The 57,671-nt window shown below is 46.9% G+C and carries 41 protein-coding genes and 2 tRNA genes (2 of these 43 cut by a window edge); 21 read left to right on the forward strand and 22 right to left on the reverse strand.

Features of this window, described 5'->3' with window-relative positions; translation table 11 throughout:
* Positions 1-769 carry the 3' portion of a bifunctional enoyl-CoA hydratase/phosphate acetyltransferase gene (locus VFC92_11830; protein ID HZK08876.1) on the forward strand. 128 nt of this gene lie to the left of the window's left edge, so the window shows 769 of its 897 coding nt (coding positions 129-897); the start codon falls outside the window, past its left edge; it ends in the stop codon at positions 767-769.
* A 72-nt stretch (positions 770-841) separates the two neighbouring features.
* Complete coding sequence (gene buk, locus VFC92_11835) at positions 842-1,918, forward strand: butyrate kinase (protein HZK08877.1); 1,077 nt, start codon at positions 842-844, stop codon at positions 1,916-1,918.
* Here the strand turns inward: buk and VFC92_11840 are convergent.
* The 5 genes from VFC92_11840 to VFC92_11860 all read right to left on the reverse strand — a co-directional run bounded on the left by VFC92_11840 (position 1,909) and on the right by VFC92_11860 (position 7,804).
* Positions 1,909-4,044, reverse strand: coding sequence for a histidine kinase (locus VFC92_11840; protein ID HZK08878.1), 2,136 nt, complete (start codon positions 4,042-4,044; stop codon positions 1,909-1,911). The two genes, buk and VFC92_11840, sit on opposite strands and share 10 nt — an antisense overlap.
* A 108-nt stretch (positions 4,045-4,152) precedes the next feature.
* Positions 4,153-5,127, reverse strand: a complete 975-nt coding sequence (locus VFC92_11845) for an electron transfer flavoprotein subunit alpha/FixB family protein (protein HZK08879.1) — start codon at positions 5,125-5,127, stop codon at positions 4,153-4,155.
* A gap of 28 nt (positions 5,128-5,155) precedes the next feature.
* The gene (locus VFC92_11850) at positions 5,156-5,905 is read right to left on the reverse strand and encodes an electron transfer flavoprotein subunit beta/FixA family protein (GenBank protein ID HZK08880.1); all 750 of its coding nucleotides are present in this window, start codon (positions 5,903-5,905) and stop codon (positions 5,156-5,158) included.
* Between the two features lie 109 nt (positions 5,906-6,014).
* Positions 6,015-7,157 carry an acyl-CoA dehydrogenase gene (locus tag VFC92_11855; GenBank protein ID HZK08881.1) on the reverse strand — a complete coding sequence of 381 codons (1,143 nt, stop codon included), beginning with the start codon at positions 7,155-7,157 and terminating at the stop codon, positions 6,015-6,017.
* Between the two features lie 131 nt (positions 7,158-7,288).
* The gene (locus VFC92_11860; protein ID HZK08882.1) at positions 7,289-7,804 is read right to left on the reverse strand and encodes a hypothetical protein; all 516 of its coding nucleotides are present in this window, start codon (positions 7,802-7,804) and stop codon (positions 7,289-7,291) included.
* A 491-nt stretch (positions 7,805-8,295) separates the two neighbouring features.
* Here VFC92_11860 and VFC92_11865 point away from each other — a divergent pair, with 491 nt between their 5' ends.
* Entirely contained in the window at positions 8,296-9,675 is a 1,380-nt protein-coding gene (locus VFC92_11865; GenBank protein HZK08883.1) for a tryptophanase, read from the forward strand.
* 282 nt (positions 9,676-9,957) lie between these two features.
* Entirely contained in the window at positions 9,958-10,884 is a 927-nt protein-coding gene (locus VFC92_11870; GenBank protein ID HZK08884.1) for a T9SS type A sorting domain-containing protein, read from the forward strand.
* Positions 10,885-10,988: 104 nt separating this feature from the next.
* Here the strand turns inward: VFC92_11870 and VFC92_11875 are convergent, their stop codons facing one another.
* The 6 genes from VFC92_11875 to rbfA all read right to left on the reverse strand — a co-directional run bounded on the left by VFC92_11875 (position 10,989) and on the right by rbfA (position 24,136).
* The gene (locus VFC92_11875; protein ID HZK08885.1) at positions 10,989-12,551 is read right to left on the reverse strand and encodes an NAD(P)/FAD-dependent oxidoreductase; all 1,563 of its coding nucleotides are present in this window, start codon (positions 12,549-12,551) and stop codon (positions 10,989-10,991) included.
* 265 nt (positions 12,552-12,816) lie between these two features.
* Positions 12,817-16,830: a C25 family cysteine peptidase gene (locus VFC92_11880; GenBank protein HZK08886.1), complete on the reverse strand. Its 4,014-nt coding sequence runs from the start codon at positions 16,828-16,830 to the stop codon at positions 12,817-12,819.
* Between the two features lie 82 nt (positions 16,831-16,912).
* Positions 16,913-21,031, reverse strand: coding sequence for a C25 family cysteine peptidase (locus VFC92_11885; GenBank protein HZK08887.1), 4,119 nt, complete (start codon positions 21,029-21,031; stop codon positions 16,913-16,915).
* A gap of 550 nt (positions 21,032-21,581) precedes the next feature.
* Positions 21,582-22,778, reverse strand: coding sequence for an FtsX-like permease family protein (locus VFC92_11890; protein HZK08888.1), 1,197 nt, complete (start codon positions 22,776-22,778; stop codon positions 21,582-21,584).
* 112 nt (positions 22,779-22,890) lie between these two features.
* The gene (locus VFC92_11895) at positions 22,891-23,724 is read right to left on the reverse strand and encodes a class I SAM-dependent methyltransferase (GenBank protein ID HZK08889.1); all 834 of its coding nucleotides are present in this window, start codon (positions 23,722-23,724) and stop codon (positions 22,891-22,893) included.
* A 70-nt stretch (positions 23,725-23,794) separates the two neighbouring features.
* Positions 23,795-24,136, reverse strand: coding sequence for a 30S ribosome-binding factor RbfA (gene rbfA, locus VFC92_11900; GenBank protein HZK08890.1), 342 nt, complete (start codon positions 24,134-24,136; stop codon positions 23,795-23,797).
* A gap of 92 nt (positions 24,137-24,228) precedes the next feature.
* On the opposite strand from rbfA, the gene VFC92_11905 reads away from it, so the two are divergent.
* Complete coding sequence (locus VFC92_11905) at positions 24,229-24,480, forward strand: hypothetical protein (GenBank protein ID HZK08891.1); 252 nt, start codon at positions 24,229-24,231, stop codon at positions 24,478-24,480.
* A gap of 252 nt (positions 24,481-24,732) precedes the next feature.
* Positions 24,733-24,805, forward strand: a tRNA-Pro gene (locus tag VFC92_11910).
* 99 nt (positions 24,806-24,904) lie between these two features.
* Here VFC92_11910 and VFC92_11915 read toward each other — a convergent pair.
* Both VFC92_11915 and VFC92_11920 read right to left on the reverse strand, forming a co-directional pair.
* Positions 24,905-24,995 (reverse strand) — tRNA-Ser (locus tag VFC92_11915).
* A 236-nt stretch (positions 24,996-25,231) separates the two neighbouring features.
* Positions 25,232-25,990, reverse strand: coding sequence for an SDR family NAD(P)-dependent oxidoreductase (locus VFC92_11920; protein HZK08892.1), 759 nt, complete (start codon positions 25,988-25,990; stop codon positions 25,232-25,234).
* A gap of 145 nt (positions 25,991-26,135) precedes the next feature.
* Here VFC92_11920 and VFC92_11925 point away from each other — a divergent pair, with 145 nt between their 5' ends.
* Complete coding sequence (locus tag VFC92_11925) at positions 26,136-26,636, forward strand: GreA/GreB family elongation factor (GenBank protein HZK08893.1); 501 nt, start codon at positions 26,136-26,138, stop codon at positions 26,634-26,636.
* A gap of 85 nt (positions 26,637-26,721) precedes the next feature.
* On the opposite strand, the gene VFC92_11930 is transcribed toward VFC92_11925, so the two are convergent.
* Positions 26,722-28,170, reverse strand: a complete 1,449-nt coding sequence (locus tag VFC92_11930) for a peptidase M17 (GenBank protein ID HZK08894.1) — start codon at positions 28,168-28,170, stop codon at positions 26,722-26,724.
* Positions 28,171-28,337: 167 nt separating this feature from the next.
* Between VFC92_11930 and VFC92_11935 the strand changes: the two genes are divergently transcribed.
* The 3 genes from VFC92_11935 to VFC92_11945 all read left to right on the forward strand — a co-directional run bounded on the left by VFC92_11935 (position 28,338) and on the right by VFC92_11945 (position 32,215).
* Positions 28,338-28,895, forward strand: a complete 558-nt coding sequence (locus VFC92_11935; GenBank protein ID HZK08895.1) for a hypothetical protein — start codon at positions 28,338-28,340, stop codon at positions 28,893-28,895.
* A 92-nt stretch (positions 28,896-28,987) separates the two neighbouring features.
* Positions 28,988-30,124: a cytochrome c peroxidase gene (locus VFC92_11940; protein HZK08896.1), complete on the forward strand. Its 1,137-nt coding sequence runs from the start codon at positions 28,988-28,990 to the stop codon at positions 30,122-30,124.
* A 180-nt stretch (positions 30,125-30,304) separates the two neighbouring features.
* Positions 30,305-32,215 carry a S9 family peptidase gene (locus VFC92_11945; GenBank protein ID HZK08897.1) on the forward strand — a complete coding sequence of 637 codons (1,911 nt, stop codon included), beginning with the start codon at positions 30,305-30,307 and terminating at the stop codon, positions 32,213-32,215.
* Between the two features lie 81 nt (positions 32,216-32,296).
* Here the strand turns inward: VFC92_11945 and VFC92_11950 are convergent, their stop codons facing one another.
* Positions 32,297-34,078: an acyl-CoA dehydrogenase family protein gene (locus VFC92_11950; protein HZK08898.1), complete on the reverse strand. Its 1,782-nt coding sequence runs from the start codon at positions 34,076-34,078 to the stop codon at positions 32,297-32,299.
* Between the two features lie 398 nt (positions 34,079-34,476).
* On the opposite strand from VFC92_11950, the gene VFC92_11955 reads away from it, so the two are divergent.
* From VFC92_11955 to VFC92_11965, 3 genes are all read left to right on the forward strand, one after another.
* Positions 34,477-35,157 carry a porin family protein gene (locus tag VFC92_11955; protein ID HZK08899.1) on the forward strand — a complete coding sequence of 227 codons (681 nt, stop codon included), beginning with the start codon at positions 34,477-34,479 and terminating at the stop codon, positions 35,155-35,157.
* A gap of 246 nt (positions 35,158-35,403) precedes the next feature.
* The gene (locus VFC92_11960) at positions 35,404-35,760 is read left to right on the forward strand and encodes a hypothetical protein (GenBank protein HZK08900.1); all 357 of its coding nucleotides are present in this window, start codon (positions 35,404-35,406) and stop codon (positions 35,758-35,760) included.
* 122 nt (positions 35,761-35,882) lie between these two features.
* Entirely contained in the window at positions 35,883-37,490 is a 1,608-nt protein-coding gene (locus VFC92_11965) for a T9SS type A sorting domain-containing protein (GenBank protein HZK08901.1), read from the forward strand.
* A gap of 136 nt (positions 37,491-37,626) precedes the next feature.
* Here VFC92_11965 and VFC92_11970 read toward each other — a convergent pair whose 3' ends face one another.
* The 5 genes from VFC92_11970 to VFC92_11990 all read right to left on the reverse strand — a co-directional run bounded on the left by VFC92_11970 (position 37,627) and on the right by VFC92_11990 (position 45,830).
* Positions 37,627-39,543, reverse strand: a complete 1,917-nt coding sequence (locus VFC92_11970; protein HZK08902.1) for a putative porin — start codon at positions 39,541-39,543, stop codon at positions 37,627-37,629.
* Between the two features lie 442 nt (positions 39,544-39,985).
* Positions 39,986-40,846 (reverse strand): RNA polymerase sigma factor RpoD/SigA, encoded by an 861-nt coding sequence (locus VFC92_11975; protein HZK08903.1) that lies wholly within the window; start codon positions 40,844-40,846, stop codon positions 39,986-39,988.
* 137 nt (positions 40,847-40,983) lie between these two features.
* Entirely contained in the window at positions 40,984-43,365 is a 2,382-nt protein-coding gene (gene pnp / locus VFC92_11980) for a polyribonucleotide nucleotidyltransferase (GenBank protein HZK08904.1), read from the reverse strand.
* Between the two features lie 97 nt (positions 43,366-43,462).
* A complete protein-coding gene (rpsO, locus tag VFC92_11985) occupies positions 43,463-43,732 on the reverse strand; it encodes a 30S ribosomal protein S15 (GenBank protein ID HZK08905.1) in 270 nt (89 codons plus the stop codon).
* 97 nt (positions 43,733-43,829) lie between these two features.
* Positions 43,830-45,830 carry a fructose-1,6-bisphosphatase gene (locus VFC92_11990; GenBank protein HZK08906.1) on the reverse strand — a complete coding sequence of 667 codons (2,001 nt, stop codon included), beginning with the start codon at positions 45,828-45,830 and terminating at the stop codon, positions 43,830-43,832.
* A gap of 451 nt (positions 45,831-46,281) precedes the next feature.
* On the opposite strand from VFC92_11990, the gene VFC92_11995 reads away from it, so the two are divergent.
* The 6 genes from VFC92_11995 to VFC92_12020 all read left to right on the forward strand — a co-directional run bounded on the left by VFC92_11995 (position 46,282) and on the right by VFC92_12020 (position 52,419).
* Positions 46,282-47,115, forward strand: coding sequence for a prohibitin family protein (locus VFC92_11995; protein HZK08907.1), 834 nt, complete (start codon positions 46,282-46,284; stop codon positions 47,113-47,115).
* A 26-nt stretch (positions 47,116-47,141) separates the two neighbouring features.
* Positions 47,142-47,855, forward strand: coding sequence for a glycosyltransferase family 2 protein (locus VFC92_12000; GenBank protein ID HZK08908.1), 714 nt, complete (start codon positions 47,142-47,144; stop codon positions 47,853-47,855).
* A 15-nt stretch (positions 47,856-47,870) separates the two neighbouring features.
* Entirely contained in the window at positions 47,871-49,346 is a 1,476-nt protein-coding gene (locus VFC92_12005; GenBank protein HZK08909.1) for a glycosyltransferase family 39 protein, read from the forward strand.
* 242 nt (positions 49,347-49,588) lie between these two features.
* Positions 49,589-50,557, forward strand: coding sequence for a Gfo/Idh/MocA family oxidoreductase (locus tag VFC92_12010; GenBank protein HZK08910.1), 969 nt, complete (start codon positions 49,589-49,591; stop codon positions 50,555-50,557).
* 17 nt (positions 50,558-50,574) lie between these two features.
* Positions 50,575-51,519, forward strand: coding sequence for a glycosyltransferase family 2 protein (locus VFC92_12015; GenBank protein ID HZK08911.1), 945 nt, complete (start codon positions 50,575-50,577; stop codon positions 51,517-51,519).
* Between the two features lie 3 nt (positions 51,520-51,522).
* Positions 51,523-52,419 (forward strand): SDR family oxidoreductase, encoded by an 897-nt coding sequence (locus VFC92_12020; protein ID HZK08912.1) that lies wholly within the window; start codon positions 51,523-51,525, stop codon positions 52,417-52,419.
* A 19-nt stretch (positions 52,420-52,438) separates the two neighbouring features.
* Here VFC92_12020 and VFC92_12025 read toward each other — a convergent pair whose 3' ends face one another.
* Together VFC92_12025 and pdxA are read right to left on the reverse strand one after the other, a co-directional pair.
* Positions 52,439-54,934 (reverse strand): bifunctional UDP-N-acetylmuramoyl-tripeptide:D-alanyl-D-alanine ligase/alanine racemase, encoded by a 2,496-nt coding sequence (locus VFC92_12025; GenBank protein ID HZK08913.1) that lies wholly within the window; start codon positions 54,932-54,934, stop codon positions 52,439-52,441.
* Positions 54,935-55,142: 208 nt separating this feature from the next.
* Entirely contained in the window at positions 55,143-56,231 is a 1,089-nt protein-coding gene (gene pdxA, locus VFC92_12030) for a 4-hydroxythreonine-4-phosphate dehydrogenase PdxA (protein HZK08914.1), read from the reverse strand.
* Between the two features lie 236 nt (positions 56,232-56,467).
* Between pdxA and VFC92_12035 the strand changes: the two genes are divergently transcribed.
* Both VFC92_12035 and rfbC read left to right on the forward strand, forming a co-directional pair.
* Positions 56,468-57,277 (forward strand): hypothetical protein, encoded by an 810-nt coding sequence (locus VFC92_12035; GenBank protein ID HZK08915.1) that lies wholly within the window; start codon positions 56,468-56,470, stop codon positions 57,275-57,277.
* Between the two features lie 94 nt (positions 57,278-57,371).
* A protein-coding gene (gene rfbC / locus VFC92_12040; GenBank protein ID HZK08916.1) for a dTDP-4-dehydrorhamnose 3,5-epimerase crosses the window boundary here: on the forward strand, positions 57,372-57,671 show its 5' portion. 243 nt of this gene lie beyond the right edge of the window; only the first 300 of its 543 coding nucleotides appear in the window; the start codon lies at positions 57,372-57,374; its stop codon lies beyond the right edge, outside the window.

A 57,671-nucleotide genomic window follows, 5' to 3' on the forward strand; every position in this document is an offset into this window, starting at 1 on the left:
CGAACCGATTCTCATTGGCGACATGCAGAAAATTACCGCCATCGCCAAAAAAATCAATTTCGACATTAGCAAATTCGAAACTTTCGACGAAAAAGATAATGGGGCAGCATCCTTGAAAGCCTGTATTATGATAAATGAAGGCAAAGCTGAGATTTTGATGAAAGGCGCCGTAGGAACCGGAACCCTGATGAAAGCTGTGCTCAACAAAGAACACGGCTTGCGCTCTGGCGATACGCTGAGCCACATGGCTGTATTTGAGTCGCCACATTATCACAAGCTGCTTGGTGTAACCGATGCTGCCATGAACGTAGCTCCTGATCTGGAAACCAAAATTGCCATTATAAAAAATGCGATCCAAGTCTTTCATAAAATCGGCTGCCCCAATCCGAAAATTGCCGTTGTAGGAGCGGTAGAAAGCGTAAACCCACGCATGGAATCTACCTTGCACGCAGCTGCCCTCACTATGATGAACCGCCGCAATCAGATTAAAGGCTGCATGATTGATGGCCCGCTGGCTGTTGACAATGCTGTTTCACGCAAATCGGCAGAGCTTAAAGGTGTTTCCAGCGACGTTGCCGGTGATGCCGACATCATTGTTGCTCCCGACATCGACAGCGGCAACATCCTTTACAAATCACTCAACTTTTTGGGTGGTGCCGTATCGGCAGCCGTCATTATGGGCGCCAAAGTTCCCATCGTGCTAACCTCACGCAGCGACAGCGACCGCAGCAAGTTCCTTTCTATTGCACTTGCCGCTAACATTGGCTAAAATTTGATTTTGCAAACAGCATAGTTGGCTGTTTTTTTTAATATTAAAACACAAAATAATTTGCTCATCTGCATGGAGGGTATAGGAATATTGACGATAAATCCGGGCTCAACGTCCACAAAAATTGGCGTTTTTGTTGATCTAAACCCGGTTTTTCTCAAAAGCATCAACCACGATCCGGAGGAACTGGCACAATTTGATAAGATTACTGATCAGTTCGATTACCGCAAGGATATTATTACTGCACAACTCAATGCAGCAGAGATTCAGGAAAATGTGATAAAAGCTGTTGTGGGCCGGGGTGGGATGCTGCATCCCATCGAGTCGGGAGTGTACGAGGTAAATGAGCGCATGAAAGAAGATTTGCGTAACAGCCCTGTTGGCGAGCATGCCTCAAACCTGGGCGGTCTCATTGCCGATGCTTTTGCACAGAAACTCCCCGGCGTAAAAGCCTACATTGCCAACCCTGTAGTTGTTGACGAACTCGACGATATTGCCCGCTATTCCGGCCATCCGTTATTCAAACGTATCAGCATCTTCCATGCTTTAAATCAAAAAGCTGTAGCACGATCGCACGCCAAGTCGGTGATGCGTCGCTACGAAGAGATGAATATTATTGTAGCACATTTGGGCGGCGGCGTCACTGTAGGAGCACATTGCCAGGGGCGCGTCATCGATGTAAATAATGGCCTCGACGGCGATGGACCTTTCTCGCCCGAACGCTCAGGAACTTTGCCTGTCGGCGCATTGGTAAGAGCCTGCTTCAGCGGAAAATATACGCAGAAGGAGATACAGAAGATGATAAAAGGCGGCGGCGGACTAGTAGGTTATCTCGGCACCAATAATGCCTATGATGTGGAGATGAAAATGATGGAAGGCGACAAAGAATCCGGGAAAATATTTGAAGCTATGGCCTACCAGGTGGCCAAAGAAATTGGCGCCATGAGCGCCGTGCTGAGTGGCGACGTTGACGCTATTCTGATTACCGGCGGCATAGCACACAGCAAATGGTTTGTAAACAAAGTGATAGAACGCGTACAAAAAATAGCCCCCGTGCACGTTTATCCTGGCGAAGATGAGATGAAAGCCCTTGCCATGAACGGCATGCGCGTACTCACCGGCGAAACCGAAGTAAAAGTTTATTTGTGATCCTTAAGCCGCAGATACCGGCTGGCGACAGGCATCTTTACAACCACACGCGTTCCCGGAAATTCCTGTTTTATATCTAAATCGTACATCTCAAACACGATTCGGGTTTTGTTGAGTTCGTTGTAAACTTTCAGAAATTCCTCCATCAGATTTGCCGCTCTAAAAGCTTTCTCCTTGTTGTATTCGGCAGCTCTGATCATGCCCACACCATTATCTTCAAAGATGGCCTTCAATATTTTACCATCCTGAAATATTTCGATATGCAACAGCCCCCCCCTCTCGCGGTGCATCAACCCATTGTTAATAGCTGATTCGGCAAAAGTCTCGATGATCATCCGCGGCACTTCGATGGAAAGATTAACACCAGGATGAACTTTGATACTAAATTCAAATTTCTCGCGGTACCTGAATTTTTCTATCTCCAGATATTTTTGTGTAAAATCCAACTCCTCGTCGAGCGTGCGTGAGATCCGGTCGGAATAGAGCATAGTGCTGCGGATGAGCTTGCTGAACTTGGAGAAATAAGTATAAGCTTCCTCACGGTCTTCGCGATAGATGGCCGCAGCAATGGCATTTACAGCGTTGAAGGTAAAATGCGGATCCATTTGGTTGCGGATGCTTTTGAGCTTTAGCTCGGCAAGCGTCTTTTCGCGTAGGTAGTGCGCCTTGATTATTTTTTTCTGACCCCGGATAATCAAACAAATCATGAGCACATAAAAAACATAAATAGCCGCAATTATTAAAATGGCTTTTAGCAGAAAATATTTATCATAAATATGCTCAAACTCGTAGATGGATTGTCCTATCTGAATCATTAACCTCTTGCTGCCATCCCTAGCATTGAAGGTAGTGAGATTGTTTATTTCAAAATCCGCATTAGTGATTGCAAACTTATAGCTATGGTCGAACTGCTGGGTGTAAATATGCAACACATTTCCAGCGGGCGTTTTTTTATAAAAAACAAAATCGGGAATCACTTCATTGGTAATACTCAGGTTTTGCAGATAAAATAGATTCTTATCAATAGAATACTTTTTTATAACCTTCATATTTTCTGCAGGATCATAAAACCAAATATCTCCGTCTGAAGATGAGTAGGATCCCAGGAAATGCTGATAAGGTTTCATACATTCAAAAAACAGCGCATCGTCGGGAACATTCAGTTCCAAAGGGCTAAGCACCCTGGTAGTCATGTTGTAGGTGTAGGATTTATTGACGGGTACCCGCTCATGATTTTGGCCTATCAATAAAATATTTTTAGTGCTGTCCTGCCGGTAAAGGAAGTTAAAAACCTTTCCGTTGCCAGCGCCCAGATTCACAGGCTCGACAGCAAATTCTAAAAGATGATTGTAAATGACAAACCACTGCTGGTCGTCATGATAGGGAACCGAATCACCTGGACTGATATTCTCCAGAGCAGAGGTGGTGGGAATGATCTCCTGGTAGCCGTCGTTGTCCAGATCAACAAAAGATAAACCAATGATGGCGAAGCCGGCAGGCTGCGTTTTTAACAGCGTACTGTCAGCGAAATTGTAGGCATAAATACGGCGTGGTTGTTTACTATATCCGGCATTAATAACCGCGACGACTTCGCTGGAACCATCGCTGTTAAGATCGCTGGTGTAAAGTTGAGAGTCGTAATGAAAGCGGTTATTTACTTTACGAATAACATCCAAAAACAGGTCATCCACGATTTTACGGGTGTCGTCGAGCGGATCAATACCACCCAGAAACACAGAGTCGTTGCGTTGATAAAGCGTAAAGACATCCAGAACACCATCACCAGTGCAGTCGGAAAAAGTTAAGTTGTGGCTGCTTTTATTCAAAAAACCATTAAAGTTCCACTGCCCCCAGGTTTCGCCGGTGCCCGAAAAAATCATCATTGCGCATTGATCTATCTCGTTTTGAAAATGGACAATACATTCGTCGATGCCATCATTATCAAGATCGTGATAAAAATAAACTCTATTGCCACCCAGATGCTGGGCATAAGAAACAGAGGAGGGAACCAGATTACTTTGACGAAGCGTAAAAGGGTAAAGCAAAATGGTGATTAATGCAAAGGGAATGGCCATCACCAAAGGACTGAGCAACACAATACTTATTTTATCTCTTATTCCCGACATAAAAGGACGCATTAAAATCAATCGTCAAAAGAAGGTAAAATTACACAAAAACGCCGGGAAAAGAAATACTTTCCCCGGCGCAGGCAATTATTTAACAAATTATTGTTATTAATTTTCAGCTTTAAATTTCCTGAAAGCATCGTTCAGCTGCGGCAGCACTTTCTGCACATCGCCTACAATACCATAATCGGCAGCCTGGAAAATGGGAGCATCTTTGTCGGTATTAATGGCCACGATAACCTTTGAAGAACTCACACCGGCAAGGTGCTGAATGGCTCCGGAGATTCCCAGGGCAAAATATAAATTGGGAGCAACTATTTTTCCGGTTTGCCCAACGTGCTCTGAATGGGGGCGCCATCCTTCGTCGGAAATGGGTCGTGAGCAGGCGGTGGCGGCGCCCAGTATTTCGGCCAGCTCTTCGATGGGCTGCCAGTTTTCGGCGCTTTTCATACCGCGGCCACCCGAAACGATGATCTCGGCATCGTTGAGCAGTATTTTACCACTGGCTTTTTGTGTGTCGGTTACACGGATTTTTGATGTTGCTGGTGCTTCCGCCTGCATCGCTTCGATGGTTACTTCGGCAGGGTGCTCTTTTACACCAAAACTATTTTGCGACAAGCTAATGATTTTGCATTCGCTGTTTACGACTACATCTGCGAAAGCCTTGCCGTGGAATACTTTTTTGGGAATTGTAAACGGAGCCAGGTTGGAAGGAAGTCCGGTTGCGGCAAATACCATCCCGGCCTTTAATTTTACGGATACGCGTGGCGCAATGGCTTTGGCGGTATTGGATGCTGAAAAGATGATGACGCCGGCGTTTTCCTGTTTGGCTGCCTGCGCAATGACAGTGGCATAAGCCTGGTTTTGTAAAGTATTAAATGCTTCGCCGGAAACCTTCAGCACTTTGCTGATGCCATAAGTACCCAAAGACTTTAGCTCATCTTCGGCCACATCTCCCAGGGAAATGGCGATGACCTGCCCACCCAGTTTTCGGGCTATTTCCGAACCATAAGAAGCAATTTCGTAAACGGATTTTTTAAACTTGCCGTCGAAATTTTCGGTGTATATCAGTACGTTGTTCATGGTAAATACAATTTTAAAAAGTTGAGTATTAAATAATTTTGGCTTCGTTGTGAAGCAGGCTCACCAGCTCAGCGGCATTGTCGGCCTCTATCATTTTGCAGGCTGCTTTGGGCTGCGGCGGTGTGTAATGCACAAATTCGGTCAGAGCTTCGGCACCTGCGGCAGGAACAACTTCGAGTGGTTTTTTACGCGCCATCATAATTCCCCGCATCGAAGGGATGCGTGGTTCGATTGCAATACCTTTCTGCACAATTGCAATCACCGGAGCAGCAGCTGAAACAACTTCAAAACCACCGGCTATTTCCCGGTTAAGTTTTATCTCGTTGCCTTCAATTTCTATTTTCGAAACCGACGACACGGATTCCATATTCAGAAACTCGGCCAGCATGCCACCCATTGCCGATCCGTTGTAGTCGGATGATTCTATTCCGCAAAGGATCAGATCGTAGTTTTTATCTTTTATGGCTTCGGCTATTTCGTGGGCTACTGCATAAGCATCGGCTGGCGCGGCATCTACGCGGATAGCGTCGTCGGCACCAATGGCCAACGCTTTGCGCAAAGTGGCTTCGGAGCCGGCATTGCCAACATGGATAATGCTCACCGACGGGATGCTGCCACCGGAAGCTTCTTTGAGTTCCAGAGCGCGTGTAAGCGCCAGCTCATCCCACGGATTGATGATCCACTGCACGCTGCTCAGGTCGATGGCGTTCTGGTCGCCGCTGAGTTTGATGCGGGTGGTAGTATCGGGTACATTGCTGATACAGACTAGTATTTTCATTATTCAAAAGTTTGATTTAGATTATTTTGATGCCGGCAAAAATAGATAAAATTTCTTCGGATGGCTTATCATCACCCACCGGATGTTAGTGATTGGCATAGCTGCCGGCTTATTTGCTTTTGAGAATGCTGCGCGAGATCACGATCTTTTGTATCTCGGAGGTGCCTTCATAAATCTGCGTAAGCTTGGCTTCGCGCATCAATCTTTCTACGTGATATTCTTTCACGAATCCATAGCCGCCGTGTATCTGAACAGCTTCGGTGGTTACTTCCATGGCAATGTCGGCAGCATAAAGCTTGGCCATCGAACCGGCCAGCGAATAAGGTTTGTTGTTGTCTTTGAGCCAGGCAGCTTTGTGCACCAGGTTACGTGCATTTTCTATTTTAAGATACATATCCGCAAGCTTAAAAGCGATGGCCTGGTGATCTGAGATAGGGCGACCAAAGGTTTTTCGCTCCTGCGAGTACTGCAGCGCCCTTTCGTAAGCACCCGCAGCAATTCCGGTAGCCTGTGCGGAAATGCCAATTCTACCAGCTTCGAGGGCTTTCATAGCGAATTTAAAACCAAAGCCATCCTCGCCCAGGCGGTTCTCTTTGGGCACTTTTACGTCGTTAAACATCACCGAATGGGTATCGCTGCTGCGCATGCCCATTTTGTCTTCGTGCGGCCCCAGACTGATGCCCGGAGAATGACGATCGACGATGAGCGCGTTGATGCCGTGGTGTTTTTTATCAGGATCGGTTTGTGCTATCACTATATAAATGGATGAATGGTCGGCGCTGGTAATCCAGTTTTTGATGCCGTTGAGCAGATAATGATCACCCTTGTCTTCGGCCAGCGTTTTTTGTGAAGTGGCATCAGAGCCGGCTTCAGGCTCCGAGAGCAGAAAAGCGCCGATATGTTCACCGGTGGCCATGCGTGGCAGAAATTTTTGTTTCTGCTCTTCCGTGCCGTATTTCTCCAGGCCATAGCTTACCAGCGAGTTGTGCACCGACATAATGACCGCCACCGAAGAGTCGATTTTCGAAATCTCTTCTATTGCCAACGCATACGACAAACTGTCCATGCCGCCGCCGCCATATTTCGGATCGATCATCATACCCAAAAATCCAAGCTCTGCCATCTCTTTAACATGAGCCGTCGGATAAGTGGCCGTGTGGTCGCGCTCTATAACGTCGGCTTCAAGCTTGCGGGCAAAATCGCGGGCAGCCTGTTTTATCATCAGATGTTCTTCGGTGTAATCAAAATTCATCTTTTTTTATTATTAGATTTAAAATGATTTATCTGATGTTTAACAGCTTACCGACTACTTTTGTTGCTAATTATTGGAGGCGTTTTTAATAAATTCCGAAAATCAATAATCCGACAACCTGCTTTTTGATTTCAAATAATCGCCCCTGTTTCTTTGGTCGTGAACTGATGAAGCACGCGTTTCAGCTCATCAGGCTTTTGGGTACCGATCAGTAATTTTTTTCCTTTGTGCAGGATGATCTTCAAGCCATAGCTGCCTGCAACTGAATATGCTTTGCCACCGCCGCCCAACCGATAGCCCCAGCCACCGTAGTCGCAGATGGGACGATATCGGATTACCTGCGCTGTGGCAATTTCCTTCCAGCTGATGTGCCTCTCCTTACGATGCAATATCGTAAAACGCCAGGTAACGCCCCGCGCATCAACACGCGTGTACAAGGCAATGATGCGAAAAAAAACAATCAGACCGATGGATATCGCTAAAGCTAAATATTGAACCACGTCAGGAGCTGGATTATTGCCGAAAGGTATGCCCATAATAATCTGCTGCACAAAGCCCCAAAAAATCACACCCGTTACTGCTATTATCAGAAGCCACAACCACCATTGATTGAAGCGCTGCTTTTCGGAAAATACTTTTGTTGCCATCGTTTTGTTTTGCGGCCAAAGATAGTAAGTAATTGATTTATAGTTTCGTTTCCTGATTCACGCAGAAAGCACCACTCTCGTCGAAGAAAAAATTGCCTCAACAGACAGATTTTTTGTGGCATCGACTGGAGTTGGAAACAATACGATCTGACATTATCACTAGCATATAAATATTCGAAAAACATTTTACAATACCCTATTCGTTACTCCCCGTGAATATTGGGAACAATACAAAACCTCCCGCTAAGATCTTTTTCTGATGCCTGTTGTTTGCTTTAAAAAGATTTTCCTATTTTTGTCAGCCAACGAAGCAAAAACACGACTTCATAATGAATAAGATTCTACAATTAACCATCCTCAGTATGCACGTTCAGGTGAACGTGAAGAACCGCGACGCTTTTAGTATCTGCTAATTCCCCCTCAGGGCTTTCACAGCCCGCTCATTACCTTTTTTATTTTCATTTTATTTTATTAAAAAAACATTTTAAATCATGGAATTACCATTTGCAGAAACCTATAAAATTAAGATGGTGGAAATCATCCGCCGCAGCACCCGCCAGGAGCGTGAGCAGTGGATCAAAGACGCTCGTTACAACCTTTTCAACGTACGCAGCAACCAGGTATTTATCGACCTGATCACCGACTCGGGCACCGGCGCCATGAGCGACATGCAATGGTCGGAGATGATGCTTGGCGACGAGAGCTACGCCGGCGCTTCTTCCTATTACAAACTCAAGAATGCCATCACCACGCTGTTGGGATTTCCCTATTTCCTGCCTACCCACCAGGGACGTGCAGCCGAAAACGTACTTTTTTCCGCGTTGGTAAAAAAAGATGACGTGGTACCCGGCAACTCCCATTTCGACACCACCAAAGGCCACATCGAATATCGTAAGGCTACCGCCATCGACTGCACCATCGACGAAGCATTCGACACACAAATCGATCACCCTTTCAAAGGAAACATCAACCTGGAAAAGCTGGAAGATGTTTTGAAAAAATATCCCCGCGAACGCATCCCCATGATCGTGGTCACGGTTACCTGCAACTCGTCGGGCGGACAACCCGTTTCGATGGAAAACCTGCGTCAGGTTTATGCGTTGGCACAATCCTACGGCATACGCGTGGTATTCGACTCAGCACGCTTTGCCGAGAACGCCTATTTCATCAAGATGCGCGAAAAGGGCTATGCCGACAAAACCATCAAAGAAATCGTTGCCGAGATGTTCAGCTATGCCGATGCTATGACCATGAGCAGCAAGAAAGACGCGATTGTAAACATGGGTGGTTTTATAGGATTTAAAGACGAAGCGCTCTGGAAAAAGGCGCAGACCTTCACCATCATGTACGAGGGCTTTATCACCTACGGCGGCATGTCGGGACGCGACATGAACGCTGTGGCACAGGGACTGCACGAAGGTACCGAGTTCCAGTATCTCGACACACGAATCCGTCAGGTAGCTTATCTGGGTGATAAGCTCAAAGAGTACAATGTTCCGGTGCAGGAACCTTTTGGCGGCCATGCCATCTTTGTGGATGCCAAACGCTTTTTGCCACACCTGCCCAAAGAACAATTTGCCGCACAAACGCTGGCCATCGAAACTTACCTCGAAGGCGGCGTGCGCACCGTAGAAATTGGCGCCCTGCTGGCCGACCGCGATCCCGTAACACGCGAAAACCGTTATCCCAAACTTGAGCTGCTGCGACTTGCCATCCCGCGAAGGACTTACACCAACAGCCACATGGATTATATAGCTGCCACGCTGGCCAACGTTTACGAACGCCGCAACGAGATTACCAAAGGCTTTAGAATAACACAGGAAGCTCCCATCATGCGCCACTTTACCGTGGAGCTGGAGCCAGTGGTTTAATAAAAATTGCTGATATCTCTTCCATCCCAAACCGGATGAAGCGCCCCGGGCCATAAAGCCGGGAGAGTTTCATCCGGTTTTCTTTGTCATAAAGTATTTTTGTTTGGGTCGAATCAATGCATTGTTTTTTAACTTTGATTTCATTGTTGTCCGGTTAGCATATTTTTATGCTAATAAATCATAAAGTTGGGGGGAAGGGGACTTGTAAAACTGTTAATTCCATCGTACATTTGTCACGATTTCAAAAAATTAGATTTATTAATAAACAAATAAATCAGAACTATGAAACATTTAAAACCGTTCACAATCAGCGTTTTGCTGTGCGTGCTGTTTGGTTTCGGCATGTCGGCGCAAAACTATGTTCCGTTCCCCGCTTCTGATGCCGAATGGAACGAAGTGCTATACCACGGGCAACCCATATCCCAAACCAACTACACCTACACGATGCAGGGCGATACCGTGATCGAGGACATGGTGTATCAAAACATTTATTACCAGGATACGGTGTTGCCCACCGATGAGCTTTACTATGCAGCCTCCATCCGCCAGGATACGCTTGCCAAAAAAGTGCATGCCCGGAATTATGAGTTTCTGCCGGATAATGAAGAAGTGCTTTTGTATGATTTTTCTAAAAGTATCGGGGATACTGTTGTTGTTGGCGTAGAAGATATAAGCCTTGGATATTACATCATCGACCATATCGATTCCATTTTAACCGGAAACATGTACCGGAAGACATTTTATTTTACCGGTATCTTTTCGGATTACTACTGGATTGAAGGCATTGGCAGTACCGGAGGATTATTTGCACCGGTTCGTCCTATTCCCACTGGACCACATTGGTGGTACAACACCTGCTTTTGGCATGATGGAGAATTACAATTTATGAACCCTGAATTTAATAATTGTTTCCCCATCCTCACATCTGTGGATGAAGATGCCGCAAAACCGCAAAGCAATTCATTAACAGCCAGTCCCAACCCCACCCATACCGGGGGAATCCTTTTGGATATAAAAGATCTGGAGTGTTTTCCAAATGCTGAGCTAAAAGTGTTCGATATTTACGGTAAGACAATCCACCACGAAACCGTAGCTCCGCACCAGAGTGCAACCCGGCTGGACACAAGCCGATGGCCGGCAGGAATCTATATCGCCGCTATCTTTAGCAACGGGCAAATAAAGGATAAGTGTAAGCTGGTGGTGGAGTAGGTTTTTATTCTCTCTTTTTGACGTTTCGAGGTCAGTCAGCTGACTAACGCTCGAAAGTCTAAGGCACACGGCAATTCTCTATTCCAAAAATTCGGATAGAAACGTTAAATCGAAATGTATTCATTTCCTGCAATCGCCATCGCAGCTTTCACACCATCTACCGCTGAGCTGGTAATTCCGCCGGCATAGCCGCTTCCTTCACCCAGGATATAAATATTATCAAAACCATCACAACGGCGGTGTTCATCGCGAATTACCTGCACGGGCGCACTGGTTTTAGTTTCCAGTCCAATCATCACCCCCGTTTCAAAACCTTTGATCTTGCGGCTAAAGTTGCTCATCCCCTCTTTGAATGCCGCGATAGTTGCGGCAGGCAACAACTGCCTGAAGTCATGGGGAAAAACTTCAAAAGGATAGCTGTTGGCAGGAAGCGTGGCTGCAGTTTTATCCAATAAAAAATCAGCTATCCGGTTTCCGGGAGCGGCATAACTTTTTGTAAGATCAAAAACGCGTTGCTCCAGCTTTTCCATCCACGCAAGCATGCCGGCGAAGTCAACCGTTTTGTTGCCCGGTACTTGTTCCGGATGCAAACCCGCCACGATGGCTGCGTTAGCAAAGGGCGAATTGCGGGCATAATCCGAAACGCCATTCACGATGTTTTGCATTTCGGCCGGAGCAGAAGGAACCACTTTACCGCCTGGACACATACAAAACGAATAGACTGGAAGCCCGTTGGAGGCTTTGTGGGTGAGTGTATAATCGGCAGCTTTTAGCCCGGGCAAGTGCTCCCTGCCCCACTGCGAGCGGTTGATAAGCGGCTGCGGATGCTCCACGCGCACCCCAATAGCAAAAGGCTTGAGCCGAAAAGCAATGCCGTGGCGGTGCAACATTCTGTAGGTGGCGTACGACGAATGTCCTGGCGCCATCAGCAGCATATCGCAAGGATAAGTTTGCTGTGCGGTGATAACTTCGGTGCAACGCCTGCCGGTGATTTTGATGTCAATAACTTCGCTGTCGAAAATCATGCGCCCGCCCAGGGATTGAAATTGCCGGCGCAGCTCCGGAACAATGCGCCGCAGGTTATCGCTGCCGATGTGTGGTCGCGCCAGATACCGAATCTCCTCTGGAGCGCCGGCGCTTATGTAGGTATCAAAAACGAATTGCTTCTCCAGCGCTATTCCTTTGGTGCGGGAGGTAAGCTTGCCATCGGAAAAAGTACCTGCACCTCCTTCGCCGTGGCAGTAGTTGGCGTGGCTATTAAAAGCAGATTTTCCTTGTTCAAAATCCAGAACCGACTGGTAACGTTTGCCGGCTTCGGGGCCTTTCTCGAGCAAGGTGACATTAAAACCCGACTTCTGCAACACCAGCGCGGCAAAAAATCCAGCCGGACCGCTGCCCACCACCACAACATGCTGCGGCCGCTTTTGGTAATGAATATTGAGCTGCGGCGGAGTTTCGTAAATTTCACCTTTGCGTTCCTGCGAAAAGATCCGCACACGCGCCAGCCAAAAAATATCGGCCTTGTGCCGCGCATCAAGGCTTTGCTGTAAAAGTTCCCACCTAAATTTTTTAACGCCCGCTTTGGCCGCTACCTTCTTTCGCAGCACCTCCTCCTGATAGTTTGTAGGGAGTTTTATTTCAACATCCTGAAAATAGATTGGTGACATATTATTTCCTTTTCTTTATTAATGAGCTTTTCGCTTTCGCTAAATTCCAAATTTCAGAACTCCTGACCCGGCGTAAATCTCATGTCGCGATTTTTAGATTTCTCCCTTAAAATTTGCTACGCAAATTTTCCAGTCGAAATGACAGAGCCCATGGGCTGATTTGGGAGGAAGGGTCGGGCGTTCTCAAACACTAAATTTCAAAAAAACTAAAAGAAAAAAGGCCGGAAACAGTGTCCCGGCCTTTAAAAACTCACTTCATGAAAAATTATTCTTTTATGATCTTTTCGATGATTATTCCGCAGTTGCTGCGAAGATACAGATAATAAACTCCCTGTGCCATATTCGAAAGATCGATGCTGTGGATAGCCGCTCCATTTATTTTCAGTGTTTCGGCCATCACTTGCACACCGAGTGCATTCATCAGCGTAAGCTCGTAGGTAGTTTCCTGCGTAGAGTTGAGTTGCAGATTGAAGATGCCGGTGGTAGGATTGGGATAAACGCTTACTCCTTTTGTAGAAATATCGTTGATGCCCGTAGGATCCATCACCATAATTTCGAGGCCGTCAGAATATTCGCCCATGCCGCAGTCGTTGCCACCACATACTTTCAGGATAGCACTGCCCACGTAGGTTTCGCTCCAAACAATCTCAACCTCATTCATATTCATCGACATTACGCCTGCTTCTGCAGGAATGAGCACCCATTCGTAAAGAGTGCAATTGTCGAGCATCTGTGTCTGATACATCTCGGTTTCGCCATTTCCAACAGCTACATCGCCATCGATAGCACCAGCCTTTGCCGGAACATCATCCACATGGATGTAATTGTATTTTGTCATCTGCTGTGAATCGGTTCCGTCAGAGATTTCGAGGGTTACATTATAAACGCCTTTGGTGTTGTAAACCACCACAGGATTTTGCTCGGTGGAGATTTCGGGAGTACCGCCGGGGAAAGTCCACAGCCAGCTTACGGCGCCAAGAGAAGCATCCGTATAGGTTACTTCCATGCCGGCGCAACCTTCGGTGACAGAGGCGGTAAAGTTGGAAACCAGCGTAGCGGGCATCATGCCGAAGAAGTCGAGATAAGCTTCCATAAGTTCGATGCGTCCGGTGGCAATGCCGCCAAACTCGTGTGAGGCACCAATAGTTTTATAGACGCCGCCATCGTTGGCAACGGCCGTTCCATAGCTTGGCGACTGATTGTTAAGAATCAAAGTACCGGTAGTCGCCACCATGCGGTCTATCCAGTTGTTGTCGCCAGTGTAGGACATCGACATGCCTTCGGTAAAAGTACCTACAACCCCCACTATAGTTCCCAAATCGCCGCTGCCATCGGCAGTGCCATTGAGCCCAAACATACTATGAACAGGTGTGGGAGTATTAAAATACCAGGTATCGCCACCTTCCATGTACAGCTTGCCGCCGGCATTCAGGTAGTCGGCGAGCTTTTGTCCGTCGGCATTGCTTAGCGAAGTATTGTTGTTATAAATACCAAGTGACACAAATATGGATGAATAAAGATTAAGATCGGCGGGCAGATTGGTAACTTCATCGTAAGCCAGACCAATCTCGTCGAGGGCATCTGCTATTTTGTTGGCTGAGTTGTGATTTCCGTCCTTATCTACGATGAGTACCGGTATTTGGCCTACTACGATCGTGAATCCGTCGGTGGCCATCAGATCTTTCTCAGCAGTCATTTCAAAATCTAAATTCACCTGATGACCTGCCGGAGTAGCTTCGTCGGCGGTAACTTCAAATTCAGCTACAGCGCTCTCACCGGCTTCCAAAACTCCGTAACTCATCGAAGAACTATGGATGGTGAGATACATATCGCTGGAAGTAAGGTCACCCACAACGTTATCCGCCATAGCGCCACCGGCATTAGTTATCGACACCGAAATTGTGGCTGATTCGCCCGGATCAAGCTTTCCGTTGTTGTTTCCGGTAATATCCGAAATGGTAAACGCATCAAACTTCAGCACGCCAGCCGTGGCGGTAAGTACAAATGTGCTTTCCCAGGTTTCGCTACCGGTAGCCGTTACATTGAAAGCTACGTTGTGTCCGTTAGGAACATCATTGGCAACTTCTACTGCAAAGGCATTTTCGATTGTAACAATTGCATCAGGTGCAATGGTTCCGAAGTTTTCGGTAGCATCCGTGATGGCTACATATTCGTCGTCGGTAGTGATGGTAACCAATACATTGGTAGCATTGGCAACGCCCACATTTTTCATGGCCAGATTAAGCGTGGAAGCTTCACCATAGATCAGTTTACCGGAAGGTGTATTAACAGCCACCTGGTTGAAGATTACGTAAGGGCCGGTTGGTGGGATACACTGGATGTTTTCGTAAATAGTTTCGCCGTTGAAAGCCGTAACAACGAGCTTCACGTCGCCGGGCTGGAAATTATTAGGAATGGATACATAACCGTTTTCATCAGAATAGGCACTGGCAAAGATTTCATCTTGCGAAAGCGCAACCATCGCGCCTTCAAAAGGAGCACCATTAAGGTTAACTGTGGTTTCGAAATCGGCACCTACCAGCATCACATTATTAGAAACGGTAACCGGAGCGGCTTCGTCGGTTCTTATCTGCAAAGAGGCATCACCAAAAGTAATCCATGTTTGCAGGGTCTCCAGGTCGGAAGAACCGCTGCTCTCGGTGTACATCAAAACGAGCCCGTTAACAACGATAGAGCCAATAATTGTGCGGCCTTCGGTGGTACTGATACCGTTGCCGGGATTGGTGGCGTAATTATAACCACCAGTAATAATATCATTAAAATAGTCCTGACCACGCATTGGCGGATCCCAAGACTGGTTGATGGTTGACATAAGCGTCATAATGGCGCCGCCGTTTTCTTTCCGGAGCCAGGCTTCGGCAAAACAGTCGCCCGAATGAAAAGCACCATTAACACAAGCAACCGAGAAAATAAAGGGCAGTTTGTTGCCATTGGTAAGGCTATTTACATTAGAACTGCTAAAGCCACTGGAACCCCAGGAAGTTTGTGAGCCATGGCCGCAATAGTTTATAATGCTGGCGCCTTGCTCCAGATAGTTTTTCACCATAGTGGAATTCCCCGATGGGTCGTAGGCGGTGTACATGTTATTATAAGTAAACGGATGGAGCTTGTGATTATAGATTATGTCGATGTGTTCATAATCCTTCTCGCCATCATCGCCGGGGCCCTGGGTACTGGCAATACCAATAGCATTGGGATACCAGGTTCCTTCGGGATTCTTTTCGTATTCGATAGTCTTATTTACTTGCACGGTAACCTGAGCCGGATTGTTTGCCGAAAAACGACCGATAGCAATTTCCGGGAAATAATCGGTACCTACCACACAGCCCAGCATCGGATCCGTAGGAGCATTGGAATAGCCAGCCGTTTCTGATTTTATGTCGGCCCAGTCGCCCACGAGCTGTACGTAAAGAATGTCATTGTTTGCGTTGTAACTCTGCTGGATAAGGCTTTTCACGTTGGTGCCGGTAGCAACCACTTCTTTATAAACCCCAAAACCTTTTTCCCTCTTCCAGTCGATGTATGGCTGGATGGCAGCTTCGTCGCGGGCAGTGGTGATAACTAGAATATCGCCGACTTCGCCCATGTCCATCACATCCTGCTGGTTTTCGTAATTCATAAATAATGAAGTGTAAAGACCTTCCATTGCCGGGAAATATTTCCCCGAGGTGCTGTACAACGGATTCACCGGAGCAGAGTCGTCAGGTGTAAGGGTTACTTCGATATTTGTGTAAACGCGAACGGTATTCGTAACCGCATTGTAGCTGAAAGGATAGATGTAAACGGTAGCACCGCGCACGTCTTTAATAATAAAAGGATCGGTGAACGTAGCAACTTCAGCGGGGAAAAAAGTGTTGGTAATCGATTCGGGAGCAATAACGTATGGAATCGTCGAGGGATCCTGGTCGCGGTAGATCACTCCACGCGAAGGCACCAGCGGGGCTTCTACCTGTAAATCAACAAAAGAAAGAGCCGAAACCTGCATGATCATATTCTTTACAGGATCGAGCTGAATATTGGCATTGATAAATGGAAGCTCCGCAAAGCCTTGTTCTTTGGTGGTAACGTTACGAGCAAAATCGATAGCCGAAAACACAGTACCATCAAGAGTAACGGTTCTGATACTATAATCTTTGATTGTAAATTGCAGGGTGGCACTACCAGAGGCACCTTGCTTGTACTGTAGGTCGTAGCCGTTATTAGCCATCAGACCAACAAAAGCAAAAAGAAGAAAAACATTTAAAAAGATTTTTTTCATACAGTGAAAATTTAAAAGTTTGATGAGTTTAAAAAAAATTATTTTGTTTAGTAATGAATCCAAAATTGAGAATAATCGAAATTTATTTTCCAAGAATAAGCTTGCGCGATACATTCTTATCTGCGCTTTGCAAAATCATATAATAAACACCGCTGTCGAAGAGGGAAAGGTCTATGTCAAAGCTGTTGATCCCAAAGCGGTCTAAATTTTCCATGGTTTCCTGATACAAATTCTGCCCGTACGCATTGATGATAGAGACGACAAGCCTGTCGTCATTTTCAGCCAGAAAGTCGATGTGTACTTTATCGACAGTCGGATTGGGGAAAATCCTGAAATTGCCCTGACGTTCAAGCTCAGCAATAAAAGTAGGCTGAAAGAAAATACTGTTGGATGGCACTGAGTGACACCCCGACACATTTGTAATAATATTGTAATAATTTCCGGCCACGGTGGGACGATACGTCTGTCCCACAGCTCCCACTATAACCCCCGTGTCGTTGTACCATTGGTTTCCGTACTGCATCGACGACAACAGGTTTTCGCCCACTTGTACGATTTCAGGAGTGGCAGGCACCGGGTGCACTTCCACCAGGATTTCGTCAGTATAAGTCTGGGCTTTGATCATATCGGTAACTGTGACCACATAAAAGGTGTTGCTGAGCGGCATGGCCACAGGATTGCGCAAAGCAGAATTGCTGAGCGCTTCGGCAGGCGACCATTTGTAATGATAATTGCCCGATCCTCCATACACGCTTACGTTGAGCTGTGTAGCTTCGCCGGCGCATATTTCGGCAGGTGCCGCCGTGATGTTGCCCGACAAAGAGTTGCTGGTGATAATCCCAAAGAACTCCAGATATTTCTTCATCAAGCCAATTCGATTGTTGCCATAGCCACCAAATTCTGCTGAGGTGCCAATTGTTTTGTAAGTTTCGGCATCGTTTGCAATGGCACAATTATAGGCAGGACTGGCATTTTTTAAAATAACAAAACCGGCATCGACAGGTTGCAAATGATCAATCCAACTGTTGTCGCCGGTGTATTCCATGGTAAGCCCCTGCGTCATGGTTCCGTTTACACCCTCGACGGTAGATAAATCGTTGCCGCCATCTGCCACGCCTTCGATGGCGAAAAGCGGATGCACTGCCGTAGGGGAATTATAAAACCAGGCATCGCCACCTTCGAGGTAGAGGTTTCCACCCGCCATCAGATAATCGTAAAGCTTCTGCCCCTCATCAACCGTAAGTGCATGGTTTTCGGGATAGACGCCCAGACAAACCAAGATGGAGGCATACTTTTGTAAATCCTCCGGAAGACTGGTTTCGGTCGCAGCCGAAATATTTAGCGCTTCGATGGCTTCAGCTATTTTATAAGCCGAATTGTTGTTTTTATCCAAATCGACGATCAGCACCGGCACCTGACCAATCACCACAGTAAATTCAGAAATTTTATTCCCGGTAAGGGTATCTTCAAAATCGAGCATTGCGGTGGCCACCAAACCGACTGGCGTATTTTCGTCGGCAGATATTTCGTAAGTTGCCATGGCCTGTCCGTCCACATCAATATCGCCGTAAGGCAAATAATCGATGGTGTTAACGGTGAGATACGCATTATCGCTCGTGAGCCTGCCAATAACCGCCGCTGCAGCAGCGCTTCCGTTATTTTCTATTAATGTTGTGATTAACACAGTTTCTCCGGCGTCAATGCGTCCGTTGTTATTTCCCTGAGAATCGTCGATGCTAAAACCGCCAAAATTGAGCTGCGGCGCATGTCCTTTGATGGAAAATTTGCTGTTCCATATTTCCACACCATCACTGGCCTGAAGTACAAACCCCACCTGATGGCCATCCGGAATATTGCCAGAGAAAGTAATTTCAAAAATATTTTCAAGTGTAACCGTTGCATCCGGATAAAGATTGCCAAGCACCGCGTTGCCATTGTCTATCTCAACAAATTCGTCATCTGACGCTAAAGTGAGCGTGACGTTATTTGCAGGTTGCAATCCAAAATTCTTCATCGAAACATCCAAACCAAATGTTTCTCCGTATTCGGCCAACCCGTTTCCATTGGTTTGCAAATCATTTACACCAAAACCATCGAGCAATACATAGGGAGCATCGGGAGCGGCTACGACAATGGTGGCGCTGTATGGCTGCAGGTTTTGCCCGGTGATCACTATCTCTGCTTCACCAGGCAGCACAATGGGTTCATCAAAAACCACTTCGGCCAGCCCGTCGGCATCGGCCAGAGCAGCGCCGTGTAAAACGTCTTCTGTCGAAATGGCCACAAAAGCATGCGGCGCAGTGTTTACAACCAGCGATGGCTGACCGGGTGTGATCAATGGCACATAATCGGCGGTAATGGCTGAAGGCTGCGAAAAATAAACCATCAGCGATGGATCGCCCATCAGGTGGTAAACTTCCCAATAATATTTCTCGAGTTGCGCGCCGGCCTGCGTCACCGCAAGGTTTCCGGCTACGGGCATTTGCCCTTGCGTTACGTACCAGTCGTCGACAGCAATTCCGGGCATGTCGTGGAAAGTTCGGTCGAAGGCACCAAGGTGCGTGGGGTTATAAACAGGATTGGCCGATACGGCTTCAAAGCCTACCGACCACCAAAAATCTTCGTTCCAGTAAGTATTGTTGCTGGCGCCGATATAGCCTACGGCGCCTTTCAAAGGAGCGCGCAGCACTGCTTCGGCCAGGCAGGTTGCCTGAAAATTGGCAGAGGAGCAGCAATTGCCCACCATCAGCGGATACTTATGTGCATTGGTAAGCGCAGAAACATTGCCGGTAACAAAGCCGGGATTGCTCCATCCCGACGGGCTGCAATGTGCAGTATAGTTTACGTAGGAGACGCCCTGCGAAATATTTTCGATAATCAACTCCGAATATTTACCACTGGCGGGTTCGGGCTGCAGATAGGTGTGGGTTTGCAATCCATGTGCTTCGTTAAAATAATTTGTCGAGCCATAGTTCACCTGACCGTTTCCCCAGACAGAGCCATGTGTGGGATCCGCTCCGGCAATGAGCACCGCCTCATCCAAAAACGACGGGTCAGGAAACTGATACTGCTCATATTCTAATGTCTTATCAATTTGGGGCTGCAGCTCCGCCAAGGTGTTTGCGGAGAAACGTCCATAAAAAGCATCCGGGAAATGATCGTCGGTATATTCAGCGTAATAAAGATCAGTAACGTGTCCGCCGGTGGTGCCGCCAAAGGCTGGAATTTGCGCCACATCGCCCACCAGCAAAACAAAAGTTTGCGATGCATAACCTTCGGGAGGATTGTTGTAAAAATCTTTCAGGTATTGACGGATGCTAACGGAGGTATTTCCTACCGAAGGGTCGTCGGTGTAAGCTTCTACAACTTTAAAACCTTTGCGGGATTTCCATGCTACCAAAGGCTGAAGAGCATCGGCAAACATCGGATCGGAAACAATGATGTAAGTGATCGAAGGATTGCCGTATGCATAACCATCCGCAAGCTCTTTAAAATTAAAAACGCTCCCGGCAACACTTTTAAAATACTGATTGTTGTAGTTGGCTTTCAATTGCAGCGTAGCTGGCACATTGGCATTTGTGTAAACAACATTAACACTCAATTGCCGGTACACGCGCACGATTCCTTTTACAGGATTGTATTGTACGGGCGCTATCTCAAGCCTCGCCAGCCTTACGCCACGCATCGTGCCCAACGGAACCACTTTTACCAGCTCATCGCTGTTGAAATCATCTAAATTATAGGCAGACGCATCATGTGCAAAAGTCGCCAGCTCAGGATTGTCACTTTTTGATACAGGAGGCTGCACCGGAATAATCTGTGCATCAATTCCATAATCAGCGAGATTAATATCTTGATAATTCGATTTGATAATTTCGATGGAAATATCGCAACCCAAAGGAATTTCAATCAGCTTTTTCATTACCGGCAACATAGGCGTTCCCACTTGCGTGGAATAACCATAGCCATCAGCCCGAAGCTGCACGTAAGCTGCGGAATTTGATTTCACTTCAAAAGTTTCGATTTTGCCAAGGCTGTTGCTAAGGGTAAGCTCCTGATAAGTGTTTTCGCCAATAACGATTTGGGTGGGTTCATTACCAAACTGCAAAACTTGTGCTATAAGGCCTTCCTGGGTGGGCATGAAAGCCGCCAGGAACACCATCAGCACAAGTAAAACATTGATGCTAAATCGTTTGGTCATGAAATAAACTCGTTGTTATTAATAATTTATCCGCGAAATCAGGCGCAAAATTAGGCTTTAAACAGACATCATTGTAATTTATTTTAGAAAGTATCCCTACCTTTACTTTCCCACTTTTCCAGTCTACCGCCTTGTGAATCAACTTTCCAAACAAAAACTAGTGCCTACTGTTCAAAATTGAAAGGGTCAAATTTAGTATTGTTTGGCAGTAGAGCAAGAGGGGCTGGTGTTAAAAAATTGTTAATGTGGGAGAAGTTCGTTGTTCCCTTCGGCTACGCTCAGGGCAGGTGTGGTTCATTGTTCGATGTTCCTGTGGTTCGGACGAAGTTTCGGTGGTTGCAGTGGCTCTGGTGGCTGAGCGGAGCCGAAGCCAGATTGTCAAAACCAGCTTGTCGAAGCCCGGGGTTCATCGTTAGCGTTTGGACGAGGCTGAGCCTCGTCCTTTCTATTTTATAGGCTTTAGCCTATTGAAATTTAGAAAATATTTAAAAACGGAAAAAAGGCAGTGTTTGCAGGAATAGAGGAAGCATTCGCAGAGCCAAAGTGTTCTTTACAACTTATGAATAAGATATTTGGATGAAATATTCCGCACCGGATACCAGGCTGCCAGAAGGCCAAGAACGATGACGGTGGCAAATACCAGGAGAAAATCAACCGCTTTAATTGCCACCGGATAGGCGTCTACCACAAAAGTTCCGGAGCCGCCTCCCAAACTTATCAGTCCGAAAGTTTGTTGCAGCCAACTGATAAGACCGCCCAACAGCAGCCCCAATAAGGCGCCGCCAATCGAAATCATGATGCCTTCAAACAAAAAGATGCGCCTGATCAGACGGTTGGAAGCACCCATGCTGTGCAGCACTGCCACATCTTTTTTCTTGTCGAGGATAAGCATCGTCAAGGAGCTAATAACGTTGAAGGTGGCGATGATGAGAATGAAAGTTAGAATGAGAAAAATTGCCCACTTCTCCGACTGCATCACACGATAAAGCAATGCCTGCTGTTCAAAACGATCTTTCACCACGAAATCGCTGCCGATGATATTTTTGATTTCTTCTTTTACTTTTTTCGTGCTGTAGCCCGGCGCCAGACCCACTTCCACGCTGGTAACCTCACTGGTGTAGTCGAGCAGCGAGCGGGCTGTTTCGATAGGCATCACGGCATATTTGGTATCAAAATCCTGCTGGATGCTAAAAATCGCAGAAGGAAAAATCCCTTTGCTATTGAAGGCCTGCTCAATATTAGCGCCAAAACGCCCTTCGCGACGCGGCACATAAACCATCACCGGATTGAGCAAATCGTTGAGGCTGGCACCAAGAAAATACGAAACTCCTGCGCCGAGAATTAATCGCGGCTGCCCCATCTCTTGCAGCAGAAACTTTCCGGCGATCAGCATCGTATCCAACCCCGTCATCTCTTCAAATTCCTCGCTCACGCCTTTGATGGTGGCAATATATTGCTTGTCGCGATATTTAAACAAAGCGTTTTCTTCCACCACCTGCGTCAGAACAAACACCCCCGGAAGGTTTTGCAGCTTTTCGTATGGAAAAGTTTCGTAATCGAAAGTTTTGCCTTTTTCGGTAGTAATGGCAAGGTCGGGATTAAAGGAGTTGAACAGAGATGTAATGAGGCCTTCAAAACCATTAAACACCGACAAAACGATGATGAGCGCCATAGTTCCTACCGTTACCCCGGCCAGCGAAATGGCCGAGATGATGTTGATAATGTTGTGCGTTTTTTTGGCAAACAAATATCGGCGGGCGATATAAAATGGAAATGATCTGATGACGATTGATTTTTTTTAAAACAGCAACAAGCTAATAACGCTTAATTGGTTTATTGATTATGCTGAAAGCCAGCGGCTACTTCCAGGCTTTCACCAGGAGGCCGGTGCCGGTTTTGGGATTAATATTCACATCCAGCAAGTTCATAATCAGTGCAAACCAATAAGTGAGCAAGTAATAAAACGGAAGCACGATAAAAAAGAGTTTGGACGCGTTGAGCATCAGGATGGGATATTTCATCGAGAGACGCCAGGATATTTTGCCGGGCCAGCCGTAGGTGTAGCGTGCTTCGGTGCGGCTGAATCCCGCGCTGCGGAGCTTCTGCTGTATCTCGTCGATATTATAGCCGTCGCGCACATGCTCATCGATAAACGAAACGGAACCGTTGTTGGCATAGCCTTCGTCCTTGTGATGATCGTGCACATCGGAGCCGCCCTTGTCGCTGGGCGTCGAAATCAGCAACATGCCACCCGGACGCATCGACTTGTGGAAATTTTTAAAAACCAAAACATCCTCTTCGATGTGCTCCATCACGTCCACCGACAAAACCAGATCGTAACTATCCGGCTTAACATATTGCGTCAGGTCGGCATAATCAAAGCTTACATTTTTAATATTTGTCTTTGCAAAAAACTGGCGGCAATCTTCAATTTGCTCAGTTTTTACGTCCACTGCTTCAACATTCCATTCGCGATGTTTGCGCGCCATGTAATAAGTGTATTGTCCAAAGCCCGAACCAGCGTCGAGTACGTTGATTTTCTCATCACGCTCACAGGCAAACCGGCGCAACGCTTTTTTGACGTGCCAGGTGCGCAGCAGCAGCAAATCGAGCAGATGATAAAATGCCTTGCGCGCTGCTGTGGTGCGGTTGAACACCCGCCCCAACGAGTTTTTGATAGGATCGTATTGCATCTAAAGAATATAGATTGTCTATTTTTTTAATAATAATTGCTCCATCACCTCCAACTTCTAAAATCCAAACTCATTCATCGCTGAGCAGATCTTCGATATGTTCGATGTAGTCGAGCGAATCGTCCACGTAAAACTCGAGTTCGGGAATGTGACGCACCTGATTTTTGATGATCGTGCCCAGATTGTAGCGTATCTCACGGCTGCGCTCGCGGAGGTCTTCGATGTTGATTTTTTTGCCACCAACAGCAAACAGGCTGAGGTAAACGCGTGCTATCGAGAGATCGCGCGTTACTTTAACTTTGGTAACGGTGATAAGCGCGCCGCCAAAGTGGTTTTTACCTTCCAGCCTGAATATCTCGGCCAACTCCCGCAGCAGCATTTTGGAAATTTGTTGTTGTCGTTGTGAATCCATCGGGCAAAATTAATATTTTCTGTGTCTGTTTTTTGTTAATGATGGCAAACAGATTTGCAAAAGGATTGTTTTAACTAAAAATCCTATAAAACATGAAAAACTACAAGCGAATCCTCCACAAGAATCTTCCCGTTTTGTTGACAGCCATTTTCTTCACTATTTTTGCTGCTTCAACCCTGGGTCAGTTGCCTACTAATATTCCTTCTCCTAAAGCTGAGCCTGTCGACTTTTTTGGTTCTACCACTAACATCGTGCTCTATTTGGTCATCCCCATCGTCGTTATTGTTTTATTCATCATTTGGCGCCGGCGCATCTCCAAAGGCAAAACCGACGAGGATCAGTAAATCCCTCAGCACCTTCTATAAGAAACCTATCCACAAATTTTCGCCAATTAAGCGAATGTTAGCTAAAAAATTCCTAGCATAGCTTAATCTACTTTTCTAATTATTTGTTTCGTTATGGTTACAAGCATCAGTCTTTTTGAGCTTGAATTAAAGTTTGAATCACCGAATTCAATTATTCTAAAAATAAATTAGCGCAAAACATTTCTTATTTTAAGAAAATAATTACTTTTGCAGACCATTTTAAAGAAAACACGGGGTGTGGCGCAGTTGGTAGCGTGCTTGACTGGGGGTCAAGAGGCCGGGAGTTCGAGTCTCCCCACTCCGACAAAATCAAAAAGGAATCCAATCAGCGGGTTCCTTTTTTTGTTTGAACAGGGTGCTTTTTTTCAATAAAAAAAGCCTGACAGTCACACCATCAGGCTTTTGGCGGAGAAAGAGGGATTCGAACCCCCGGGCCAGCAATGCCGGCCAACAGATTTCGAGTCTGCCCCGTTCGACCGCTCCGGCATTTCTCCGCGGCAAAAGTATAAAAATCTTCTCTCGTCCACATCAAACATCATAAAAAAAACCCGGACTTTTATAACCACCATTTCTTACACCCAATAATTACAGCCTGATGATTCCAAAACGAACGCAAAGCTCTAAACCTGCTTTTATGATAAAGTTGTATGAATAGGCAGAGTCTAAAAATAGAGCGGACGAGGCAGAACCTCGTCCAAACTTGCTTTTGCGCCAAGCACCCAGCGCTTTGCTATTTCTTCTCAATCACATACGAATTGGCTTGTGCCAGAGGAGTAATCGACACATCGTTGATGCAAACGTGTGGCGGCAGCGTGGTGAGATAATAGGCCACATTGGCAATATCTTCTGGTTTGAGCGGCTGGTAGCCCTGGTAAACCTTTTCGGCGCGCTCGCCGTCACCTTTGAAACGAACCTGCGAAAACTCCGTTTCGACAAGTCCCGGTGCAATCTGCGAAACCTTAATATTTTGTCCGAGCGTATCGATTCGCAAACCTTTGGTGAGTGCATCTACAGCATGTTTGGTAGCGCAATACACATTGCCGCGCGGGTAAACTTCGCGTCCAGCCGTCGAACCAATGTTGATCACGTGCCCGCCTCCATGTTTTATCATCATCGGCACCACCTCCCGTGTTACGTAAAGCAGTCCTTTCACATTGGTATCAATCATGCGCTCCCAGTCTTCGATGGAACCTTCGTGCAGCTTGTCGAGACCAACGGCCAGTCCGGCATTATTTACCAGGATATCAATCTTTTTCCAGCCATCGGGCAAATAATGGATGGCGTGCTCCACCTCAGCGCGATGAGTAACATCCATTTGCAAAAGCAACACCCGTGCGCGTGTGTTTTTTTCGAGTTTTTCTTTGAGTGCCGAGAGTCGTTCCACACGCCTGGCACTGATGATTACGTCAATGTTGTTTTTGGCAAAGTTTTCGGCGATAGCCTCGCCAATTCCGGAAGTAGCGCCGGTTATCAATGCAATTTTATTCATAGATAAATTTTTTAATAATGATGAAAAACAAAAATAAGCTTTTTGGTCAAGCCAACCAATTAACAACCTGACAACTTCTTTAGCCAACAAATTTTAACCTACCTTTGATACCTTTTAAAAAATTAGCCACAAAAATCAATCAAAGATGAGCAGGGCATTTGTTAACGAAGACAACCATCAGGAAGCTCCAATAATTCGTCCGCGTGCAGATTTGCCGGAAGGCGTCACCAATTATGTTACACCAAACGGATTTCAGGCCTTGTTGGATGAAAAAGAAGCACTGCTGCTGGAGCAGAAAAACCTGGAGAACCGCAGCGAAAGTGAGCTGCGCTCGATGCATACGGTCATAAACGGAAAGCTGCAAATGCTCGACTTGCGCATAGCTTCAGCACGTATCATTGACCCAGAAACGCAGCCAAAAGACACCATTCATTTTAGCGCTAATGTGCTTATGCAAATACTACCGTCGGACAAGACGCAGCAGTTTCAGATTGTGGGTGTAGATGAAGCCGATCTAAAAAAAGGGAAGATTGCTTTCACATCACCGCTGGCAAAAGCGCTTTCGCTAAAAAAAGCTGGTGATATCGCTGAGCTGCATCTGGCGCATGGCACGCGCAGCTTTAAAATTCTCAGCATCAGCTATTGATTCCGAAAGCAGCAATGTTTACAACGAATCCTTTTCCAGAACTCATCACTCATCTCTTCTTTCAAACTTCTAAAATCAAAAAGCTTTATTCGACTTTCGCAACATCGAAGTTCTGCAGGAAGTGAAACAGTAGCCGGATTCCTGTGCCGGTGCCTCCCAGCCCGCGGTAGCTATCGCGTTTTTCGGCAAAGGCTACTCCGGCGATATCGAGATGAATATAGGGATAGCTGGTAAACTTCTGAAGAAACTTCCCTGCGGTGATCATGCCGGCTTCGGCGGGGCCAGAGTTTTTCAGGTCGGCGATATCACTTTTCATCAGTTCGCCATACTCATCCCAAAACGGAAAAGTCACCACACGCTCATAAACCTGATCGCCGCTGGTGGTAAGTTGTTGAATAGCTCCGTCGGCTTTTGTCTGCATGGCAGCCATAGCATATCGTCCCAGCGCACGAACAGCAGAGCCTGTAAGTGTTGCAGCGTCGATCACCAGCAATGGGTTGTAGCGCCCGGCATAAATCAGAGCGTCGGCCAGCAAAAGACGTCCCTCGGCGTCGGTGTTGGTAATTTCAACCGTGGTACCATCGGCCATGGTGATGATATCGCCGGGAACAATTGCATTGGCGTTTAGCCGGTTGTCGGTAGCGGGCAGCAGTGCCACCAGATGCAGCGGCAACTTTGCGTTAGCAGCCATGCAAACGGCAGCGGCCATTGTTGCGGCGCCGCTCATGTCGCTCTTCATATCATTCATGCTTTTGCCGGTTTTGATGTTGAGACCGCCTGTGTCGTAGGTCACGCCTTTTCCTACCAGCACAATCGGACGCTCGTTGTGTGGATTTTCCGGTTTGTATTCGAGGATGGTAAAGGTAGGTGCATCCACGCTACCGGCATTCACGGCAAGCAGCCCTCCCATCTTGAGCGCTTCTATTTTTTTCCGGGTAAGAATCTCTGCATGTATTCCGGCATCATCGGCCATAGCTTTGAAATGCTGCGCCATTTGCGTAGCATTAAGATGATTTACCGGTTCGTTTACCAAATCTCGGGCTTTGCTTACAGCTTCAGCCATCTTCTGCAGTAACTCAATCTGCTCATCCTTCACGTGTTCATCGGCGATGTACACTGTGGCAAGCGTATGTTTTTTGTCGGCTTCTTTTTTAAAATATTTGATAAACTGATAATTCCCCAGCACGGTGCCCTCAGCCATAGCCAGCAATTGCGCTGCAGAGGCTCCGGCTCCTGTAATCGTCACGTCGGCAATTTGCAATTTATTGGCTTCGCTCTGCAATTCATCGCCGGCTTTGCGGCACGTTTCGAGCAACAGATGATCTGACTTATCAGCCGGCATTATCTTTACAAAAATCCAATGGCTTATTTTATTAAAACTAAAAGAGGTGAGCTGATGCGTATTGTTTTGGGTGATGATGTAGTCGCGTTCGTCGGCAGTAAGAAATCTGGCTTCGAGGGTGGCAACATCAGTTACAAGAATAGCAACGGAAGCATTCTTTGCAGGATGTGAAGTTTTTTTTATGGTAGTCATGATAGTAGATTTTTTATTTGGAATGCAAAGAAAGGAATTTCCGGCGGGATGCTTTTCAACTACACTGGTAGGCTCTTCAAGTCTAAAATAAATTTCTCTCTGAAATATTTATCTGCTAAATTTGCCATCAAATTTAAGCCCCATCTTTAATAAAAAAAGAAATGATAATGAGAAAGATCGCTTTACTTTTCCTTCTTTTAGTCAGCCTCTCCTCCTTTGCGCAGGCTGACCGGAATGAAATTACAACACAAAAAGCAAGATTCCTGCAAACGGCAAGTCCTGACACAACCACTGATATCCGCTATCAAAGAAAAGGGAAAGCGTTTGTAGAAGCTGGCTATGACTTTGGCGCTAACTTCGGCCAATTAAAACTAAACATGGTTTTTGGGTTGCAGGTAAGTCCGCAATTTTATTGGGGAATGGGGGCAGGCGTGCGGCTTGTAATGGATGAACCGAATCTTGTTCCGGTTTTCCTGAATTTCAAATACAACCTCACAGATGGGGTCGCACCCGCATTTGTCGCGATTGACGCCGGCTTCACACTCGCTTTCGACAAACTTGGATATGGCGGTGGGTGGATGTTAGATCCCAGATTTGGCATTCGTATCAAAGCCAACGAAAGCCTGGCTGTAGATTTGAGCGTAGGATTCGAATACCAGCGCGGGAATCTTTACGCCGGACATTACTTTCACGGAGTGGGCATTCATGCAGGGTTGTTTTTCTAAATTTTATCGTTACTTTTACCATTCATTGAAAAAGAGCAGGATTTAAAATTGCCTGGAGTAGTAAGTTTTAACTTAGGTTTTCTTTTATAAAAATGATTTTTAAGATTTATCATAAACAAAACTTCTTTTCTACGGCCTGTCTTTTGGCAGGCATGTTTGTCATGGTTGCGCTTAGCGCAATGCTCGCGTCGTGCAATCCCGCCGATGATCCCGAACCTGAACCTTACACACCCACACCTTATCATATAGAAATTCCGTATGGATTTCCTACGCAGCTCAACGTTCCAGCCGACAACCCGATGACAGTGGAAGGTGTGGCGCTGGGGCGAAAGCTTTTTTACGATGGGCGCCTCAATGGCCGCACCCACCCCGACTCGATGATGAGCTGCGCCACCTGTCACCGGCAGGAGCACAGCTTTGAAATCGGAGCTTCGCGCCCGCATCCTTTCGGTGTTACCGGCAAACCGACATACCACGTGATGCTACCCATGATTAATCTGGTGTGGAACATGGGTAATTTTGGCTGGAACGGAAGCATCCCCTCCATCGAAGCCGACGTGTTTGCGGTGATCAGCGACCCAACGGAGTTTGATTCGTCACCGGAACGCGTGGTTCAAACTTTAAAAAATATCGACAAATATCCTGAAATGTTTAGCAAAGCTTTTGGAACCCCGGAAATCACTGCCGATCGCGTAGCCAAAGCTCTTGCCCAATTTGTGCGAACGTTGATCTCGACCAACTCAAGATTTGATAAATACATGCGTGGCGACGAGCAACTTGCACCCGAGGAGCTACGCGGCTATGTGCTTTTCACAACCGAAGAGGGCGCCGACTGTTTCCACTGCCACGGCGGCTTCGGCAACCCATTGTTTACCAACAACAAGTTTTACAACAATGGTAAAGATTCCGTTTTCACTGATCCTTATGATCGCTTCAGCATTACCGGCGACCCGATGGATCGCGGCGCCTACAAAGCTACCACGCTGCGCAACATCCGGCTCACCGGCCCTTACATGCACGACGGACGGTTTGAAACGCTCGAAGAAGTAATCGATTTTTACTCGCATCATCTTATCAATACTCCCGAAATCGACCCGCTGATGCACCACGTGGCCAATGGCGGCGTCCAGCTTACTCCACCCGAAAAGGCGGATTTGATTGCTTTTATAAAAACGCTGCAGGATGAGGAATTTTTAAAGAATCCGGATTTTGGGCCACCCGCGGAGTAAAAACGCAGGGCGCAAAACACCTCCTCGAATTGCTTTTGATTTTTGAAATTTTGACCTTGACGTTATTTGGGATTTGTCTTTTTTCTTTTGTCTTAATCTTTTTTAAACCTTTCTCCTATCGCCACTGCCATAGGAATTTTATCTTTGCCGCTTCAATCAAAATCATTAATTCTATAATAAATGAAGACAAATAAATTGCTTACGCTGACAGGAACGCTCCTGCTGTTTCTGATGATTAACTTAATGAACATCCAACCTATGATGGCACAAAACCAAATTCCTTTGGAAGACTTCTTCAAGAATCCTGAGAAGTCGGGCTACCAAATTTCTCCCGACGGGAAGTACTATTCCTATCTGGCACCTTACGAAAACCGCATGAACATCTTCGTGCAGAAGATTGGCAAAGACAAAGCCGACCGCCTCACCAGCGAAACCGACCGCGACATTGCCGGCTACTACTGGGCAAACGACAACCGCATACTTTATCTGAAAGATAGCGGCGGCGACGAAAACTTTGCGCTCTATGGCGTGGATAAAAACGGCAAAAACCAAAAATGCCTCACCTGCTTCGAGGGTGTGCTCACACAAATCATCGACGACCTAAAGGACATCCCCGACGAGATGATCATTGGGCTGAACAAACGCAACCCGCAGATTTTTGATCCCTACCGCCTCAACATCAACACCGGCGAAATGCAGATGCTGGCCGAGAACCCCGGCAACATACAAGGCTGGATGACCGACCACGATGGCAAGCTGCGCATTGCAATGGCCATTGTGGATGGCGTAAACACACAGTTGCTTTATCGCGACACCGAAGAAGAAGAGTTTCAACCTACCCTCACCACCAACTTTAAGGAATCGGTATACCCACAATTTTTCGATTTTAATAATAAAAATGTATATGCTGGTTCCAACCTGGGGCGCGACAAATCTGCCGGTGTAATTTTCGATCCCAAAACCGGAAAAGAAGTCGAGACCATTTATGAAAATGATAAATATGATGTTTCGGATGTTTCTTATTCGCGCAAGCGCAAAGTGCTGACTGCCGCCTCGTATATCTCCTGGAAACGGGAACGTCATTTTTTTGATGACCAGATGGCCAACATCTTTGAAAAACTCAACAACAAACTCAAAGGTTATGAGATTTCCATGAGCGGCTCCAACGACGACGAAGACATGTACATCGTGCGCACCTATTCCGACAAATCGCTCGGAGCTTACTATTTGTATGATGTAAAAAAAGATGAGCTTACAAAAATCCACGAAGTAAGTCCCTGGATCGACGAGAAACAGATGGCCAGCACCTACCCCATCGAATATACTGCCCGCGACGGCATGATAATTCCCGGTTACCTGACGCTGCCCAACGGCCTCACACCCGAGAGCGCCAAAAGCATTCCGATGGTGATAAATCCCCACGGCGGCCCTTGGGCGCGCGACAACTGGGGCTGGAACCCGGAGATTCAGTTTCTGGCCAACCGCGGATTTGGCGTGCTGCAGATGAACTTTAGAGGCTCTACCGGTTACGGTCGTGAGTTTATGGAAAAATCCTTCGGCCAATGGGGACTTACCATGCAAAACGACATCACCGATGGCGTTTACTGGCTCATCAACAAAGGTATCGCCGACAAGAACCGCATTGCCATCTATGGCGCCAGCTATGGTGGATATGCCACATTACAGGGCATCGTGGTAACTCCAACACTTTACGCCGCCGCTGTGGATTACGTGGGTGTTTCCAACCTCTTTACCTTTATGCAAACCGTCCCTCCGTATTGGAAACCGCTGCTCGACATGATGTACGAGATGGTTGGAAATCCGGTGACCGACAGCGTGCAGTTTAAAGCTACTTCGCCGGCACTCAACGCCGACAAAATGATGACGCCATTATTTGTGGCACAGGGCGCCAACGACCCGCGCGTCAACATCGACGAAAGTGATCAGATCGTTGAGGCTTTGCGCCAACGCGGCATCGAAGTGGAATATATGGTGAAAGACAACGAAGGCCACGGCTTTCATAACGAAGAAAACCGTTTCGATTTCTACCGCGCCATGGAGAAATTCCTAAAAGCGCATTTGATGGAATAATGATTTAAAGGTAGCTACAAATAAAAAAAGGCACAGAGTTTAAAAACCCCGTGCCTTTTTTATTTTATGCTTATCGCAATATTAAAAATCATACTTGTTGTCGTCGATTACTTTGGCAGCAAGGCGGCGACGGGCTTCCTTGATGTTGATGGGAGCCACAGCCGAGAGCTTTTCGGCAATACGCACCAGCTTCAGTCGCTCTTCGCCCTCAGCAAAAGAGTTGATGGCATCCACAGCATTTTTGCGGATGATGTCAGCAGCCTCATAAATAAATACATCTACAATGTCGCGATAGATGCTGATAGCTTCAGCACCACGGAGACTTTCGAGCTTTTCGAGCCGCAACAACGCCGATTCCGCAGCATACACCTGCATGATGATATCGGAAACGTTGAACAAAATCTCCTGCTCTGTAATGAGGGTTCGCTTGAAGGTGTCAGAAATTACGCCCAACAGCAACAGTGCTGCTTTTTTAAAATTACGCACATAAAAACGATTCTCTTCGTAATAGCCCTGCGGAGCCTTTTCGCCACCCGACCCCTCAAACTCTTCAAGCACCAGGCGTGATTGTTTTGGTATATCAAAACCCTCTTTCAGAGCCTTCTTGATGGTGGTATCCACCACCAACATACGGTTGATTTCATTGGTACCTTCAAAGATGCGGTTGATACGCGAATCGCGATAGGCGCGGTCGACAGACGTCTCGCTGGAAAAGCCCATACCACCAAAAATCTGTACTGCTTCATCCACAATAAAATCCAATGCTTCTGAGCCAAAAACTTTCAAAAAAGCAGCTTCGATGGCGTATTGTGCAATGCCGTCGACGGTAGCTTCTCCTTTGGAGCGCCCCTCTTCGAGAAGCTGATCGATGGTGTCGTCGATGTTGGCGGCCACGCGATATACGGATGCCTCGGTAACCCAGGTCTTGATCACCTGATCGGCCAGCTTGTGCTGGATGGCACCAAAAGTAGCGATGGTGGTGTTGAATTGCCTGCGCTCATTGGCGTAGTTTACCGATTGGGTGATGGCACGTTTGGCAGCGCCTAACACAGTACCGCCCAGCTTGATGCGTCCCATGTGCAAAATATTGAGCGCGATGCGGAACCCCTGGCCGCGCTTGCCCAGCAGATTTTCGACGGGCACTTTGCAGTCGTTAAAAAATATCTGTACGGTAGAGGAGCCTTTGATGCCCATCTTTTTTTCTTCAGGATTGAATTTGATGCCCGAAAAGTTGCGCTCCACGATAAAAGCACTCAGCACACGATCGTTGTCGATTTTGGCAAACACAGTCATCACATCGGCAAAACCGCCGTTGGTGATCCACATTTTCTGACCGTTCAGTAGATAATGTTTCCCGTCTTCCGAAAGCACAGCCTGCGTTTTGCCACTGTTGGCGTCGGAGCCGGCGCCGGGTTCGGTGAGGCAATAGGCCGAAGTAAGCTCGCCGGTAGCCAGACGGGGGATGTATTTTTGCTTTTGTTCCTCGTTGCCATAATACACGATAGGCAACGTGCCGATGCCAGTGTGCGCACTGTACGCCACCGAGAAAGAGTAGCCGGCGCCCATGTACTCGCTGGCAAGCATGGAAGTAACAAAATTCTGATCGAATCCTTCGTATTCCTCCGGCACAGAGATGCCCAGCAACCCCAACTCGCCTGACTTCTGCAGCAGCCAACGCATCAGCCCTTCTTCCTGTGCATCAATGCGATCGAGATTAGGATACACCTCCTGCTCCAAAAAATCGGAACAGGTTTGACCAATCATCAACTGCTCCTCGGTAAATTCTTCAGGGATGAAAATATCCGCTGCTTTAGTTTCTTTTATCAGAAACTCGCCACCTTTTAAGATGTTTTCTTTAGCCATTATCTATCATTTTTTATTTGAGAATCATTATCAAAACCTCCTGACGACAAGCTGTTTTCCTATTTATTTCACAAAAAAACACCTGTCGCAAAGAGCGCACAAAGATAACATTGTGGTTTTATTTAACAACACTTCGGCGTGAACGCAACGATGAGTGATGGTGAAGATGATTTTCAGCGAAAGCTGCACCAATGGCTGCCTGAGAGCATCCTAAGTGTCGAACCCTGATTGTGCCGGAAGGTTTTGTAAATCGTTATATGAAAAAGGAAACCGATAGTAATGGTAACATGTGGAATAACCAAAATTCCTGCGTAAGGTGCTGAAATGTCGAAAAAACAGGTCGGTTGTAATTTCCCCCGTATGGCTTCGTTATAAAAAGCCAAAGTTAAAATTATTGCATGAAGAGATTTTTTCTGACCGTCAGCATTATTATTTCTGTAGGATTTTTGACGAATCTGCACGCGCAACGAATCATGGGCGCCCTCATTGGCGGCTTCAACACCACCAATGTGCAGGGCGACGACGTGTTTGGTTTTTATAAATTTGGGCTGAACGCAGGCGCAGCAGCCATCGTTCCTTTTGCCGAAAAATGGTCGTTTACCCTCGAAGCCGTTTACAGCCAAAAAGGCGCCTTTCATCGCGAAGGGGGACGTGGCATGGATTACCGCTACGAACACGACTACAACCATTACAAGCTCCAGCTCAACTATCTGGAGGTGCCTGTGCTGGTACATTTTCACGACAAAAAATGGCTCAAGGCCGGCGCGGGGTTTTCGTACGGAAGGCTCGTAGGCGTGAAAGAATACGAAGACCACGTGCGCATTGCCACCACCACGCTCAACGATGGCCCTTACGATACCGACGAATATTCAGGACTGATCGACATAGAGTTTCCCATCTATGGACAATTGAAAATCGATGCACGCTACTCATTTTCGCTTTTCAAAATAAGAACCCGTACCTACGAAAATGTGCGCAACGACGAAGAAAAAATCCGCAAACAATACAACCAGGTGCTTTCTTTCCGGCTGATATGGGTTTTTAATGAACGCGCATCTCGCGAAAGCCGCCTGAAATAAAGATTATTAAAAGCTCTTTGAAAAACATAAGAAAAACCACAGAGACAACACGACACAGAGAAAAATCAGAAGAAAACATACTTTCCTCTTGATTCAATAAGTCATTTTGTTTTCCTCCGTGACTCTGTGGTGAAAAAGCTTTTGTTCTCCTCTTCGCCTCCGTCCTAAACAATGACTTTTTCCTCACTTTTTAAACAGAACCATGCTGAGGGTGTTTAAAGGTTATTAATCACTAAATAAAGATCAATGTCAATTAAAGGCAAGGTCGCACGCTTTATTCTGGAACACGCTCCCGAAGGCATCCGGAAATTTACTTTAAACCACGTAATAGGAAAATACGGAAAGATGATAGAAATAAAATTCGACCCCACAGAGAAATACCTGCAGGCAAGTCTATTGCTAGCCGGCGAGGAGCAACCCATCGAGATCAAAGTTACCGACTACCACCTGGAAAAAGCAGGCGAAAAAACCATCCTCACAATATTGCAGGCTTCGGTAGACAGGGAGTGGATCGACCTGCTGATACAAAATACCCTTATCGGAAAAAAGATTAAAATTCCTGCCAAGAGATCGGAAATGATTTTTGAGATTCTGAAATCATAGCTTTTCCTTCTTACCTGCCGATCACCGAATTTGATTTTCCAAATCAGAAAACCAAACCTTCCAGCATTGCCTGATTCCTGTTTTTTAGGATAACTTTGTTGCCATTATTATTTTTAATAAAAATGAAAAAACAGCGAATCCTTCTGGCAGTAATATTTCTACTTCAATTCTTTTCTTTAAAATCACATGCTGATTCCATCGAAGTTGGCGGCATGGTTTCAGGCGTGTGGGATGTGGATACCGTTTTTGTGACTGACAACCTGCGCATCCGCGAAATCACTACACTGGAAATAACCCCGGGGACGCTCGTGCTTTTTAATGGTTCCTTCGGCATACATGTCGAAGGTCGGCTACTGGCACAAGGCACATCCGACGACCCTATCATTTTTACGATCGCCGACACCACCGGCTTCAGCAACGACACGCTGTCACTTGGCGGATGGCAACAAATACGCATGCAAAACATTGCCCCCTCCGAAGATTCATCAATTTTCACCTTCTGCCACTTCCACCACGGAAAAGCTGTAGCCCGCGATTCCCTCTTCAGCTATGGCGGCGCTTTCTGCATCCGCAACACCGACAAAGTGCGCATCGAAAATTGCAACTTTTACAACAACTACGCTTTTTACAACGGCGGCGCCATTTACCTGGAACAATCCAATGTTGTGATCAGAAACAACTTTTTTGAAGGCAACCGCTGTGGGCAAACTTTCGACTTCTACGGCTTTGGCGGCGCCCTGTGCAGTGATGCCGGAGTTCCCATTGTCAGCCACAACCATTTCATCAGCAACAGCTCTGCCAGCATCGGCGGCGCAGTGTGCATTCGCTTTCGCGATTGCCCGCTGCACCACAATATCTTCGACGAAAACTTTAGCGCACTTGGCGGTGCATTTGGCATCGTAAATATCACCGCCTGCCGCTATGCCATCCATAACAATCTGGTGATTAATAATGGTGCTGAATTTTTTGGCGCCGGCATCTCCAACAACAACTGCAGCCCACTCTATGTAAACAACACCATCGCTAACAATCATTGCGTGGGCGGCGGAGGTGGCTTTTATTGCAAAGATTCTGTAGCGCCGGTTCTTTACAACAACATCCTGTGGGGCAACACACAATATGGTGGCCAGAGCAATCAGGTGTATCTGTGGGATTTGCTGTCGCAGCCGTCGTTTTTTTATAATGATGTGGAAGGCGGAAAAGAAAATTTTGCCGGCACCGGAGGCTCGGCCTACAGCGCCGCATACAAAAACAACCTCGACACGTTGCCGCTCTTCGAAGGAGAAACTTATCATTTGCTACCGTGGTCTGGTTGCGTGGAAGCCGGCGCCTCCGACACCGCCGGACTCCTGATACCGTCGTATGATCTGGCGAATCAGCCGCGCCTGGTGGGAACTCGTATCGACATAGGCGCCTACGAAAACCAAAATCCTGTGACGGTTGCCGAACCCAAATCGCTCCCGCAGATCATCCTCTCCGATCCCGCCCCCAACCCGGCAACAGACAGAGTGGAATTTCAGTTTTACCTTCCCTTTCCGCAAAATAATATCACTCTGAAAATTGTCGATCTGCAAGGGAAACTCATTGCTACCCTTTTTGCTGGTAAAGCTACTGCCGGCCTTCACAACATAACCTGGCATCCCAACCTGAAAAACGCCAAAGCGGGCATCTATTTTTGTGTATTAAAAACTGACGCCTTCCAAACAGCAAAGAAATTGGTGGTAGAGTAAAAATGTGGGCAACGCCCTGACTGCGACTTTCGAGCGTCAGCTAACTGGTTGACCTCAAAACGTCAAAAATAATGCGTGTTTTTTCGCGTGAATTAGCTTAATTCGTGTGAATTCGTGAACTGTTTTTTAAGCCTAATCAATCATGAAACCGCCACGACAACCCGAATTTAAACGACAAATCCTGCAGCGGATAATGCGGTATCTGATAATAGGAATTCTCGCCCACGACGGAGAGTAAGTTTTGAAACTTCATAAAAAAACGTGTCCGCTTCACCTGAAAATCGATAAAGAAATCGGCATGCACGTAACCGCCCACTTCCTTTTCATTTTGCAGATAAAAACTTCGCAGGGCAGGCATCCAGGCGTCGGCATAGTATTTAGTAAAATAATAGACGTCGAACCCTGAACGCGTAACAAGCGCACCTTTAAACATCGGCAGGTTAAAGGTAAGTGTAAAAGCCGCCATCAGCTCGGGCAGCCGCAGCACTTCCGGCCGCGACACCTTCTGATAAACCACACGGCCTCCCAGATCAAACTTCCCAAGCACCAGACTCTGCTGCAGATAAGCCTTAAACACCTCCACCGAGCCACTGATCTGAGCAGGCAGCGTATCGGCCGCAAGATAAACATAATCGTTCCTGTTGATCACATCCACGCCCAGGCGGGTATTGCGCTGCACCACCCAGGCCTGTAGCTTGTTGGTGCTGCTCTTACCGTATTTGTTGTCCCACCTGAAATGGTTCGAGAAATAGTGATTGAAAAAATAAGGTACCTCGTTATTCGACAGCTCCAATGCGAAATTAAAAAGTGTCCTGTAGGGCTTTCGGCGCAGAATATCGATGGTAGCCTGCCCATATACACGATAATCGCCCTGGTAGCCGGTGCCGGTAAGCACATACGAAGCTTCGCCGCGCAAACTCACAAATGGAAAAGGACGGATATAAATTTCGCCGTAAGGCATCAGATTCTGGTATTCACTTGTAAGCACGCTGTCGCGAACGGTGGCCAGCTGGTGCCGTATGCCAAACATCAGCAAAAAAGGCTGCGGTTTAAGGCGGTCCAGGTAATCGGCCGTGGACCATGAAAAAGTATTCTCTACCTTCCTGAACCACACCGAGTCGTAAGTATTTATAGAGTCGTAGTAAGTGTTCGGATAATAGATCAGGTCGGGTTTTTTGTCAGTATAAAGATGCGAGCTTGAAGTGTAATTGAACGAATGCGAGAGCCGGCCAAACTTTATCTGTATCCTGGGCTTCTGCCGCTCCAAGCTGTCGGTGGGCATAGTGCTTCGCTTCTTTCCCGAAAGCTGAAAATATTGCTGCAGGTACACGCCCGAGCGACGCACTTTGTTTTCGGCATCGTTAAGCTTTATGTCGATGATCGAGCGGTTGGTTTCCAGATTTTGTTCATAAATACTGTCGAAGCGGATGCCGCCATTTTCGCGCACGGTGGCGCGAGCAAGATTATAGTTGATCACCAGGCCATACCGCAGGTCGCTCGTAAAATATTGCCCGTTCACCACCAGCTTTATGTCGTCGGTCTTCTGCCGTTGGTAAGATCCCAGCGAATTGATCAATCCAAAATCTACACCCAGCGCCACCCGCTTAAACACACGCTGCTGATGACGCACCCTGAAAAGCTGCTCCTTTTTTGCGCCCGTCACATAGCCAATTTCGCTGTATGGCTTAGCGTTCAGATAATATTTCACCTCCGGCTGATCCACCAGATACGCATCAAAACTGTAGATGCCGTAATCAAAACCCGTATGCTGTCGTGGGGCATAATCCAGCGGACGGTAGGCCATCCCCACATTTCCCTGAGTAGCAAAAAAATCGTAACGCTGCTGCAGCGGATCGTACTCTTCAAAATCGACCAGCGAAGAGTCGTTATACTTCGTCATCAGCGGGCTGTACACATCGAGGTGGTTGTGGAAATACAGTACCGCCGACGAATCAGTGGGATAAAACACCGAATCGTAAACCTGCCCATGTGCCGCAGCACCAAACAGCAGCCAGCTCAGCAGCAGCCATACATATCGCAACTTTTCCTTCAATATCTTTTTTCGTTTAGGCCGCCAAAAGTAAGCAAATTCGTTTTTGCCTTTTGCTGCACCACCTTTATTACTACCGAAGCCTATTTGATATTGTGCCCGAAGCCAAAATGTTTTTACTACAACAAGCATATTATTAATGAATGCTCAGGCTCGCTGTTGCAAAATGGATGTCAGCGGAGGGATATGATGTTTTTTCAAATAATGATGAGTTTCGGGGATTGGAGGATACAAAAAATCTAACCTACTACTTCAATCCGCTTGTAGGAAGGTTACGATTGATAAAATCATTCAAACTTATCAAGAGAGCGATTGAAAAATACCAATTTTAAATTCAGGTATAATTGACTAAACGGAGGTATTTTTTAAAACGATCAAATGTATAAAACCAGCCTAAAAATTCATGCTCCAATCCTACTAACCTTTACTTTCCACTTCCTCCCTTCTACAAATACGATTTTAGCAAAAAGCATTTAGAATTCTGCTTCAGCGTGCGGATGGCACGTTCTTTTAACTGTCGAACGCTCTCGCGACTGATGTTTAAACGCTCTCCAATTTCATCGAGGGTAAGCGGGTAGCTGCAACTCAGACCAAAAAACAGTCGCAATATTTCGGCTTCGCGATGGGTAAGGGTGGAGATAAATCTGTTGATTTCTATGTGCAACGATTCGCGGAGCAGGACAGCTTCGGGAGTTTGCTCGTTGTTCTGTTGCAGAGTGTCGAGCAACGTGTTATCATCGTCTTCGCCCAGCGGTGCATCAATAGAAGCATGGCGTCCGACGTTGCGCAGCAGATCCAACACCTCCTTTTCGGTGAGATCGATGACGCTGGCAATTTCCCCGGGTTCCGGGCGCCGACCCAACTCCTGCTCGAGAATAGAAATAAGGCGCTGAACTCTGTTTATCAAGCCAATGCGGTTGAGCGGCAAGCGCACAATTCGTGCCTGCTCGGCCAACGCCTGCATAATGCTTTGCCTGATCCACCAAACGGCGTAGGAGATAAATTTAAAGCCGCGCGTTTCATCGAAACGTTGCGCGGCTTTCATAAGTCCCAGGTTGCCCTCGTTGATAAGGTCGGGCAAGCTTAATCCCTGGTTTTGGTATTGTTTACTAACGGAAATGACGAAGCGCAGATTGGCGAGGGTTAGCTGGCGCAAGGCTTCATGATCGCCCTGACGGATACGTTGTGCCAGTGCTACTTCCTCTTCAGGAGTAATCAAAGGCTGCTGCCCTATCTCGTGCAGGTATTTGTCGAGAGAAACCGTCTCGCGGTTGGTCAATGACCTGGTGATTTTCAGTTGCCTCATAATCGCGCCTAATAATCTAAGGATGATCGATTAAAATTCGGCTGCCTTTGCCGCGAGACAAAAGTAGCCGAATATCAGAGAAACAAAACAAAAATCTTTACCGCGTGCTAATCAGCATGCCGATGGCGCTTTTGCGCTTAGTATCTGTCGGGACGACGGTGCGGGGTGTCACCGCCACCGCCACGGCGGTCGCCGCCGCCACCACGCCGATCAAAACCGCCGCGATCACCACGATCACCACCACGGTCACCGCGGTCGCCGCCACGATCACCTCTATCGCCACGGTCTCCTCTATCGCCACGGTCTCCGCGATCACCACGACTATTTCTGTCGCCACCACGGCTGTCTCTGTCACCACCACGGCTTCCGCTGCGGGGTGGAGCTTCCTGATAACCTTCAGGTTTTTCAAGCAAGGCTCTGCGCGACAGTTTCATCTTATTGGTTTTCTTATCTACATCCAGGAGCTTAACGGTTACTTCATCACCGGCTTTAAGAACGTCTTCCACCTCTCTGGTGTTTTTCCATTCGAGTTCCGAGATGTGCAACAGGCCTTCTTTGCCGGGCATTATCTCAACGAAAGCTCCAAAGGCAGTAATGCTTTTTACTTTTCCTGTATAAACTGCACCAACTTCGGGCACAGCGATAATGCTACGGATGCGTGCTTTGGCAGCTTCGATAGATTTTTTATCCACAGCCATAATGTCAATCACACCTTCGTCGCCAATTTCTTCGAGGACAAGGGTAGAGTTGGTCTCGGCCTGAATATCCTGAATTATTTTCCCACCGGGTCCAATGATGGCGCCGATGAATTCTTTGGGTACGCGCATCTGTTCGATGCGAGGCACATATTCTTTGTAGTCGCTGCGAGGTTCGGCAATGGTCTTCTGCATCTCATCGAGGATATGCAAACGACCACGTTTGGCCTGCTCCAGAGCTTCGGCCAGCAGTTCGTGCGAAAGTCCGTCAACTTTAATATCCATCTGGCAGGCGGTGATTCCATCGCGTGTGCCGGTAACTTTAAAATCCATATCGCCCAGGTGATCTTCGTCGCCCAGGATGTCGCTGAGGATGGCATAATTGCTACCATCTTTCTCGGTGATCAATCCCATTGCAATGCCTGAAACTGGTTTTTTAATTTTTATACCAGCATCCATCAAAGCAAGCGTTCCGCCACATACCGAAGCCATGGACGAAGAACCATTCGATTCCAGAATATCGCTAACAATACGCACGGTGTAAGGATTATCTACGCCAGTGGGCATTACAAATTTGAGCGCGCGCAAGGCCAGATTACCATGACCTACCTCGCGGCGGCTGGTGCCACGATTGGGGCGTACCTCGCCAGTAGAGAAAGCAGGGAAATTATAATGAAGAATAAAATTGTTTTTGCCTTCATAAATAGCACCGTCGATCACCTGCTCGTTGAGTTTGGAACCCAGCGTAACAGTAACAAGCGATTGGGTTTCACCGCGTGTAAAGATTGCTGATCCGTGAGCCGCTGGCAGATAATCTACCTCCGACCAGATGGGGCGAATCTCGTCGAGCTGGCGGTTGTCAATGCGTCTGCGCTCCTTTAACATAAAGTCACGGACAGCTTTTTTCTCGACATCGTGATAATAGCGCCTGACCATGCCGGCTTTTTCTTCGGCTTCTTCTTCGGGAAGACTTTCGATAAAATCGTTTTTTATAGCTTCAAACAAATCTTGACGTTCATGTTTGGCTGTGCCGCGGCTGGCTACGTCGTAAACTTTACTATAAAGCTCATCGTGCATGCGCTGACGCAGTTCTTCATCGTTCACCTCATGGTTATATTCGCGCTTGGGCTGTGATTTTTCTACTTTGGCAGCCAGGTTGTTTTGCATTTGGCATTGCAGCTTTATCACATCGTGCGCCACTTTCATGGCTTCAATTAAATCCATTTCCGAAACCTCATTCATCTCACCTTCCACCATCATAATGTTGTCTTCGGTGGCGGCAACCATAATGTCGAGGTCGGCATTTTCGAGTGCGTCGATAGCAGGATTAACCACATATTGACCACCGATACGGGCTACGCGTACTTCGGAGATAGGGCCGTGAAACGGAATATCGGAGACGGCCAGTGCAGCCGAAGCGGCCAATGCGGCCAATGCATCGGGAGCTGAATTACTATCACCCGAAAAAAGTGTAATCTGCACCTGTGTCTCAGCATGATAATCATCCGGGAACAGAGGACGCAACGCCCGGTCAACCAGGCGGGCAATCAGAATTTCGTATTCCGAAGGACGTGCTTCGCGCTTAAAAAAGCCACCAGGAAAGCGACCTGTGGCAGCATATTTTTCCTGATAATCTACCGTCAATGGCAGAAAATCAACATTCTCTTTTGCTTCTTTGTTGGAGACCACAGTGGCCAACAACATGGTGTTACCTTGCTTTACTACTACTGCTCCATTGGCCTGACGCGCCAGCTTGCCAGTTTCGATGGTGATAATGCTACCATCGGGCATTTCAAATTGTTCTATGATCGGATTTACGTTCATCTGTTTACTTCTTAGTTTTTAACTTTTTAAAAATACAAAAAAAGGCAATTCTTAAAGTATTGCCTTTTTTTGTTCGAATTATCGTTTTTTATTATCGCTACTTCCTCAGTCCGAGTTCTTTAATAATAGCTCTGTAGCGGTCAATTTCGTTGTGCTTGAGATAATCAAGCAGGCGGCGTCTTTTCCCTACCAAAAGCACCAAGGAGCGGCGGGTAAAGAAGTCTTTTTTATTTTCTTTAAGATGCCCCGTCAGGTGAATGATCCTGTGGGTGAACAGTGCAATCTGTCCTTCCGATGAGCCCGTATCAGTTTCTGATTTGCCGTGCTTTTTAAAAATATCCTGTTTAATTTCTGAGGTTAAATACATGCTATTGTAATTTTTACTTTTCTAAAATGGTGTGCAAAGATATTTCTATTTTTTTATTGGACAAATATTTTTTTGTTAATCCTTAAAAAATAACCTGTTAACGCCGTTCAATTATTAATCCTTTGCGATAAGCAGCCAACAGCATTTCCAGGTCATCGACTTGCTGACGCAGGTTCGTACCATTATCGGTATCCTCGACAGTCATGCGATCAGAGTTCTTTTCGAGATGAGAAATATTGAACAAAATATCCCGCTCCTCTTCGATAGCTTTTGTCGCCGAGTCAAATTCTTCGTGGGCCACCAGCAGCATACCATAAGAATTGTTAATTAATGTATAACCAGCAATGCCGGTTTCGCTCTGATAAGCTCTCGACATACCTCCATCGATCAACAGCAATTTTCCATTGGCTTTGATCGGGCTCTCTCCTTTTTTCACCTTTACAGGAACGTGCCCGTTGATGAGGTGGGCTTTGGTCTCATCCAAACCAAACTCACGCAGAATTTTATCGAGGGTAGCCTCCTGCTCCGTCAACTCGAAGTAGCTATCTTTTTCCTCCTTGTGCGTTCCCTTATCATCGATAAAATAGCGCTCAAAGGTGGCCATTTTTTCTTTACCAAACAGCGGCGACTGCGGCCCACACCAGAGATACCACATGTGATCGCGCGCCTGGAAGTCGGGGGTCTTGTCTTTACGCGTAAAATATGCCTTGCGGGCAAGGACGTCGAAACGTTCTACCAGCTTGCGTCCGCTCACCAGCTCCTTCGCAACAGTAAATGCCGTAAAGCTGCCGTCGGCATTCATGGGCAGACAGCCATGCAACAGCAAGTTATTGTTGTAGCGCAGGTACATGCTGCCTTTGGCATACATAAATTTTACGTGCTTTTTCAGCCGCTCGCTTTGCATAAATGAGGTGCGCATTTTTTCGATCAGGTCGTGTTCCTCAGGGATAAGCGTGTAAGGATCTTCAGGGTTGATGGTAGGAAAATGAGTATCGTTAAGCGGATACTCCTTACCATCGATGGTGATGGTGCCTTTTTCGTAATTGATCAGATGCAACAGGTTGCGGTCGTCCATTTCAAACTGTGGGTTGCGCTGGATGATTTCGGCCTCGAGCTTAAATTGGATGATGGCCATGGCTTTTTGCATGCGTGCGATCATCTTCAGATATTTGCTGTCGGTAGCCGAACTGCCCATTACTTTGGGCTGAAAGCGCTTACATGGATCATCTTCGTAAAATTCGTTGGCGAAGGTTGCCAGGGGCAGAAGGCTGATTCCATAACCGTCTTCGATGGTATCAAGATTCATGTAGCGCGCCGAAATACGCACCAGGTTGGCGATGAGCGCTCGAATGCCTGCTGCGCTACCCATCCAGATAACGTCATGGTTGCCCCACTGTATGTCCACTGAGTGGTAGTCGAGCAATTTGTCCATCACCTTTTCGGGATGAGGTCCACGGTCGTAAACGTCGCCAACAATGTGCAGGCGGTCGATGGCCAACGTTTGGATAAGACGGCAGATGGCAATGATAAATTCGCGTGCACGCTCTATGCGGATAATGGTGTGGATGATACCGTCGAAATAACTGGCTTTGTTGTGCGAATCAGGGCTTTCGTGCAGAAGCTCTTCGATGATGTAGGCAAAGTCGGGTGGCAACGCCTTACGCACCTTCGAGCGCGTATATTTGGAAGCAGTAGCGCGTGTAACACCAATAAGCCGTTGCAGGGTCACAGCATACCATTCGTCGATGTCTTTCTCACGCTTCTCGATCAGCGTCAGTTTCTCTTCCGGATAATAAATTAAAGTAGCCAGCTCATCTTTAATAAAGCCACGCAGCGTATTTTTAAAGACATCTTCTATTTTCTGGCGAATCACCCCCGAACCGTTGCGCAGCAAATGGCTAAAAAGCTCATATTCGCCGTGAATGTCCGACAGGAAATGCTCTGTGCCTTTGGGCAATTTCAGGATGGCTTCCAGGTTGATGATCTCGGTGCTGGCTGACTGCACAGTGGGAAATTGCGTAGCAAGCAGATTGAGATACTTGATCTCTTCGTTGATCTGTTCGTTTGAAAATTTCTGGTCGATAGCTCCGGCAGTCATGATATTTTTATTTGTTTAAGATAAATACCAATTGGCTACAAAGGTAGAATTAACCTGCAATGTTACGAATTTTTCTGATCATAAGTTTTATTAAGCGGACATAAGGCTGTCCACAGTCGACAATCAAGACCTATAATATCGATGATCAACTTTAGTAAAATATTAAAAACAACAGATTTGTCGCTCCGTTGCTAATGACATGTTTTTAAAATTATAGGGTACCTTTAACATGAATGCTGCTCAGGAAATTCAAAATCCATTCATCACTACAAACTACACGCTTACATTCTTTTGCCTTCCATAGCTGTGTTTCAGAATGTAAAAATTGTTTCACCAAAAATACGATCTTTGCCAACTGTGGTAATTACAGACAGAAACTGCATTCAGCGAAAGCTGCACATACCATTGCATTTGAATTCATTCAATCAAAAACACATAAAAAATCGACAACATGGCACAGGAAGAATTAAATTTTAAAAAAATCATACCTATCGCAATTATCATCGCCATTGTGATAGTGCTAATCGCTTTTGGCAGCCGGATGACAACCACCATCGAAGCCGGACATGGCGGCGTTCTTTTCCGTACCTTTAGCGGCGGAATCGACACAGAACATACCTACAGCGAAGGCTTTCACCTGCTGGCGCCATGGAACAAGATGTATGTTTATGAAACACGGCAGCAAGAGGTGGCCGAGATTATGAATGTGCTTTCGAGCAATGGCCTCGAAATTAGTGCAGATGTATCCGTTTGGTACCAGCCAACCTGGGAAGAGATTGGTCTGCTGCACAGCAAAATCGGGCTAAGCTACACACAACGCGTAGTGATTCCTGCGCTGCGTGCATCAGCGCGGAGCGTTATTGGACGCTATACACCAGAGGAGATTTATTCGACCAAACGCGACGTGATCCAGGATGAAATGTTTAAGGCGACCATTGAAATCCTCGCTGGCAAGCATGTGCAGATCAACAAAGTTCTGATCCGCTCCATCATACTTCCGCCCACCATCAAACAGGCTATCGAAAGCAAACTGAAACAAGAGCAGGAGTCGCTGGAATATGAGTTTAAACTCGAAAAAGCGCAAAAAGAAGCGCAGCGTCAGCGCATCGACGCCGAAGGAAAAGCGGTAGCCAACCGCATCCTGAGCGAAAGTCTCACCGACAAAATCCTGCGCGAAAAAGGTATCGAAGCCACGCTGCGACTGGCCGAATCACCCAACGCCAAAGTAGTAGTGATCGGCAACAAAGAAGGTGGTCTGCCGATTATTCTGGGCGACAGCAAATAAATGAGATAGATTTTCGGGAAAGAAACATGAAACTCTCGGTAGTAATCCCCGTTTACAACGAAGCCCGCACCGTTATTCGGCTGCTCAAGCGCGTGGCTGCAGTTAAACTCATCCACGATCTTGAATTGGAAATGGTGGTGGTGGACGACTGCTCCACCGACAACTCGGTGCAGTTGGTCGAATCCTTTATTGCTGAGAATGGTCAGGTAGAATGTCACTTGTTCCGGCAGCCGGCAAACCAGGGCAAAGGCTCCGCGCTGCATCGCGGCATTGCCGAAGCTACCGGAGATTTTCTCATCATTCAGGATGCCGACCTGGAATATGATCCCAACGAATACAACGCCCTACTGCGCCCGATACTCGATCATGGCGCCGACGTGGTTTATGGCTCACGATTCGTGGGCGGCCAGCCCCACCGTGTGCTGTTTTTCTGGCACAGCATCGGCAACAAGCTGCTCACCTCCCTGTCGAATATGTTTACCAATCTCAACCTCACCGACATGGAGACCTGTTACAAACTCTTCCGAGCCGATGTAATTAAAAAATTGCATCTCAAGGAAAAGCGGTTTGGTTTTGAGCCGGAGGTAACAGCCAAAATAGCACGAATACCAAATCTGGCCATCTACGAAATAGGCATCTCCTACTACGGGCGCACCTTCAGCGAAGGTAAAAAGATCAACTGGCGCGACGGCTTCAGGGCGTTGTGGTGCATCTTTAAATATAATTTGTTTAGGGGATAGCAAAATAAATAGAAGGTGACCGAGCAAAAGCAAATTAAAAATCAACGACCAAAGCAGTCTTTCCGTTGGAGCCATGAAATATTGCTGCTGATTTTGATTGCTGCTTTTGTAATTTTTAAAATCCCACACCTCTCTTTGCCCTATTTTGGTGATGAAGGTTTTGCATTTGGACCCGCCGTACATCAAATGTACGAGGATGGCCCTAGCTTGCTACCCTCATCACTGCCGCCGGGTTTATCTTACGGACATCCATTATTTTTTCATTTTACTGCATCCGTGTGGCTTCGGGTATTTGGTTATTCCATCTTCAACGCAAAGAGCTTTGCACTTTTTGTAACGGTACTTCTTTTATTAAGCCTTTATTATGTGGTGTCGCGCCGCTTCAACAAGGATGCTGCGCTGCTCACGGTTGTGCTGCTCATGCTTCAACCGGTCTTTATGGCGCAGTCGAGTTTTGTGTTGCTCGAAGTCATGGTTTCGTTCCTGGCTTTGTGGACGATCTATTTCTGGTTTAAGCGGCGATGGTGGCTCTATGCTTTATTTTCTGCTATGCTGGTGATGACCAAAGAATCAGGGCTTTTTGTACTATTTGCTCTGGGCGTTTGGCAGCTCATCGAATTCTTTTTGCTGCGCACCGAACCGGTGACGCTACGTAAGTTCGCGCAGCGCTATCTTATCATGGCCATCCCTGCTTTTGTTTTCGTGCTTTTTCTTTTCGCACAAAAATTAACCTACGGCTGGTTTTTCTCCCCGCTACGCATCCAACATATTAAAACCACTGTAGATGGACTAAAACATGCTGCCGGCATTTCCACCAGTATTATCTTCTGGCAGCAGGGACGCTTTTGGCTACAAGGATTTGTATTGGCAGCGCTGTTGTTTTATTTTTTACGTCCCGGGAAGAGGATTTCGACCCAACAATGGCGGATAATATGGTTTTTGACGTTTTTTATTTTGATCTATCAACTCATCAGTATTTTCAACTTTCTATCCAACCGCTACTTTCTCGTTGCCATCATGACTTGGATTATTATCACGGCCGTAATGGTAATTGATGGATTTGGCCGTTACCGGTGGCTGAGCTACTTGATGGCAGCAGCAGTTATTATTTCCCAGGCTTTCTATTTCAGCTCGCGAAATGATTGCCTCGACGATTCATTGGGAGCTGTCGATAATATCAAAGTGCACCAGCAGGTAGTTCAATATCTCGAAGAGCATGAGCTTTACAATCATCGCATTCTGACCCACTTTCTGATGTACTCAAATCTGCATCGACCGGAAATAGGCTACCTTAGCGGCGATCGGCATTTTAACAACCTGACCATTAAGTTTGATGATAATGTAGAGTATGTTGTGTACAGTAAGGTGGAACAATCGCAACTCAAAGATGAATTGAAAAATCCTGGCCTGCGACTGCTCAAGCGTTTTGAGTTGCACGATGCGTGGTCTGAGATTTACATCAACGACAGCAGCGCTGCACTGAAGCAGTAGCCAACTTTCTCACTATAAATGGGATTTATTATAAAAATGCAATCGTTATTAAAATTTCAAATGTCAATATCCAAATGACAAATAAATCACAAAAACCAAATTTCAAACTCCTGCAGCTATTGTCGTCTGTTTTTCTTAAATTTCACCTTTTGAATTTTGGGATTTATTTGATCCTTGTTTTTTTGTTTTTTGGGATTTACCAGTGGGCTTTCAGATTTTAATAAAAAGTAGAGAATTATTTTATGGTTAAAAAAATAAATGTAGGACTCATGGGCTGTGCGGCCATAGCGCAGCGCTCTGTTGTGCCGGCCATGCTCACGATGCCCGAATACAACGTGGTGGCAGTAGCCAGCCGAACTGCCGAAAAAGCTGAGGCATTTGCACGGCAATTTGGCTGCGAAGCCATAACCGGCTATGAAAACCTGCTTTCCCGACCAGACATCGACGCCATCTACATGCCGCTGCCCACCGGCCTGCACCACACCTGGGTCATACAAAGTCTCGCCGCCGGCAAACATGTACTTGCCGAAAAATCCATTGCTGCCGATTATGCTTCCGCAGAAGAAATGGTGACTTTGGCCAAAAAAAATAAGCTGGTGCTGATGGAGGATTTTATGTTTCAATACCACAGCCAGCATAAGTTTATTTTTGATTTGATAAAAAAAGGTGAGATTGGCGAAGTACGCGTGTTTAACGCCAACTTTGGTTTTCCGCCTTTGCCCGCCGGCAATTTCCGCTACGACGATGCCGTTGGCGGTGGCGCGCTGCTCGACGCTGCCGGCTATACCGTGCGCGCCGTACATTTTGTGCTGGGCAACGATTTCATTGTGAAAGCTGCCAACCTCAAAATCGATCCCAAAACGGGAACCAATATTTACGGAAGTGCATTTTTGGACAATGGCAATGGCATCAGTGCACACGCTTCTTTTGGCTTCGATCATTATTATCAGGGCAACTACCAAATTTGGGGCACCCGTGGCAAAATCACTGCTGACCGTGCTTTTACGCCAAAGCCCGATTTTAGTCCGCTGGTAGTGCTTGAACAGCAAGGCGAACGGCACGAATACCAGCTACCGCCCGACAATCATTTTGTAGGCGCTTTACGCGAATTTCATCGCACCATTACCAACGGTACGCCCGAAAAACATTACCACGATGTGCTGTTGCAAAGCAAAACACTGGATGATATTCGCCGGCTTTCTGCCCTGTAAATGTTACTTTTGCACCCATGGAAACTAAGCCGCTAATCTCGATAATCAGCCCGGTGTATGGCGCAGCAGCGTCGTTAGAGGAGCTGGTGCAACGCATTAAGGCATCGGTCGGAACCATTACCGACAATTATGAAATCATCCTGGTGGAAGATCATGGTCCCGACACTTCGTGGGAGATCATCGAAAAACTCTGCGCCAGCGACCCCAAAATTATCGGCATCCGCCACAGCCGCAACTTCGGCCAGCAATATGCGCTCAACTGCGGTCTCGACCATGCCCGCAGCGAATGGGTAGTCACGCTCGACTGCGACCTGCAGGATCGCCCCGAAGAAATCATAAACCTTTACCAAAAGGCGCAGGAAGGCTTTGACATCGTATTGGCCAGCCGCCAAAACCGCCAGGACGACTTCCTGAAAAAGTTTTTCTCACGTATTTTCTATCGTCTGTTGAGCTATCTTACCAACACGCGTATGGATCCTTCGGTGGCCAATTTCGCCATTTATCATCACAAAGTTGTAGATGCCCTGCGCAGCATGAACGACTATTACCGCTACTATCCCACCATGATACATTGGGTGGGATTCCGCCTCGCCAAGCTTCCCATTGCCCACGCCGAAAGGCCCGACGGCAAAGGCTCTTCCTATAATTTTCGCAAACGCCTCACGCTGGCTTTCGACACCATCATTTCCTTCTCTGACAAACCCCTGCGCCTTACCGTAAAACTGGGGCTGCTTATCTCATTAATTACCGCCCTGCTGGCCATCGTGCTGGTGGTACGCTATTTTGTAAAAGCCGAGGCCGTGTCGGGATGGACGAGCACCTTCCTCTCCATCTGGTTCATTTCCGGGCTTATCATCACCATCCTGGGAATGATTGGAATTTATGTAGGTAAGATTTTTGAAAACGTAAAAGGACGCCCCACCTACATCGTCGGGCAGCGCCTGAACTATCACGAAAAGTAAAACATGCAAAAAGCTATCGTCATCGGCAGCAATGGCTATCTGGGCCGGCATCTGGCTGATTATCTGCAGCAGCAAGGGTTTGCTACCGCTCTATACGACCTGCAGGGAAAATCGCTGCTTCCACAACAATCCTACGCCCGCCTCGACATCACCCAATCTGTAGACTTCGATCAGCTGGATGCGACCGCTGACTTCATCTTTTTTATGGCCGGGCTTACCGGTACCGGCGCAGGCTTCGACCGGCATGAGGAATTTATACGTGCTAACGAAACCGGCCTGCTCAACCTGCTGCAATGGATGCGCAAAAGTGGCTGCCGGGCGCGCATCGTCTATCCATCGACAAGGCTGGTTTATAAAGGTGTAAAAGATTATGCGCTGAAGGAATCCGACGCCAAAGAGGCCAAAACCATCTATGCCGTCAACAAGCTGGCTGCCGAAAATCTGCTCTGGATGTACCACAATGCTTTCGACATCGACTCCACCATATTTCGGATTTGTGTGCCTTATGGCAATGTGTTTGGCGGCGGCTTTTCGTACGGTACCATCGGGTTTTTTATCAGCCAGGCACAACAGCATGGCGCCATCACTCTTTTTGGTGACGGAAGCATCCGGCGCACGTTTACGCATGTATCGGATATTGCAGCGGCGATGGTTGCATCCATTAGGCAACCAAACGCGGAAAACGAAATTTATAATATCGGTGGCGAAAACCTCTCGCTGCTGCAGGCTGCACAACTGGTTGCTGATAAATTTGGTGCACAGATAAAATTTGTTGACTGGCCCGAACTGGCGCTCCGCCTCGAATCAGACGACACAGTTTTTGATGACAGCAAGCTGCGCAAGGCTACCGGATATAATTACCGGCACACACTGGCTGGGTGGCTGGGTCTGGGGGAGTGATTGAGAGCTTTATTAATTTCTACTCCTGAAAATACACTCGCTTTACGCGTTTTGATATTCCCGTAAGGATTTCGTAAGGTATGGTGCCCATCTCATGGGCGAGTTCTGAAATGCTGCGTTCGTTACCGAAAATTACCACCTCATCTCCTTCTTTTACTTCCAGGCCTGTAACGTCGGCCATGGTCATGTCCATACAAATGTTGCCGATGACCGGAACGAGTTTATTTTTAATAAAAATATGTCCGCGGCCGTTGCTCAGGATGCGATGAAATCCATCGGCATAGCCAATGGGGATGGTCGCCAGCAGCATGTCCTGATCGGCCTTTCCTGCACGCCCGTAGCCGATGGTTTCGCCAGCTGCGATATGTTTTATTTGGGAAATCGTCGACTTGAGTGCACTCACATTTTGCAACTCCTGCTGCTCCGACTCTATCGGTGCAATTCCATACAAGCCAATTCCCAGCCGAACCATGTCGAACTGCGCGTCAGGATAGCGGTTGATAGCAGCCGTGTTGAGCACATGTTTCAGCACCGGATGCCCCACCTTATCAATTATCTGATCGGCGAGCTTAGTAAAAAGATGAATCTGGCTGCGCGTAAAATCATCGTCGGCAGGGACATCGCTCGACGCCAGATGTGTGAAAACACTTTGCACATAAATGCGGCGGTTGGCCAAAATCTGATCCAGTGCAGCTTCAATATCAGCAGCCTCAAAACCCAACCGGTGCATGCCGGTATCGATTTTTAGATGGATTTTTACGGGTTTGTTGCGCGGCAGCAGGTTGCGGCGAATGGCATCTTCGAGCATCGTCAGCACCCGAAAGCTGTAAATCTCAGGCTCCAGATTATGGCCGATGATGGCATCGAAACTGTCGTGGTCGGGGTTCATCACCATGATAGGCAGTGTGATGCCGGCTTTGCGCAGCTCCACCCCTTCATCGGCGTAAGCCACCGCCAGATAATCTACCTTGTGCAACTGCAGCGCATTGGCCACCTCAAAGCTGCCCATGCCATAAGAGCCCGCCTTTACCATAGCCATCATGCGCGTGCCGGCTTGCAACCTGCTGTGGTAATAGTTCAGATTGTGGATCAGTGCATCCAGATTGATCTCGAGCACCGTTTCGTGTGCTTTCTGCTGCAGCGCATGACTTATCTGTTCAAACTCAAACACACGCGCACCTTTGAGCAAGATGCCCTGATTTTGAAATTTTGTAAATGAAAATGCCTTTAGGAAATCTTCTGTGGTCGGAAAAAATATCGCTTCTCCTGTAAACTGCTCCGATTGCTTGCTGATAGCTTGCCCGATGCCAATGAGCCGGTGTATGCTTTTTTGCGCAAGCATCCCGGCAATTTTTCCGTATAGATAAACGTCGCTTTTACCGCTTTGCAGAATATCCGAAAGGATCACGGTTTTCTCGGTTTGCTGTGTATGCTGATTCAAAAAATCCAAAGCGATAGCAAGCGAGTTGATGTCGGAATTGTAACTGTCGTTAATAATCGTGCAGTTGTTGATGCCTTCTATCAGTTCCAGCCGCATGGCAATGGGCGTGAGCGCAAGCATACGCTTGTTTATTGTCGTTTGATCGTATCCAAGCAAAATCATCAGCGACCAACAATGGATGGCATTTTCGATGGAAGCCTCATCAGAGAAAGGAATGTCGATAGAGATATTGGTATCATTATAAATTCCGCTTATGCGAGATTGTTGCTTCTGCGGATGCGATACTTCCGTGATGCGCAAAGTTGCCACCTGCTGCCGGCTCCAGGTAAAAACGCTGATGCCCTCCAAAATCTCAGAGCGGATAATCACCTCCTGAATGGGTTTGTGATCGGGGCAATAGATCAGCGTGTCCACTTTGGCAAAAAGCTTGAGCTTCTCACCAACTTTTTGCTGGTGGTTAATAAAATTTTCGCTGTGCGCTTCGCCGATATTGGTAAAGATGCCGATGGTTGGCCGGATAACAGGCTGCAAGTGGATCATTTCCTGCGGCTCAGAAATACCGGCTTCAAATATTGCCAGCTCATAGTCGGCGTCCATCTGCCAAACCGAAAGCGGTACACCCACCTGCGAGTTGTAGCTTTTGGGGCTGCGCACCACACGTCGATCGGGCGAAATAAGTTGGTAGAGCCATTCCTTAACGATGGTTTTTCCGTTGCTGCCGGTAATGCCCACCACCGGAATATCAAAGCGCGAGCGGTAAGCTGCTGCGAGTGTTTGTAAAGCTATCAGCGTGTTATCGGTGAGAATGAAATTGGCTTCGGGGAAATTTGAGACATCAAAACCGGCATTGGAAATCACAAAATTGCGCAGCCCATGTTGGTAAAGCTCACCAATGTATTTGTGGCCGTCGTTGCGCTTGCTTTTGAGCGCAAAAAAAATAGTGTTTTCAGCTTTAAAAAGGCGCCGGCTGTCGATGATGATGTCATTGATGGCAACGTCGGCAACCAGCCAGGGCACGAGTTTTCCCTGGAGAATTTTTACAATCTCACTAATCGTAAACTTCTGGCTCTGCATGGAATTTTAAAGTTTATCATTAAAAATTTGACACACAAAATCTAAATTCCAAATGTCAATAAAATAAAATTCAATAGGCAAAGCCTATAGAAATAGAAAGGACGAGGCTGAGCCTCGTCCACACCGGCTACGAAACATAGTGGCACAGAAAATTCATGAACTTTCTCTACAACAACGTTAACCTGATAACCCGACAACTTCCCCGTTGCTATCGACTGTTATTTCCGTTGTCGTTATCGTCTTCATCGAGCGGATTAGCGTTTGACAGATCAAACTCGGTGCGATTGCGGAAAATGTCGCAGGCAAGATATACAGCCGCACGCATGCTAACCTCGCTGGCTTTGTCCTTTCCGGCGATATCATAGGCTGTGCCGTGAGCCGGCGAAGTGCGAATAATGGGCAGGCCGGCGGTATAGTTTACACCGCTGTCGAAAGCCAGCGCCTTGAAAGGCACCAACCCCTGATCGTGGTACATGGCCAGAATACCGTCGAACTGCATGTATTGACTGGTGGCAAAAAAACCGTCGGCAGGATAAGGGCCAAAGACCAGCATGCCATCATCGAAAGCTTTTGCTATGGCCGGAATGATAATCTCCTGCTCTTCTTTGCCAAGCAGCCCGTTGTCGCCGGCATGTGGGTTGAGTCCCAACAGAGCGATACGCGGTTTTACAATGCCAAAATCACGTCGCAATGTATCGTGCATGATCTGCAACTTGTTGAGGATAAGATTTTCGTTGAGTGCGTTCGGAACATCGCGCAAAGGAATGTGGCCTGTAACAACTCCTATGCGGAAACCGCCGCTCACCATCAGCATCAGGAAGTTATCAACATTATAACGACTTGCAAAAAACTCTGTGTGTCCGGGGAAATCAAAATCTTTGGACTGGATGTTTTTCTTGTTGATTGGCGCGGTAACAATGGCATCAATCTCACCGCGATCCATCGACTCCACAGCTGCTTTGAGGGAGAGGTAAGCCATCTCACCACTCGTTTCGGTAGCTACACCCAGTTGTATTTTCACCTCCTGATCGTCGATGTTTACAATGTTAGCACGGGAAGGATTGGTAGCGTCAGCTTTTTTAACAAGATTAAAATTGAAATCCTTTACATTAAGTGTCTTGCGGTGATAAGAGGCTACTTTGGAATTACCAAAAACCACCGGGTTGATCATTTCCATGATACGTTTGTCCATCAGTGTTTTTATAATCACTTCGTAACCTATGCCGTTGATGTCGCCGTGGGTAAATCCGATGCGAACCTGATATTCCGGTTCGGTAGGTGTTAAATATTCGCTCATGCTCTGTATATTTTTGCCGCAAAGATAAACGAAATGCTGAAGGCTGTTGTGTGATGTTGGTTAGATGTCCGATAAAATAAATTGAAGAGAAAAGTAATCGCAGCAAAATTCCTTCACAAAAGAGGCGGAATTAATCCGCAAAAAAGCTCCTATAAAAACGTCAAACAATCAGTGAGTTGGCATTAGCTTTGTAATCTGATGTTTTGATAAAAACCCATTAGATAAAGTTTAGAAAAATGAAAACAAACAAAATAGCAATGCTGCTAATGATGCTTTTGTTGGCACCAGCAGCCAATGCACAGGATATGATTATCAACTACAGCTCCGACACGCTTCGCTGCAAAGTGAAAGAAGTGGGCAGCGAAGAGGTGAAATACATCCGATTTGACTATCCGGCAGATGTGCTTTTTACAATGGACACCGAAAAAATTCAGAAGCTGATTTTTGAAAATGGACAGGAGCTTACTTTTATCACAGGAATCGACAATCCGACTCATTACCTGGATCAAAACAAAAATGTGCTGAAGGTAGATTTCCTGGCCCCACTTACCGGCAACACCACGCTGGCTTACGAATACAGCCTCACGCCCGGTAAAAGTATGGAAGGTACTATTGGAATTATTGGCCTGGGCATCGATACACGAGACAATAATCCACGTGGCACGTTTATAAAATATGGTGTAAAGTTTATCAAATCCCCTGATTTTTACGTTCGTAATTTGCGCTATGCCCATATACTCAAAGGCGCCTACATCAAACCCGAAATTGGTTTCGGCTACTACTCTTCTGACGAAGAAGACTATTACAACCCCGGCTACCCCGACTATAACCACAGTACCAAACGCATCGAAAATTTTTCTTTAATGATTCAACTGGTGCTTGGTAAACAGTGGGTAATCAATGATATCTTTTTGGTGGATTTTTATGCCGGCGCCGGCTATGGCTTCGACAATCAGGGAGGCGAATATCACTATGGTTATGCCATCGTCTCCGACGAAGTTCCGTTGAGCCTTTCGGCAGGATTAAAAATCGGCATCCTCTTTTAGATACTTCATTTTTTCGCAAAAGCATTCCGGCTGATCCATCTTACAAGTTGAAGTTTTCGGTTCTTGTGTATCTTTGGCCGCAAATAAATCCAAGATGGTTGTTGTAGAAACAGAAATAAAAGACCTGCTGATCATAAAGCCCGACGTGTTTGAAGACGAACGTGGCTATTTTTTTGAAAGCTACAATCGAAAAAAATTTATGGAGCACGGCATTCCCGCCGATTTTGTACAGGACAACGAGTCTTGCTCCGGGCTGCATGTGCTGCGTGGGATGCATTTTCAGCAGCCGCCTCATACACAAGGAAAACTTGTGCGCGTGATGCAGGGCTCGGTGCTGGATGTAGCGGTCGACTTGCGGCGCCACTCCCCCACTTACGGCAAATGGGCTTCCATC

The sequence above is a fragment of the Bacteroidales bacterium genome (assembly GCA_035647615.1).
In the GTDB taxonomy this organism is placed as follows: Bacteria; Bacteroidota; Bacteroidia; order Bacteroidales; family 4484-276; genus SABY01.

Coding starts and splice junctions, on each gene's coding strand:
- buk (HZK08877.1), top strand. CDS start 842: ATGGAGGGTATAGGAATATTGACGATAAATCCGGGCTCAACGTCCACA.
- VFC92_11840 (HZK08878.1), bottom strand. CDS start 4,044: ATGTCGGGAATAAGAGATAAAATAAGTATTGTGTTGCTCAGTCCTTTG.
- VFC92_11845 (HZK08879.1), bottom strand. CDS start 5,127: ATGAACAACGTACTGATATACACCGAAAATTTCGACGGCAAGTTTAAA.
- VFC92_11850 (HZK08880.1), bottom strand. CDS start 5,905: ATGAAAATACTAGTCTGTATCAGCAATGTACCCGATACTACCACCCGC.
- VFC92_11855 (HZK08881.1), bottom strand. CDS start 7,157: ATGAATTTTGATTACACCGAAGAACATCTGATGATAAAACAGGCTGCC.
- VFC92_11860 (HZK08882.1), bottom strand. CDS start 7,804: ATGGCAACAAAAGTATTTTCCGAAAAGCAGCGCTTCAATCAATGGTGG.
- VFC92_11865 (HZK08883.1), top strand. CDS start 8,296: ATGGAATTACCATTTGCAGAAACCTATAAAATTAAGATGGTGGAAATC.
- VFC92_11870 (HZK08884.1), top strand. CDS start 9,958: ATGAAACATTTAAAACCGTTCACAATCAGCGTTTTGCTGTGCGTGCTG.
- VFC92_11875 (HZK08885.1), bottom strand. CDS start 12,551: ATGTCACCAATCTATTTTCAGGATGTTGAAATAAAACTCCCTACAAAC.
- VFC92_11880 (HZK08886.1), bottom strand. CDS start 16,830: ATGAAAAAAATCTTTTTAAATGTTTTTCTTCTTTTTGCTTTTGTTGGT.
- VFC92_11885 (HZK08887.1), bottom strand. CDS start 21,031: ATGACCAAACGATTTAGCATCAATGTTTTACTTGTGCTGATGGTGTTC.
- VFC92_11895 (HZK08889.1), bottom strand. CDS start 23,724: ATGCAATACGATCCTATCAAAAACTCGTTGGGGCGGGTGTTCAACCGC.
- rbfA (HZK08890.1), bottom strand. CDS start 24,136: ATGGATTCACAACGACAACAACAAATTTCCAAAATGCTGCTGCGGGAG.
- VFC92_11905 (HZK08891.1), top strand. CDS start 24,229: ATGAAAAACTACAAGCGAATCCTCCACAAGAATCTTCCCGTTTTGTTG.
- VFC92_11920 (HZK08892.1), bottom strand. CDS start 25,990: ATGAATAAAATTGCATTGATAACCGGCGCTACTTCCGGAATTGGCGAG.
- VFC92_11925 (HZK08893.1), top strand. CDS start 26,136: ATGAGCAGGGCATTTGTTAACGAAGACAACCATCAGGAAGCTCCAATA.
- VFC92_11930 (HZK08894.1), bottom strand. CDS start 28,170: ATGACTACCATAAAAAAAACTTCACATCCTGCAAAGAATGCTTCCGTT.
- VFC92_11935 (HZK08895.1), top strand. CDS start 28,338: ATGAGAAAGATCGCTTTACTTTTCCTTCTTTTAGTCAGCCTCTCCTCC.
- VFC92_11940 (HZK08896.1), top strand. CDS start 28,988: ATGATTTTTAAGATTTATCATAAACAAAACTTCTTTTCTACGGCCTGT.
- VFC92_11945 (HZK08897.1), top strand. CDS start 30,305: ATGAAGACAAATAAATTGCTTACGCTGACAGGAACGCTCCTGCTGTTT.
- VFC92_11950 (HZK08898.1), bottom strand. CDS start 34,078: ATGGCTAAAGAAAACATCTTAAAAGGTGGCGAGTTTCTGATAAAAGAA.
- VFC92_11955 (HZK08899.1), top strand. CDS start 34,477: ATGAAGAGATTTTTTCTGACCGTCAGCATTATTATTTCTGTAGGATTT.
- VFC92_11960 (HZK08900.1), top strand. CDS start 35,404: ATGTCAATTAAAGGCAAGGTCGCACGCTTTATTCTGGAACACGCTCCC.
- VFC92_11965 (HZK08901.1), top strand. CDS start 35,883: ATGAAAAAACAGCGAATCCTTCTGGCAGTAATATTTCTACTTCAATTC.
- VFC92_11975 (HZK08903.1), bottom strand. CDS start 40,846: ATGAGGCAACTGAAAATCACCAGGTCATTGACCAACCGCGAGACGGTT.
- pnp (HZK08904.1), bottom strand. CDS start 43,365: ATGAACGTAAATCCGATCATAGAACAATTTGAAATGCCCGATGGTAGC.
- rpsO (HZK08905.1), bottom strand. CDS start 43,732: ATGTATTTAACCTCAGAAATTAAACAGGATATTTTTAAAAAGCACGGC.
- VFC92_11990 (HZK08906.1), bottom strand. CDS start 45,830: ATGACTGCCGGAGCTATCGACCAGAAATTTTCAAACGAACAGATCAAC.
- VFC92_11995 (HZK08907.1), top strand. CDS start 46,282: ATGGCACAGGAAGAATTAAATTTTAAAAAAATCATACCTATCGCAATT.
- VFC92_12000 (HZK08908.1), top strand. CDS start 47,142: ATGAAACTCTCGGTAGTAATCCCCGTTTACAACGAAGCCCGCACCGTT.
- VFC92_12010 (HZK08910.1), top strand. CDS start 49,589: ATGGTTAAAAAAATAAATGTAGGACTCATGGGCTGTGCGGCCATAGCG.
- VFC92_12015 (HZK08911.1), top strand. CDS start 50,575: ATGGAAACTAAGCCGCTAATCTCGATAATCAGCCCGGTGTATGGCGCA.
- VFC92_12020 (HZK08912.1), top strand. CDS start 51,523: ATGCAAAAAGCTATCGTCATCGGCAGCAATGGCTATCTGGGCCGGCAT.
- VFC92_12025 (HZK08913.1), bottom strand. CDS start 54,934: ATGCAGAGCCAGAAGTTTACGATTAGTGAGATTGTAAAAATTCTCCAG.
- pdxA (HZK08914.1), bottom strand. CDS start 56,231: ATGAGCGAATATTTAACACCTACCGAACCGGAATATCAGGTTCGCATC.
- VFC92_12035 (HZK08915.1), top strand. CDS start 56,468: ATGAAAACAAACAAAATAGCAATGCTGCTAATGATGCTTTTGTTGGCA.